Here is a 56,134-nt window from a genome sequence, read left to right on the forward strand (position 1 = left end):
AAACGTCTGCAAGATGGACAATCATCCTTCCTGCAGGCGCCTTCACAAGATACCTGCGCATACTTTCAAAGATCCGGGGAAGTGGCCTCAGCGCCGTTCCCGTGTGCTGCGAAGTTTCCTTCGTAGCGAGCCGCCCATTATGCCAGACTTTTTCAGTCCGTCAACACCTTCGTTCGATCATCTCGTTCGGCGGTGGTGGGCACCCTGATGTCGCTGAAGCCCCTTGGTGGCGACCCCTGCGACGGGGGAGGAGAAGTATGGCCCCATCCACATCATTTGTGAAGGGGGTGTGGCGATTTTTTTCACCGGATGTTGCATCTGTTCATCCGTCGCGCTGCGGTAGAAACCCGCGAAGCGCAGCCAAGCGTAGGCTTGGCTCTACAAGAGCATAAGGAAGGGCCGGCTGGCGCCGGCCCTTCCCTGCTGTCAGGCAGTGACCAGGCGCACGCGGGCGAAAGTACGCTTGCCGACCTGCAGCAGGCCTTCGAAGCCCGGCTGCAGCACCTGCTGGCCATCTTCGACCACTTCACCGTCGACCTTGACCGCGCGCTCCTTGAGCTTGCGATTGGCTTCAGAGTTGCTCGGGGTCAGGCCGGCCGCCGTCAGCAGCGCAGCGATACGCAGTCCTTCGGCCGGAATCGCCACGTCCTGCAGCGGCAGCTGGGTAATGTCACCCTGCCCGGTCACCGCTGCTTCCCAGCCTGCAATGGCCTGCTCGGCCGCCGCGGCGTCGTGGAAACGGGTCGCCAGTTCACGCGCCAGGCGCAGCTTGACCACACGCGGGTTCAAGCCGCCATTGGCCACCTGCTCGCGCAGCTGCACGGCTTCGGCCTGGCTGATGTCGAAGGACAGCAGTTCGATCCAGCGCCACATCAGGGTGTCGTCCACCTTCATGGTCTTGGTGACGATGTCGATGGCCGGCTCGCTGATACCAATGTAGTTGCCCAGCGACTTGGACATCTTGTTGACGCCGTCCAGGCCTTCCAGCAGCGGCATGGTCAGCACCACCTGCGGCTTCTGGCCGTGGTGTTCCTGCAGGCCACGGCCCATCAGCAGGTTGAACTTCTGGTCGGTACCGCCCAGTTCGACGTCGGCCTCCAGGGCCACCGAATCGTAGCCCTGCACCAGCGGGTACAGGAACTCGTGGATGGCGATGGACTGCTGGGCGGCATAGCGCTTGGCGAAGTCGTCGCGCTCGAGCATGCGCGCCACGGTGTGCTGGCCGGCCAGGCGGATCATGTCGGCCGCGCCCATCTTGCCGAACCACTCCGAGTTGAAGCGGACTTCGGTACGGCTGCGGTCGAGCACCTTGAACACCTGTTCCTCGTAGGTACGGGCGTTGGCGAGCACGTCATCGCGGCTGAGCGGTTTGCGGGTCAGGCTCTTGCCGGACGGGTCGCCGATCATGCCGGTGAAGTCGCCGATCAGGAAAATGACCTGGTGGCCGAGGTCCTGGAACTGGCGCATCTTGTTCAGCAGCACCGTATGGCCCAGGTGCAGGTCGGGCGCGGTGGGGTCGAAGCCGGCCTTGATCCGCAGCGGACGGCCTTCCTGCAGGCGCGCACGCAGATCCTCGAGCTTGAGGATCTCGTCGGCACCACGGCCGATCAGGGCAAGGGCTTCTTCAATCGAGGACACGTGACTACTCCCGGCAACGCCGATTCTTGTGTGGGGTGTTAAAGCGAAGTTAACCCGATTGGCTTCACAAAAGCCAATGGGCACAAGGGTTTGACGCGGTTTTCTGAGGTGTCTATGGTAACCGGCGATCAGGCCCGCACTCCCAGGCCGCCAGGAAAAAACTGCCGATGCACAATTCCGAACAAGGGCGCGCACGCAAGCAGCGCTTCCAGGAACGCCTCCACGTCCTGCACGACAACACCCTGCATCGGAAGCTCAGGCAACATCTTCCCGCCGCCTTCAATGAGCGCTGGACCCGCCGCCATTGGATGCATGCCAGCCTGTTTGCGACCATCGGCGCCCTGGTGGCGACGATCGTCCCCGGTTTCTCGCACACCATCGATGCCCCCTACGCCGACAGCCACACCAGCCTGGCGCTGCCGTTGCCGCCGCTGACCATGGCCCGCCAGCAGCAGGTGCCGGGTGACAGCTGGCAGGTGCTGCGCGTGCAGCGTGGCCAGACCCTGAGCGACCTGTTCGACAAGGCCGGCATTCCGGCCACCACCCTGCACCGGGTGCTGGACCACCCCGGCGCGCGTGAGGCGTTGACCAAGCTGCGCCCGGGTGCCGAGATCGCCTTCGACATGCCGCTGTCCGGCGACCTGCGCAGCATCCGTTTCGACCGCGATGCCGACAACCGCGTGGAACTGAGCCTGGCCGGCGATGACATCAAGGAGAAAGTGACCAAGCGTGAGTCCTCCACGCGCACCGTGGTCACCAGCGGCGAGATCACCAGTTCGCTGTATGCCGCGGCCCGACGGGCCGGGCTGTCGCCGTCGGCGATCGCGACGATGACCGACGACATCTTCAAGTACGACATCGACTTCTCCAAGGACCTGCAGCCGGGCGACCGCTTCAGCGTGGTGATGGATGAAACCTGGCGCGAAGGCGAGAAGGTGGACACCAGCAAGATCCTGGCGGCGACCTTCACCACCGGTGGCAAGACCTATTCCGGCTTCCGCTTCGACCGCAACGGCAAGTCCGAGTACTACGACATCAACGGCCGTTCGCTGAAGAAGAGCTTCATCCGCATGCCGATCCCGTTCGCGCGGCTGAGTTCGACCTTCGGCGCACGCAAGCACCCGGTGCTGGGCAAGATGCGCATGCACAAGGGCGTGGACTACGCCGCGCGCACCGGCACTCCGATCATGGCCGCCGGCGATGCCCGCGTGCAGTTCGCCGGCGTGCAGCGCGGCTACGGCAACGTGGTGATCCTCGACCATGGCCGCGGCCACACCACCCTGTACGGCCACATGTCGCGCTTTGCGAACATCAAGACCGGCCAGCGCGTGGCCCAAGGCACGGTGATCGGCTACGTCGGTTCGACCGGCCTGGCGACCGGGCCGCACCTGCACTACGAATTCCGCGTCAACGGCGAGCACCGCAACCCGCTGACCGTGACCATGCCGCCGCCGGAACCGCTGAAGGGCGCCGAGCTGGTCGCCTTCCGCGCGCAGACCGCGCCGGCGTTGGCGCGCATCCAGGGCATGGAGAAGCTGATCTACGCCGACGCCAGCCCGGCACCGACCAGCCGCGACGATGCTGCGCCCGAGGTGGCCAGCGCCAAGGACAAGCAGGCGACCGGCCGCAAGCGCGGCTGAGCGTCTTGCGTTGACGAAGAAGGACGCGGCAGCCCAAGCTTGCCGCGTCCTTTTTTTATGCCTGCCATGAACACGACTGCCGACGCTGACGCCCCCCTGTACCTTGGCCTGATGTCGGGCACCAGCGCCGATGGCATCGATGCCGCGCTGGTGCAGTTCCCCGCCGGCGGTGGCTGCCGCTTCGTGCACGGCCTGACCGCCCGCTGGGAGCCGGTGCTGCGCGCGCGGCTGGTGGCGCTGGGCGAAGGTGGCCCGCTGGAGTCGCTGGAGGAACTGGGCGAACTGGACGCGCGGATCGCGATCAACTTCGCCGGGGCCGCCAATCAACTGCTGGCCGAGGCCGGCGTGGACCGCAGCCAGGTGCGCGCGATCGGCTCGCACGGCCAGACCGTGCGCCACCGCCCGCTGGCCGACCCGGCGTTCACCGTGCAGCTGGGCGACGGCAACCGCATTGCCGAACTGACCGGGATCACGACGGTATCCGACTTCCGCCGCCGCGACGTGGCGGCCGGGGGCCACGGTGCGCCGCTGATGCCGGCCTTCCACCTGGGCATGCTGGGCACCGCCGACGAAGACCGCGCGGTGCTCAACCTGGGCGGCATCGCCAACCTGACCCTGATCCCGCGCGAAGGCGCGGTGCGTGGCTTCGATACCGGCCCGGCCAATGCGCTGATGGACGCCTGGTGCCAGCGCCATACCGGCCGCACCTTCGATGCCGATGGCGCTTACGCTGCCAGTGGCACGTTGGACGAGGGCCTGCTGGCCGGCTGGCGCTCGGACCCGTGGTTCGCGCTGCCGCCGCCGAAGAGCACCGGGCGCGAACAGTTTCACCTGTCCTGGGCCGAAGCCCACATGGGGGAAGGCGAGTATGCCGCTGCCGATGTGCAGGCCACCCTGCTGGAGCTGACCGTGGCGACCGTGGCCGATGCGTTGCTGGCGCAGCAGCCGCAGACCCGGCGCCTGCTGGTCTGTGGCGGCGGTGTGCGCAACCGGCAGCTGATGAAGCGGCTGGCGGCGCGGCTGCCGGAGGTGCAGGTTGAGTCCAGCGCGGTGCATGGGCTGGACCCGGAGTACGTGGAGGCGATGGGTTTCGCCTGGCTGGCGCAGCGGACGATGGACGGGCTGGCGGGCAACCTGCCGAGCGTGACCGGGGCGACGGGCCCGCGGATCCTGGGGGCGATCCACCTGGCGTGAGGTGGGCCGTCCGCGCAGCTGAGGCGCCGCTGTAGAGCCGAGCTCTGCTCGGCTTAGCGCGGGCCGGGCCGGGCCGGGCCAAGAGCAGCCGAGCATGGCTCGGCTCTACAAAGGCGCTAATCGAAGCCCTGCCCTGCCGGCAGGGCCTGCAGGGCGGCAATCGCGGCGGAGAGGGCGTCCACTTCGGGATCGCCGAAGCCGGAGCGGACCTCCAGTTCACTGCTGAACAGCCCCTGCTCCAGCAAGGCGGCGCAGGTCTGTTCGTGGGTCCAGCCGCGGGCGACCGCGACCCGTCGGATGCGTTCCAGCAGCAGCGGGTCCAGGTCCCGCAGCACAACGTCGGCCATGCTCACTTCCCCGTTCGCAAGGCACCGCCCCCTCGGCGCGTCGGGGGCGATGATCCCGCAGTCCGGGCGGGCAGGCAATCAGGCGACCGGCGGCGGCCCGCGATCGGCGATCCGCGGCCACAGCCACGCCAGCAGCAGCAGGGTTGGCACCACGGTGATCGAGCTGAGGATGAAGAACGTGCTGTAGGACGTGGCTTCGACGATGTAGCCGGAGACGCCACCGACGAACTTGCCCGGCAGGTTGGCCAGCGAGACCAGCAATGCGTACTGGGTGGCGGTGAAGTTGCGGTCGGTCAGCGACGACATGAAGGCCACCAGCACGGTGCCGGCAAAGCCCTGGAACAGGTTGTCGGCACTGAGCGCGGCGTAGAACGCCCACAGCTTGCCCGGATTGTGCGCCATCAGCAGGAAGGCCAGGTTGGACAGCGCCACGCCCAGCGCGGCCACCAGCAGCATGCGGCGGAAGCCGAACGCAGCCACCGCGATGCCGCCAAGGAACGCGCCGCCGATGCCCATCCACACACCGAACAGCTTGGAGACGGTGGCGATGTCAGCCTTGTCGAACCCCGAGTCGAGATAGAACGGCCCGGCCATCACTCCGATCACCTGGTCGGGGAACTTGAACAGGCCGACGAAGGCCAGCAGCACCAGCGCCAGTGCCACGCCATTGCGGCTGAAGAAGCTGGAGATGGGCTGGACGAACGCTTCGGCAATATCGATGCGGCGCTGCACGGCGGTGGCCGGGCGCTGCGGTTCGGCGCACAGCAGGGTGGTGACGATCGGCAGCAGCATCAGCGCGGCCATCGCCAGGTAGGCGACGATCCAGCCTTCGAACTGGGCCAGGTACAGCGCGCCGGCACCGGCCAGGATCAGGCCGATCCGGTAGCCCAGCGTATAGGTGGCGGCCAGCGCCGCCTGGGCGGTCTGCGGCGCGATCTCGATGCGGTAGGCATCGACGGCCGAATCCTGGGTGGCGCCGGCGAACGACGCCACCAGCACCCACATCACCAACGGCCACACGCCCTGTTCGGGCCGCACGAAGGCCAGCGCGACCAGCCCGACCAGCACCAGCACCTGCGACACCAGCAGCCAGGAGCGGCGGCGGCCGAGCCGCCCCAGCAGCGGGAAGGCGTAGCGGTCCAGCAGCGGTGCCCACAGGAACTTGAGCAGGTAGAAGAAGCTGGCCAGGCTGATCAGGCCGATGCTGCCCAGGTCCAGCCCGACGTCGCGCAGGCGCGTGGACAGGGTCTGCGAGGCGATCAGCAGGAACGGCAGGCCACTGCCGAAGCCGAGCATGGCCATGGTCAGCGCCGACGGGGTACCGAAGGCGCGCTTGATGCCGGCCCAGCCCTTGTAGCTGACCGGCGTGGCGGCCTCGGTCACAGGTCGTAGTCCACGGTGAACGGGGCGTGGTCGGAGAAGCGCTCGTCGCGGTAGATCGAGCAGCTGCGCAGTCGGTCACGCAGGCCCGGGGTGATGAACTGGTAGTCGATGCGCCAACCGACATTGTTGGCACGGGCGGCGCCGCGGTTGCTCCACCAGGTGTAGTCCTCTCCGGTGGGGTTGAGCAGGCGGTAGGCATCGGCCCACCCACGGCCGCCGGCGACATCGGTGGCCTGGCCGTGGTCGGCGCACAGCGCGTTGAGCCAGTCGCGCTCCTCCGGCAGGCAGCCGGAGTTCTTCTGGTTGGACTTCCAGTTCTTGATGTCCAGCGCCGAACGCACGATGTTCCAGTCACCGCACAGCACGTAGTCGCGGCCGCTGCGCGCCCACGCTTCGAGGATCGGCCGCAGCCATTCCATCACTTCGAACTTGAAGCCCTGGCGCAGGTCGCCCGAGCTGCCCGATGGGATATAGAAGGAAACCACGCTGAGATTGCCGTAGCGCGCCTCGATGTAGCGGCCTTCGTCGTCGAACGGCGCCCAACCCAGCGAGGTGATGACCTGGTCCGGTTCGCGCTTGCTGTAGATCGCCACGCCGCTGTAGCCCTTCTTGGTGATGGCATCGCGATAGAAGCAGTGGTGGCCGTCCGGACGGAACATCGGGTCGGTCAGCTGGTCTTCCTGGGCCTTGGTTTCCTGGATGCACAGGACGTCGGCGTCCTGGGCACGGAACCAGTCGAGGAAGCCCTTGGTCGCGGCGGAACGGATGCCATTGGCGTTGAAACTGATGATGCGCATGCGGGGGACCTGCGGCGGGAAACCGGGCAAGCATACCGGTTGCCCGCAGGGCTGCGCAGTCCGCCAGGCCGGGCCTGGACGGCTTTCACATGGCGCTGGACGAGCGCGAAACGCCCAGCTGGATTAGGATTTGTGCTCCAAATGAAGATGAATCGAGTTTTGATGAGCGACCACCGCCACCGTTTCCTGCAGCTGGCCCTGACTGCCGACGCCCTGCGCTTCGGCCAGTTCACCCTCAAGTCCGGCCGGCTGAGCCCCTATTTCTTCAACGCCGGTCGTTTCGACTCCGGTTCGCTGCTGTCGCAGCTCGGCGCCTGCTACGCCGATGCCATCGATGCCACCGGGATCAAGTACGACGTGGTGTTCGGCCCGGCCTACAAGGGCATTCCGCTGGCCACCGCGATGGCCTGCGAGCTGGCTCAGCGTGGCCGCGACCTGCCGCTGTCGTTCAACCGCAAGGAAGCCAAGGACCATGGTGAAGGCGGCCAGCTGATCGGCGCCGACCTGAATGGCAAGCGCGTGCTGATCGTCGATGACGTGATCACCGCCGGTACCGCGATCCGCGAAGCGCTGGGCATCATCCGCGCTGCCGGCGGCACCCCGGCCGGCATCGTGGTGGCACTGGACCGCCAGGAGATCGCCTCGGAAGCCGACCGTCGCTCGGCGGCACAGTCGGTGGCCGAAGAAGCCGGCATTCCGGTGATCGCCGTGGCATCGCTGGCCGATCTGCTTGATTTCGCCTCCGGCAACCCGGAACTTGTCGGTTACCGGCAGCCGCTGGAAGCCTACCGGGCCCAGTACGGCGTCCGTTCGATCCGCTGACCGACCAGGGGAAAGGTCATGTCCCGAGTTCCTGCTGTTCTCTTTGCCGGCCTGCTGCTGGCCGTGCCGTTCACCGTGCCGGCGCAGTCGCGCGACGGCGGCAAGGTGGAAAAGAAGCTGTACTGCTGGAACGAGGGCAAGGAGCGGATCTGCAGTGATTCGCTGCCGGCCGATGCGGTCAATCACGCCCGCGAGGAGTTCAACGCGAAGAGCGGCCTGCGCAATGCGCAGGTCCAGCGCGCGTTGACCGACGAGGAGCGCGCCGCAGCCAGCACCGTGGCACAGCAGCAGCAGCTGGACCTGATGGCCGAGCAGACCCGCCAGCGCACCGAGCAGGCGATGCTGTCCACCTATGGCAGCGAGGACGACCTGCGCCGGGTGTTCGCCGAACGCCAGGAAGTGCTGGACAACAACCTGAAGACCGCCGAGTACAACGTCACCAGCCTGCGCGAATCGCTGGTGGCGCTGCTGTCGGCCGCCGGTGACCGCGAACTGGCCGGTGGCAAGGTGGCCGACAAGCAGGCCGAGGCGATCCGCCAGCGGCACGTGCAACTGCAGTCGCAGCAACGCCTGCAGGCCGGATTCCTGCAGCAGCAGCAGGCGCTGAAGGCCGAGATCGACAGCACGCTGCAGCGCTATCGCGAGCTGAAGGGCGTGGCGCAGGCGAGCCAGGCGCCGTGATTCGCCTGTAGCGTCGGGCCCACGCTCGACTCCGCGTGACCTTGGGAAAGGGCAGCCGAGCATGGGCTCGGCTCTACAGCAGGCGGCGCCTGGTTACGGGTTGGCCCACGGAATTTATGCACTCTTTACGCGTCGGCCCGGTCCGGCGCGTAGTGCGTTTATGGGCGGCAGGACGACGATGACGGCCTGAGGTGGAGGGGTTCCACCAGGTCGCTATTGAAATGTCCCCCTGGCTGTCTTTGTTGTGTGGCGTGCTGGTGCTGGTCGCCGCCGCCTATCTTCTCTATGTCGTGCTGCGGCCCGAATCGTTCTAACGGAGCCGGCCATGACTGAGATGCTTGTCATTCTTGCCGCCAGCCTGCTGCTGGCGTGGCCGCTGGGCCTGTACCTGGCCCGCGTGATGCGCGGCACGCCGATGAAGGTCGACGTGCTGTTCAACTGGATCGAAAAGCCGTTGTACAAGGTGTTCGGCGTCGATCCCTCGCGTGCGATGTCCTGGCGCGGCTACGTGCTGGCCTTCGTGCTGAGCAACGTGGTGGTCGCTGTGTTGACCCAGGCGGTGTTCATGACCCAGGCCTGGTTGCCACTGAACCCGGACCAGATCCCGAACATGCGCTGGGACACCGCGCTGCACACGATGATCTCGTTCCTGACCAACACCAACCAGCAGCACTATTCGGGCCAGGCGCAGCTGTCCTACCTCTCGCAGATGACCGGCATCACCGGCCTGCAGGTGGTGACGCCGATGATGGGCCTGGCGCTGGCGGTGGCGACGCTGCGCGCGTTGTTCTCGCGTGCGCCGCAGGCTGCGGCGGCCACCGGTGCCGGCGATGACCGCCAGGTGGCGGTAGGCAACTACTACGTGGACGTGGTGCGCCTGTGCGTGCGTTTCCTGTTGCCGCTGTGCCTGGTGTGGACCCTGCTGCTGACCAGCCAGGGTGTGCCGTCGACGATGGCCGGTGGCCCGCAGGCCACGCCGATCGATGCCAGCGCCGGCATGACCGGACAGAAGCTGCCGCTGGGCCCGGTGGCGGCGATGGTCGCGGCCAAGCAGCTTGGCGCCAACGGTGGCGGCTGGTACGGCCCGAACAGCAGCTTCCCGCTGGAGAACCCGACCCCGCTGTCGAACGCGCTGGAAATCGTCGGCATCCTGCTGGTGCCGATGGCGGTGATCTTCATGATCGGCGCGTTCACCGGCCGGCGTCGCTTCGGCGCCCTGGTGTTCAGCTGCATGCTGGGCATGTCGCTGCTTTCCACCGGCGCGATGATGTGGAGCGAAGGGCATAGCGCCAGCGCCGCCACCCCGCTGCTGATGGAAGGCAAGGAGGTGCGCTTCGGCGCCGACGGCACGGCGCTGTGGGCGGCGGTGACTACCCAGGTCTCCAATGGCTCGGTGAACGGCATGCACGATTCGCTGGCGCCGCTGAGCGGTGGCATCGCGATGGTCAACATGCTGGTCAGCGCGATCTGGGGCGGCATCGGCTGTGGCCTGCAGCAGTTCATCGTCTATCTGCTGCTGGGTGTGTTCCTGGCCGGGTTGATGACCGGGCGCACGCCGGAACTGTTCGGCCGCAAGCTGGAGACGCCCCAGGTGCGCCTGCTGGCCCTGCTGGTGCTGCTGCAGCCGATCACCCTGCTGGTGTTCACTGCGATCACCCTGGCCGTGCCCGGCCTGGCCGGCACCTCCAACCCCGGCTTCCATGGCATCAGCCAGGTGTTCTACGAGTATGTCTCGGCCTACGCCAACAACGGTTCGGGCTTCGAAGGACTGGGTGACGCCACGCTGTGGTGGAACCTGAGTTGCTCGCTGGTACTGCTGCTGGGCCGCTTCCCGCTGCTGATCATTCCGCTGGTGGTGGCCGCACAGCTGGCCGCCAAGCGCCAGGCGCCGGAGTCTGCCGGCAGCCTGCAGATCGAAACCCCGACCTTCGCCCTGACCCTGGTCTCGGTGATCGTCATCCTGACCGTGCTGCAGTTCATGCCGGCGCTGGTACTCGGCCCGATCGCCGATCACCTGAGCCTGGGACTGCGCTGAGGACACCCTGATGAGTACCCAAGCAAGTTCAACCCGTAGTACCCATGCACCGCGCCCTGCCCTGCTTGATGGCGCCGGCCTGCGCCGTGCGCTGGTCGAAGCAGTGCGCAAGCTGGCGCCGATGCATCTGGTGCGCAGCCCGGTGATGGCGGTGGTGATGGCCGGCACGATCGTCGCCGCGATCGTCACCCTGACCGGCAATGCACCGCTGGGCTTCGGCCTGGCGGTAACCGCCATCCTGCTGGTGACCGTGCTGTTCGGCAATTTCGCCGAGGCAGTGGCCGAAGCGCGTGGCCGTGGCCAGGCCGCCTCGCTGCGCCGTGCCCGCCAGGACCTGGTGGCGCGCCGGCTGGCGGCGCCGCAGCCGGGCGCAGCCGAAGCCCAGGTGCCTGCCGCCGAGCTGCGCCCGGGCGACCATGTGATCGTCAGTGCCGGTGAGCTGGTGCCGGCCGATGGCGAGATCGTGCAGGGCCTGGCCACCATCAACGAAGCGGCAGTGACCGGCGAATCGGCACCGGTGCTGCGCGAGGCCGGTACCGACCGTTCCGGTGTGATCGGTGGCACCAAGGTGCTGTCCGACCAGATCATCGTGCGGGTGACCGCCGAGCCGGGCCACAGCTTCCTGGACCGCATGATCGCGCTGGTGGAAGGTGCCAATCGCCAGAAGACCCCCAACGAGATCGCGCTGACCCTGTTGCTGGCGGCGATGACGCTGACCTTCCTGGTGGTGGTGGCCACGTTGCCGGCGATCGGCGCGGCCGTGGGCGTGCAGGTCGATCCACTGCTGCTGATCGCACTGCTGGTGTGCCTGATCCCGACCACCATCGGCGGCCTGCTGCCGGCCATCGGCATCGCCGGCATGAACCGTGCGCTGGCTGCCAACGTGCTGGCCAAGTCGGGCAAGGCGGTGGAAGTGGCCGGCGACGTCGACGTGCTGCTGCTGGACAAGACCGGCACCATCACCTACGGCGACCGCCAGACCAGCCACTTCCATCCGCTGGCCGGCATCGACGCCAGCCAGCTGCGCGAGGCTGCACTGCTGTCCTCGCTGGCCGACCCGACCCCGGAAGGCAAGTCGATCGTGCGCCTGGCGCGCGAACAGGGCTGCGCCACCGCCGAGCCGGACCGTGCCGACTACCTGGCGTTCAGTGCCCAGACCCGGATGTCCGGCGTCGATCTGGAACACGGGCGGCAGATCCGCAAGGGCGCTGCCGATGCGATCCGCGCCCACGTGCAGGCGCTGGGCGGCAACGTGCCTGCTGAACTGGCCGGCCGCGTCGAGCAGGTCGCGCGCAATGGCGCCACCCCGCTGGTGGTGGCCGAGGGCCGCCACGTGCTGGGCGTGATCGAGCTGTCGGACGTGGTCAAGCACGGCATGCGCGAGAAGTTCGCACAGCTGCGGGCGATGGGCATCCGCACGGTGATGATCACCGGCGACAACCCGCTGACCGCCGCCGCCATCGCTGCCGAAGCCGGCGTTGACGACTACATCGCCGAGGCGCGTCCGGAAGACAAGCTGGCACGCATCCGCCAGGAACAGGCCGGTGGCCGCCTGGTGGCGATGGTGGGCGATGGCACCAACGATGCTCCCGCGCTGGCCCAGGCCGACATCGGCCTGGCGATGAACTCCGGCACGCAGGCGGCGAAGGAGGCCGGCAACATGGTCGACCTCGATTCAGACCCGGCCAAGCTGCTGGCAGTCGTGGAAGTGGGCAAGCAGCAGCTGATCACCCGCGGTGCGCTGACCACCTTCTCGCTGGCCAACGACGTGTCCAAGTACTTCGCGATCCTGCCGGCGCTGTTTGCCGCTGCGGTTCCGGCCATGGCCGCGCTGAACGTGATGCAGCTGTCGAGCCCACGCAACGCGGTGCTGGCGGCGCTGATCTTCAACGCGCTGGTGATTCCCGCGCTGATCCCGCTCGCCCTGCGTGGCGTGCGCTTCCGCCCGGCCACGGCCACCGCGCTGCTGCGCCGGAACATGCTGGTGTACGGCCTCGGCGGCGTGCTGTTGCCGTTCGCGGCGATCAAGCTGATCGACCTCTTCCTTGTCCTGGTATTCGGCGCATGAACCGTTCTGCTTCCACCTCCACCACCCTTCCCCGCGAACCGAAGGCCGAAGCCCGCGTGGCCAGCCTGCAGGACGGCGCCGGCTGGCGCCCGGCGATCGGCCTGGGCCTGGCCACCCTGCTGCTGGCCGGCGCGGTCTACGCCGGCATCGCCACCGGTTTCGCCGGCCTGGCCTACCCCACCCAGGCCGAGGGCAGCCTGCTGCGCGATGGCAGCGGCCAGGTGCGCGGCTCGGCATGGTTGTCGCAGCCGTTCACCGGCGATGGCTACTTCCAGGCACGGCCGTCGGCGGCCAACTACGACCCGATGGCCGCGGCCGGTTCCAACCTGGCGCGCAGCAACCCGGCGCTGGCCGAGCGTGTTGCCGCCAGCACGGCGGCGGTGGCCGCGCGCGAAGGTGTCGCCCCGGCGCAGGTGCCGGCCGACCTGGTCACCCAGTCCGGCGGCGGGCTGGATCCGCAGCTGTCGCCGGCGGCGGCGCAGCTGCAGGTGGCACGCGTGGCACGTGCCCGCGGCCTGCCGGTGGAGCGCGTGCAGGCCTTGGTGCAGGCACATACTGAAGGGCGCCAGTGGGGCGTGTTCGGCCAGCCGCGGGTGAACGTGGTGACGCTGAACTTCGCGCTGGACCATGCGGCCAAGGCGCCGTGATGCCGGCCTGCATCGGCTGCGCGCACAATGGCGGCCATGACAGCGGCCCCCATGACTGATGCACGAACCCGCCAGGCCGACGCCCTGGTCGAAGGCCTGCAACGCGAAGCCGGTGGCAAGCTGACCGTGTTCCTCGGCGCTGCGCCGGGTGTGGGCAAGACCTACACCATGCTGACCCGTGCCCAGGAGCAGCTGCGCCGCGGCGTGGACCTGGTGGTCGGGCTGGTGGAAACCCATGGCCGCGCCGAAACCCAGGCCCTGCTGGAAGGTCTGCCGCAGCTGCCGTTGAAGGACGTGGCCTATCACGGCCACGCCCTGCAGGAGATGGACCTGGATGCCGTGCTGGCACGGCATCCAGCGCTGGTGCTGGTGGACGAACTGGCCCATCGCAATGCGCCCGGCAGCCGCCATGAGCGGCGCTGGCAGGATGTGATGGAGCTGCTCGACGCCGGCATCGACGTCTGGACCACGGTCAACATCCAGCATCTGGAAAGCCTCAACGACGTGGTGATGCGCATCACCGGCGTGCGGGTCAGCGAGACCGTGCCCGATGGCGTGCTCGATCGCCTGCACGACATCGTGCTGGTCGATCTGCCGCCGCGCGAACTGATCGCGCGCCTGCAGCAGGGCAAGGTCTATGTGCCCGAACAGGCCGCGCAGGCGCTGCAGGCGTTCTTCTCGCCGGCCAACCTGACCGCCCTGCGTGAGCTGGCGATGCAGGAAGCCGCCGACCGCGTCGACAGCAGCCTGCGTGAAACCCGCGCCGCACGGGGCGAAGGCAACCTGCCGCTGCGGCGCGGCGTGCTGGTGGCCATCGATGGCGGCGGCCAGAGCGAGTACCTGGTGCGGGTGGCGCGCCGCATCGCCGAGCGCCGCGACGCACCGTGGACGGTGGTGACCGTGCAGGGCCGGCGCCAGGACGAGGCCACGCGGCGCGAGATCGATGCGGCCTTCGCCTTGGCACGGCGGCTGGGCGGCGACGCCGAACTGCTGCACGGATCGAGCATCGCCGATGCCCTGCTGGACCATGCAGCGCACAACGGCGTATCGACCCTGGTGCTGGGGCGCACCCGTGAGCGCCCGCTGGCGCGGATGTTCAACCGAACCCTGACCCAGCAGCTGATCCAGCGCGGGGCGCACTACGAGATCACCATCATCAGCACGCCGCAGGCCCGGGCGCGCTCGCGCCGCGAGGGTCTGCTGCCACCGATGCGCGGCATCAGCTACGAGCCGGTACAGGCACTGATCGCCACCGCGCTGGCCTGTGCGGTGGCTTGGCTGGCCGAACGCTGGGTCGGCATGGCCGACCTGTCGATGGTATTCATCGTGGCAGTGGTGCTGGTGGCGGCGCGCACGCGTGCCAGCGTGGCGGTGATGGCGGCGATCCTGTGCTTCCTGGCCTACAACTTCCTGTTCATCGCGCCCCGCTTCACCTTCGCCATCGGTGCGCGCCAGGGCGTGATCACCGTGTTCCTGTTCCTGGCCGCCGCCTTGGTGGCCGGACGGCTGGCCTCGCGCCTGCGCATGCAGGTCATTGCGCTGCGTGCGGCCAATCGCCATGCACGTGCACGCCAGCAGCTGGGCCGTCAGCTGGCCAGCGCCGCTGGCAACGGCGAGGTGGCACAGGCAGGTCGGCATGCCTTGGAGCAGGCGATGGATGTGCCGGCGTGGCTGCGGATCGGCGCGGACACTGCCGCCGGTGGCCGCAGCCAACCCGGCGATACCGACCTGGCTGCCGCCGACTGGGCGCTGCGCCACGGCCAGCCCAGCGGCCGCTTCACCGACACCCTGGCCGGTGCGCAGTGGTGGTTCCTGCCATTGCTGGATGGCGAAGATCGCGCGATCGGCGTGGCCGGCCTGTACCTGCCCGGCGCACAGGCACGCCTGCTGCCCGAACAGCGGCAGCTTGCCGAAGCGATGGTCGATGACATCGCGCAGGCCGCACTGCGTACCCGGCTGGTGGCCGAACTGGAACAGGCGCATGTCAGCAACGAGACCGAGCGGTTGCGCTCGGCCCTGCTCTCTTCGGTGTCGCACGACCTGCGCTCTCCACTGGCGGCGATGATCGGTTCGGCCGACAGCCTGGCCAGTTACGGCGCGGCGATGGACACGGCCGATCGCCGTGCCCTGCTGGACACCATCCTGGTCGAAGGCGAGCGGCTGGACCGCTACATCCAGAACCTGCTGGACATGACCCGCCTTGGCCACGAAGGTCTGAAGATCAACCGTGACTGGATCGGCGTGGACGAACTGATCGGCTCGGCCGCACGGCGCCTGCAGCGCTACCAGCCCAAGGTGCGGCTGGAGCTGGACATTCCGTCCACGCTGGCGCCGATCTGGGTACACCCGGCGCTGGTCGAACAGGCCGTGTTCAACGTGATGGAGAACGCGGCCAAGTTCTCGCCGCCCGACGCCGCCGTGCAGGTGCAGGCGCGCGAACTGGACGGCCAGCTGCGCATCGACGTGATCGATGCCGGCCCCGGCATTCCCGACGACGAGCGCGCGCGCATCTTCGACATGTTCTACAGCGTCGAGCGCGGCGACCGCGGCCGCCACGGCACCGGCCTGGGCCTGACCATCTGCCAGGGCATGATCGGCGCACATGGCGGCAGCGTGCAGGCGCTGCCCGGACGCGACGGTCGCGGTACCCTGATCCGCATCACCCTGCCCCTGCTCAAGCCAGCCTCCCACGATGAGCCCGACCCCGATTGATGCCAGCGTGCCGGCCGCGCGCGTGCTGGTGATCGATGATGAAACCCAGATCCGCCGGTTCCTGGACATCAGCCTGCGCGCGCAGGGCTACCAGGTGCGACAGGCCGCCACCGGCCAGGAAGGCCTGCAGCTGGCCGCCAGCGAGGACATGGACCTGGTGATCCTGGATATCGGCCTGCCGGACATGGAAGGCCACGAGGTACTTGAACAGCTGCGGCAGTGGAGCCAGGTGCCGGTGATCATGCTGACCGTGCGCGCCGGCGAAGCCGAGAAGGTGCGCGCACTGGATACCGGCGCCAACGACTACGTGACCAAGCCGTTCGGCACGCAGGAACTGATGGCACGGGTGCGGGCGCTGCTGCGCACGCGCAGCGTACCCAGTGATGGCACGCCGCCGGTGTTCGACGACGGCCACCTGCGCGTGGATCTGGTGCGCCGCGAAGTCGCCCTGCAGGGTGAACCGGTGGCGTTGACCCGCAAGGAATACGCGTTGCTGTCGCTGCTGCTGCGCAATGCCGGGCGGGTAGTGACGCAGCCGCAGATCCTGCAGGAGATCTGGGGGCCGACCCACCAGCACGATACCCATTACCTGCGCATCCTGGTCGGCAAGCTGCGGCACAAGCTGGGCGATTCGGCGCTGGATTCACGCTACCTGTTCACCGAACCGGGCGTGGGCTTGCGATTCAAGGGGTGAGGGTGTGCCGAACAACGGTCGGCACCCACCAAAGCAAATTCGGAAGAGCATCCACGCATGGCGTGGATCTCTGCTGTGTCGACCAAGGTCGACACCTACCAAGAGCAGTTCATGCGGTTCGGACAGATCGCGGAAATCTGTCGAAGGCGGGGTGGGTCCGGTTGCGGGGGCGTGAGCCGCATGGGCCCGAGGTATGCCTCGGGCGGGTTGGGCAGGACGCCCAACCCCGGTCTTGCCGTGTGCGCAGGACTGCGCACACGAGCAAGCGGCGACCGAGCTTACATGGGTGAGGGCGCTTTGCTTGCGAAGCACTGCTTCGCAAGCGCCCGAACGCCCAGCCGCCAGCGGCTGGGCCGGGCCCCGGAGGGGGACTTGCAGCGTCCCCCGTAACCGGACCCACCCCGCATCCTACGGATAGCCGGCCTTTGACGTTGACGTTGATTCGGCGGGTGCCGGGCGCCGCCCGGCCCCACCTCAGAACCCCAGCGGCGTGTCGCCCAGCACCGGCTGCAGCTGGCTGCGGAACAAGGCCTTGATGCGCTCCAGTGCGGCCTCGTCGTTGCCTTCGAAGCGCAGCACCAGCACCGGCGTGGTGTTGGAGGCACGCACCAGGCCCCAGCCATCGGCGAAGTCCACGCGCAGGCCATCGATGGTCGACAGGCGGCCCCCCACATACGGGTTGTCCGGCGACTGCGCCGCCGCCACCAGCATCGCCACCAACGCATGCGGCGTCCCGTCGGCCACCGCTACCTTCAGCTCCGGCGTGGCGACCATCTCCGGCAGTTCGCCCAGTACTTCGTCCGGGGTTTCCTCGCGCTGGGCCAGGATCTCCAGCAGGCGCGCAGCGGCGTACAGGCCGTCGTCGAAACCGAACCAGCGTTCCTTGAAGAAGAAGTGGCCGCTCATCTCACCGGCCAGCTCGGCATCGGTCTCGCGCATCTTCGCCTTCATCAGCGAATGCCCGGTCTTCCACATCAGCGGGCTGCCACCGTTGCGCAGCACATGGTCGGACAGCTTGCCGGTGCACTTGACGTCGTAGATCACCATCGCGCCCGGATTGCGCATCAGCACGTCGGCAGCGAACAGCATCAGCAGGCGGTCGGCATAGATGATCCTGCCTTCGCCGGTGACCACGCCCAACCGGTCGCCGTCGCCATCGAAGGCTACGCCGAGGTCGGCGCCGAAGCGCTTGACCGTCTGCACCAGGTCTTCCAGGTTGGCCGGCTCGCTCGGGTCGGGATGATGGTTGGGGAAGGTGCCGTCGACATCGCAGTACAGCGGAATGACGTCGGCGCCGATTGCTTCCAGCAGCTGCGGGGCCAGTGCGCCGGCCACGCCATTGCCGGCATCGGCCACGACCTTCAGCGGACGGTCCAGCTGCACGTCATCGGCGATGCGCTGGATGTAGTCGGCACTGACATCGCGCTGCTGGTAGTCACCCGGCTCGGCGGACTGCACCAGGCGGCCCTCGACGATGCGCTGGTAGAGATCGGTGATCGCGTCGCCGGACAGCGTCTCGCCGCCGATCACCACCTTGAAGCCGTTGTACTCGGGCGGGTTGTGGCTGCCGGTGACCGCCACGCAGGTGCCGGTACGCAGATGGAAGGCGGCGTAGTACACGAGCGGGGTCGGCGCCAGGCCGATGTCGATCACCGCGCAGCCGGCACGGCGCAGGCCCTCGGCCAGCCCGGCCGTCAGCTCGGGTCCGGACAGGCGGCCATCGCGCCCGATCACCACCTCGCGCAGGCCCTGCTCCAGTGCCACGGTGCCGATGGCCTGGCCGATCAGCGCCGCGGTCTTCGGTGTCAGTTCGCTGCCCACCATGCCGCGGATGTCATAGGCGCGGAAGATGCCGGCGGCCAGCTCTTCGGCAGGCACCGGCGGTGGCGGCGGTGGCGTGGCATCGCCACTGCCGGTCACGGCGGCCACCGGTGGCGGCGCCTGCTGCAGGCTCTCGCTCAGGGTCGGGCCATGGTCGGCCTCGGACGCGGCGGCGCGGCGCGGCAACGGCAGCGACTTCGGCAGCCGGTCGCGCCCCACCACCAGCAACACGGCAATGAACGCCAGCAGCAACGCCACAATGGCGCTGGCCAGCGCGCCCAGGCCGAGCGGACCGGCCTCGACATTCGGCACCGACGCGACCAGCCGCAACGGCGTGCCTGCAACCGGGCGCGCCAGCGCTTCCGCGCTTTCGGCCAGGCTCGGGTCGCCCTGGGTGACCAGATCGAATGCTCCCTGGCGCAGGCCGAGGAAGCCGGCGGACGGCGCGCTGACCTGGTCGAGCGGCGACGTCAGCCGCAGCAGCGGTTGGCGGACATAGATGACGGCCGGCCCCAGGCTGCCCAGCTGCACCGGCGCGGCCAGGCCCAGGCGGTTGCCGCCGCCGTCGCGGACCACGCGCAGGCTTGGCCTGGCCTCGGCCAGCGCCGCTTCCAGCAGCGCCAGGCGGGAATACCCGAAGGTGGCCGGATCGGCATAGGCGTTGGCCAGATCGGCCGCCAGCACCTCGACCTGCTCGACTCCGGTCCAGCTCTCGCGAACGGCCAGCGCCGCCGCAGCGGCGTCGCCGGCCTGCAGCGCCTGCTGCACGCGATCGTTCTTCAACTGCTGCTGCAGCTGCTGCAACTGGCCCGCAGCAGCCTGCTGCAGGCCCTGCACGGCCTGGTCACGCGCCTCTTCCAGCGCCTGCCCGTTGGCCTCCTGCCGCCATTGCTGCACCGCGCTCCATCCGAACCAGCCGGCCAACAGGATCAACAGCACCCCCAGTAGAGGTGCACTGCGACCCAACGACCGTCCCCGCTGTCCTTCCCCGATGCCGCTCATCGATGTCCCCTGTCAACGCACCCCGGTATGGCCGAATCCACCCGCGCCCCGCACGCTGTCGGTGAAAGTATCCACTACCTGCAGGCTGACGCGGGCGATCGGAACCACCACCAGCTGCGCGATGCGATCGCCCGGCTCGATGGTGAAGGCCTCGCGGCCACGGTTCCAGACGCTGATCAGCAGCGGCCCCTGGTAGTCGGCATCGATCAGGCCGGTGCCGTTGCCCAGCACGATGCCATGCCGATGGCCCAGCCCGGAACGCGGCAGGATCACCGCGCACAGGTTCGGGTCGGCAATATGGATGGCCAGGCCGCTGGGCACCAGCGCGGTGTCGCCCGGCTGCAGGGTCAGCGCGGTATCCAGCGCCGCGCGCAGGTCCATGCCGGCACTGGCCTCGGTGGCATAGGCCGGCAGCGGCCAGCTGTCGCCGAAGCGCGGATCGAGCAGCTTGACCTGCAGCGGGTGGGAAGTGGATGCCTGGGTCATGCCTGGAGTCTCCGCGCGATCAGCGTCAGCAGTTGTTCGGCCAGCTCGCGCTTGGAAGTGGCCGGGAATACCTGTTCGCCGTCCTGCCAGAAGGCCGTGGCGGCATTGTTGTCGCTCTCGAAACCGCCGCCACTGATGCCGACCTGGTTGGCGATCACCAGGTCCAGGCGCTTGTCGACCAGCTTGCCGCGCGCGTATTTCTCCACGTCGTGGGTCTCGGCGGCGAAGCCGACCACCAGCTTCAGCGACTGCGTCTGTGCAGCGACTTCGGCGAGGATGTCCGGCGTACGCACCAGTTCGATCACCAGCGACTGGCTGTCGGCGGTCTTCTTCAGCTTCTGCGCGGCGACCTGCCGCGGCGTGTAGTCGGACACCGCGGCGGCACCGATATAGATGTCGGCGGGCAGCGACTTCAGTACGGCATCGCGCATCTGCGCGGCCGAGCGCACGTCGATGCGCTGCACGCCCGGCGGCGTCGGCAGCTGTACCGGACCGCTGACCAGCACCACCTGCGCGCCCAGCGCGGCAGCAGCGGCGGCCAGGGCAAAGCCCATCTTGCCGCTGCTGCGGTTGCCGACGTAACGCACCGGATCGATGTCTTCGTAGGTCGGGCCGGCACTGATCAGCAGGCGCAGCCCCTGCAGGGCACGGGTTTCCGGCGCGGCAACCGTCGCAGCTGCGCCGCCATTGGCGGCCAGCGCGGCCACGATGTCGCCGGGTTCGGCCAGCCGGCCGGGACCGGATTCACCTTCGGCCAGCGGGCCATCGACCGGGCCGATCACCTGCGCACCACGCTGGCGCAGCAGGGCGATGTTGGCCTGGGTGGCCGGATGCAGCCACATGCGGTGGTTCATCGCCGGGCAGATCGTCAGCGGTGCGGTGCTGGCCAGGCACAGGGTGCTGACCAGGTCATCGGCATGGCCCTGGGCCAGCCGGGCCAGCAGATCGGCGGTTCCCGGCGCGACCACGATGCGGTCCGCCCAGCGGGCCAGCTCGATGTGGCCCATGGCCTGTTCGGCGGCGCTGTCCCACAGCGTGGTGCGGGTCGGCTGCCCGGACAGGGCCTGGAAACTGAGGGGGGTGACGAACTGCTGGGCGCCGGCGGTCATCGCCACCTGCACCTGGGCGCCCGCATCACGCAGGCGTCGCACCAGTTCCAGGGCCTTGTAGGCCGCGATCCCGCCTCCGACGCACAACAGCAGTTTCTGGCCTTCCAGCGCGCGGCCGGGCGCGGGGGAAGCGTTGGGGGAGTCAGCCACCTGGAATTCCTGTGCAAACGAGGGCATTAGCTTACCCGATGGTCGGTAATGTCCCGGTGCACAGCGCACATAGCGGGCAGCTATCAGCAGATGGGACTTGCACCACAGCGCTTCCGGGGTTCAAGACACTGCGATTCGGAACTTTCCTATACCTGTAGGCCGGCCACGTTTGCAGAATCGTCAGTGGCCGCCGCAGGTGTGCCGCTTCGCTTTTCGAGGATTCCGCGTGCACCCGCGCATCATCATCGCCGACGACCATCCCGTCGTCCTGCACGGCATCCGCATCGTGCTGCAGACCCACCTGATGGAGGTCGTCGGCAGCGCGCGTGACGGCGCCGAGCTGCTGCAGCTGGTCGAGCACCACGGCTGCGACGCGGTGCTGACCGACCTCTCCATGCCGGGCACCGGCCCGGATGGCCCGGAACTGATCGCTGAACTGCGCGCACGCCACCCGCGCATGCCCGTGGTGGTGCTTACCGGCGCCCGCCACCCCGGCCTGCTCGATGGCCTGCTGCGTGAGGGTGTCAGCGGCCTGGTCGACAAGTGCGCCGATTTCGGCGAGTTGCCGCAGGCCCTGAACGCGGCCATGGCAGGGCAGGTGTTCGTCTCGCAGCAGCTGCGCCACCACCTGCAGGCGCGCGACCTGATGTTCGCGCGCGAACCGGCGGCGCTGTCCGCCCGCGAACAGGAAGTGCTGGACCTGTTGGCCGCCGGGCTGAAAGTGAACGCCATCGCCGTCCACTGCGGCCGCAGCCCCAAGACGATCAGCCGGCAGAAGGCCGAGGCCAAGCGCAAGCTGGGGCTGCAGAACAACCAGGAGCTGTTCGCCTACCTGCAGTCGCGACGCGACTGAGGCAACGGCCGACCCGGGCATGCGTCCTGCCCTGATGGGCCGCATCGCCCCCACTGGCGATGATGCAGGCATGCCCATCCACGACTGGCCCGAACAGGAACGTCCCCGCGAGAAGCTGATCGCACGCGGCCCCGCCACGCTGTCCGACGCAGAACTGCTGGCACTGTTCCTCGGCTCCGGCTTCGGTGGACGCGATGCGGTGCAGACCGCGCGCGACCTGCTGCAGGCGCACGGTCCCCTGCGTGTGCTGCTGGACCGCCCGGCCCGCGAGCTGGCCCGGTTGCCGGGGCTGGGCCCTGCTCGAAGCTGTGCACTGGCCGCCGGGCTGGAACTGGCCCACCGCTATCTGGCGGCCGAACTTCAGCAGGGCGAGGCCGTCGGCAACAACCCCGCTGCGGTCGGCCGCTATCTGCAGCACCGCCTGCGCGGCCAGGCCCGCGAGATCTTCATGGCGCTGTTCCTGGACAACCGCCACCGCCTGATCGCCTGCGAAGAACTGTTCCAGGGCACCATCAATGCCGCCCCGGTCTATCCCCGCGAGGTGGTGCGTCGAGCCCTGCTGCACAATGCGGCAGCGGTGATCCTCAGCCACAATCACCCTTCCGGCGACCCCGAGCCCTCCGGCGCCGATACCCGCATCACCGATGAACTGCAGCAGGCGCTGGCACTGGTGGACGTGCGCCTGCTCGACCACTTCGTGGTCGGCGAGGGCCGCCCCGTTTCATTTGCTGAACGGGGCCTGCTGTCCCCGCCCCAGCCGCGCCTGTTCGGCTGAACGGCCCTGGTCAGGGCCGGGCGGGCGCCCCGCAGGCATGTCCTGGTCAGCGTGGGCGCGGGCATCTGCGCTAAAATGGGCGATTCCGCCGCTCATTCTCACAGCAGGCCTCGTGAAAAATCTCCTCCGCGCCCTGATCAGCCAAGGCATCGAAGCCTTGCGCGCCAATGGCACCCTGCCCGCCGACTCCCTGCCGCCGGACTTCGTGGTCGAGCGCCCGAAGACCCGTGACCACGGCGACTTCGCCACCAACGCCGCGATGCTGCTGGCCAAGGCCGCGCGCAGCAATCCGCGCGCACTGGCACAGGCGCTGGTCGAGGCGCTGCCGCGCAGCGAGGACGTCAGCAAGGTCGAGATCGCCGGCCCCGGCTTCATCAACTTCCATCTGGCCCCGGCCGCGTACCAGCGCGAAACCGCCTCGGTCATCAAGGAAGCCCACGACTACGGCCGCAACCTGTCCGGCAATGGCCGCACGGTGGGCGTGGAGTACGTGTCGGCCAACCCGACCGGCCCGCTGCATGTCGGCCATGGCCGCGCAGCGGCGATCGGCGACTGCGTGGCCCGCGTGCTCGATGCCAACGGCTGGAACGCCAAGCGCGAGTTCTACTACAACGACGCTGGCGTGCAGATCGAGAACCTGGCGCTGTCCACCCAGGCGCGGATCAAGGGCATCGCACCCGATCAGGACGGCTGGCCGGAAGGCGGCTACCGCGGTGAGTACATCGCCGATGTCGCCCGCGCCTACATGGCCGGTGCCAGCGTCGACCTGGAAGGCAGCACCGTGGTCGGCGCCAAGGATCCGGACGATATGCAGGCAATCCGCCGCTTCGCCGTGGCCTACCTGCGCAACGAGCAGAACCTGGACCTGGCCGCGTTCGGTGTCGACTTCGACATCTACTTCCTGGAAAGCTCGCTGTACGCCGACGGCAAGGTTGCCGAAGCGGTGGCCAAGCTGCAGGCGTCCGGCCACACCTATGAGGAAGGCGGCGCGCTGTGGCTGCGCAGCACCGACTTCGGTGACGACAAGGACCGCGTGATGCGCAAGTCCGACGGCACCTTCACCTACTTCGTGCCGGACGTGGCCTACCACCTGTCCAAGTGGCAGCGCGGCTACGAGCGCGCGATCACCGAACTGGGCGCCGACCATCACGGCTCGCTGGCGCGCGTGCGCGCCGGCCTGCAGGCGATGGAAGTGGGCATCCCGCAGGGCTGGCCGGAATACGTGCTGCACCAGATGGTCACGGTCATGCGCGGCGGCGAGGAAGTGAAGCTGTCCAAGCGTGCCGGCAGCTACTTCACCCTGCGCGACCTGATCGAAGAAGCCGGCCGCGATGCCACCCGTTGGTTCCTGATCGCGCGCAAGCCCGATTCGCAGCTGACCTTCGACATCGACCTGGCGCGCCAGCAGAGCAACGACAATCCGGTGTTCTACGTGCAGTACGCGCACGCCCGTGTCTGCAGCCTGCTGCGCCAGGCGCAGGAAAAGGGCCTGGTGTACGAGCAGGGCAATGGCCTGGCCAACCTTGGCCACCTGGCCGACGATGCCTCGCTGCTGTTGATGAACGAGATCTCGCGCTATCCGGAAGTGGTGGAAGCGGCCGGCGTGGCGCTGGAGCCGCACCTGGTGGCGCAGTACCTGCGTGAATTGGCGCATGCCTTCCACACGTGGTATCACGGGACGCCGGTGCTGGTGGAAGACGCCGCCGATCGCAACGCCAAGCTGACCCTGGCCTGCGCGGCGCGCCAGGTGCTGGCCAACGGCCTTGAACTCCTGGGCGTGAGCGCCCCGGAAAAAATGTAAGCATCAGGAGACGCAGTACACATGGCAGCACGACGCGGCAAAACCCAGGCACGACGCAACAGCAGCAGCCAGGGCACACCCGGATGGGTGTGGCTGGTGGCCGGTGTGGCGATCGCCGCCGTGGTGTTCCTGGCGGCGCCGAACCTGTTCAAGGGCGAAGGCGACGGCTTCCTGCGCGCCGGTCCGCAGCCGAACCCGAACGCGCAGCCGGCCCCGGTTGCTGATGCAGACAGCGATGTCGGCAGCCAGCCAGCCGCGCAGCCGGCCACGCCGAAGCCGGCCGAACCGGAGAAGCCCGCGGCGACGCAGTACGACTTCTACACCCTGCTGCCGGGCAAGGAAGTGGAAATGTCCGACGCCGAACTGGCCGCCAGCGCGCGTGCCGAGGACCAGCGCCGGGCCAAGGCCGAAGCGTCGCGCGCGCAGGCCGCGCTGGAGGGCAAGCCGGTGCCGCCGGCGAGCACGGCCACGCCGGCACCGACCGCAACGGCCAGCGTCGCCAGCACCGCACCGGTGACCGCGAGCAACCGTCCGCTGCCGGCACCGCTGAGCGAGCGCCCGGCCGCGGCAACCCCGCCGGCCAGCACCGCACCGGCGTCGACCAGCACGGCCGCCACCCCCGCGCCGCGCGCGGAAGCCGCGCCCACCGCGCCGGCGACCACTGCCGCACCGGCGCCCGCCGACAACGCCCGCTACATCCTGCAGGCAGGTGCCTTCGGTGCGTCCGGCGACGCCGAAGCCACCAAGGCCAAGCTGGCCATGATGGGCCTGGCGGCACGCGTGGAGTCGGCGCAGATCAACGGCAAGACCGTGTATCGCGTGCGCATGGGGCCGTACGGCAGCGCCGGCGAACTGTCTGAAGCGAAGCAGAAGCTGGATGGCACCGGCCTGCAGGCGATGGCCATCAAGGCGCAGTGACGTTCTGCGGGACTGCATGAAGAAAGCCGGGCATTGCCCGGCTTTTTTTGTTTCTGCCGAGTCGAGCATGGCTCGACTCCACACACGGCGTCAGCCCTCGCGGGCGACCTGGAACCCGGCGAAGGACTGGCTGACCGGCATCAGCTCCAGGCGATTGATGTTCAGGTGCGGTGGCAGCGTGGCCACCCAGAAGATCTGTTCGGCGATGTCTTCGGCGGTCATCGGATTGGCACCGCTGTACAGCTTGTCCGACGCATTCTGGTCGCCATGGGTGCGGACCACGGTGAACTCGGTCTCGGCCATGCCCGGCTCGATCGTGGTCACGCGCACGCCGGTGCCGTGCAGGTCCGAACGCAGGCCCAGCGAGAACTGGCTGACGAAGGCCTTGGTGCCACCGTAGGCGTTGCCACCCGGGTACGGGTAGACGCCGGCCACCGACGAGATGTTGATGATCGCACCCTTGCGCTCCACCAGCTGCGGCAACAGGCGGTGGGTCAGGGTCACCAGCGCGGTGATGTTGGTGTCGATCATCGTGGTCCAGTCCGACAGCCTGGCGCTCTGTGCCGGTGCGGTGCCCTGCGCCAGACCGGCGTTGTTGACCAGCAGGTCGATCTCGCCGAAGGCCGGCGGCAGCGCCAGCAGGGCCGCCTCCATCGCCACCGGATCGCGGATGTCGAAGGCGGCGGCGTGCACCACGTCCTTGCCATAGCGCTCGACCAGCGGTTGCAGGCGTTCGCCGCGGCGGCCGGTGGCGATCACTTTCCAGCCGGCCTGGGCGAAGCGGTGGACGGCGGCGGCGCCGAAGCCGGATGTGGCGCCGGTAATCAGGACAGTGCGGGTCATCAGGCAACTCCAGGGGGAAAACCAGATCTCCATTCTGGCACCGTCCGGCAGCACCCGTGTTGCCGGATCGGCCGGATCCGGGGTCAGATCCCTTTGCGGAGCAAAGGGATCTGACCCCGGCGGCGACCCCACGTGTCGGGGTGACCGGTACAATTGCGCCATGATCAACAATGATGTCCTGCGCAGCGTGCGCTACTCCCTGGACCTGGGTGACCAGCACGTGGTCACCCTGTGCCAGATGGCCGACCCGGCCTTCGCCGTGGATACCGAGCAGGTGAAGGCCTGGCTGCGCCGCGAGGACGAAGCCGGTTTCGAGGCGATGAACGACAGCGCACTGGCGCACTTCCTCGATGGCCTGATCGTGCACCTGCGCGGTCGCGACGAGAGCCAGCCGCAGCGTGCAGTGGAAACCCGCATCGACAACAACCTGGTGCTGAAGAAGCTGCGCGTGGCCTTCCAGCTGCGCGACGTGGACCTGATGGAGATCTTCGCCAGCGCCGGCTTCAACGTGTCCAAGTCGGAAGTCGGTGCGTTGTTCCGCCAGCCCGGGCACACCAACTACCGGCGCTGCCTGGACCAGATGCTGCGCAACTTCCTCAAGGGCCTGAGCCTGCGCCTGCGCGGCTGAGCACGGCCTCGACGAAGGCGCGCGCGGCCGGCGTCGGCAGCCGCTGCCAGACCAGGTGTACGCGCCGGGTCGGGGTCGGCTGCAGTGGAATCTGAACCACGCCCTGGAAACCTTCGGCGATCAACGCCGGCACGATGCCGACCGCCAATCCGTGGCGGACGAAGCGCTCGACCAGTTCCATCAGGTTGACCTCGAAACGCACCGTGTGCGGCAGGCCAGCGGCGGCGAAGGCATCGTCGGTCTGCCGGCGCGCACCGGTACCGCGCGGGAAGTCGACCAGCGCTTCATCCTGCAGTGCGGTCAATGGCAACCGCGTGCGCCCGGCGAGCCGGTGCGACGGCGCCAGTACCGCTACCAGATCCTCCTCCTGCAGCACCTGGTGGCAGACGCCATCCAGCGCTGCCGACGGCGCCAGGCCGACCAGTGCCACATCCAGCGCGCGCGACTGCACCTGTGCGATCAGGTCTTCGCTCTTGTCCACGCGCAGCTGGAACTCCACCTGTGGGTGCACCCGCTGGAAGGCCGCCAGCATCGCCACGACGTCGATGTCGGTCAGCGAAGAAATCTGCCCGATGGCCAGCAGGCCACGCACTTCGCCACTGACGGCGGCCACGTCGGCGCGCAGGTGGCGCAGGCTGGCCAGCACCTGGCGTGCGTGCACCAGCAACGCCTCGCCGGCGGCGGTAGCCCGCACCTGGCGTGGCAGGCGCTCGAACAGTGTGGCACCCAGTTCCTGTTCCAGGTGGGCGATCTGGTGGCTGAGCGCGGACTGCACCACGTGGCAGCGCTCGGCGGCACGGGTGAAATTGCCCTCCTCGGCCAGGGCGACGGCAAACTCGAGCTGCTTGAGGTTCATCCAGCTATCTTGTTTTCAGATGACAAGGATGATGATGATTCATTTCCATCATGATCGCAGCAGGCGGACACTGTGCACCCCGCTTCCTGGAACACCGCGTGAGCCCGTCCCTTCCCCCTCTGCACCGCTGGCAGGTGCTGCTGATGTCGGTCGCCACCGGCGTGGCCGTGGCCAGCAACTACTATGCGCAACCGCTGCTGCACACCATCGCAGATGCCTTCGGCGTGCCGTTCGGCCAGGTCGGCATGGTGGTTACCGCAGCACAGCTGAGCTATGCCGCCGGACTGATCCTGCTGGTGCCACTGGGTGACCTGTTCGAGCGCCGCCGCTTGATCGTGGTGATGAGCCTGCTGTCGGCCGGTGGCCTGGTGATCAGTGCCTGCGCGCCGTCGCTGGCCTGGCTGCTGGTCGGGACCGCGATCACCGGACTGTTTTCGGTGGTGGCACAGGTGCTGGTGCCGTTCGCGGCCACGCTGGCCGCGCCGGAACATCGTGGCCGCGTGGTCGGCACGCTGATGAGTGGCCTGCTGCTGGGCATCCTGCTGGCGCGTACCGTGGCCGGCCTGCTTTCCAGCCTGGGTGACTGGCGCCTGGTGTATGCCATCGCTGCCGGCACCCTGGTGCTGACCGCACTGGCATTGCAGCGCGGCCTGCCGCGATTCCACCACAGCGCCGGCCTGGGCTATTTCGCCTTGCTGCGCTCGATCGGCGTGCTGTTCGTGCAGGAGCCGGTGCTGCGCCAGCGCACCCTGCTGGGTGCCTGCAGCTTTGCCATGTTCGCGATTTTCTGGACCCCGCTCGCGTTCCTGCTGGCGCAGCCACCTTACGCCTACAGCGATGCCACCATCGGCCTGTTCGGGCTGGTCGGTGCAGCCGGCACGCTGGCGGCCGGCCTGGCCGGGCGCATGTCCGACCGCGGCCAGACCGGACGCGCCACTGCCATCGCGCTGGTGCTGTTGCTGCTGTCGTGGCTGCCACTGGGGCTGTCGGCCCACTCGCTGCTGGCGCTGCTGATCGGCGTGGTGGTGCTGGACTTGGCCGCACAGCTGCTGCACGTCAGCAACCAGAACCTGATCTATGCGCTGCAGCCCGCGGCGCGCAACCGCCTCAATGCCGGCTACATGACCGGCTACTTCATCGGCGGCTCGCTGGGTTCGCTGCTGTCGGCGCAGGTCTACCAGCGCTACGGTTGGACCGGCGTCTGCGTGGCCGGTGCCGCCGTGGCCGTGCTGGCCCTGCTGCTGTGGCTGCCCGGCGCGCTGCGCGCGCGCCAGGCGGCATCGTCGAACTAGAAGCTGCCCTGCAGCGCCAGCTCCCAGCGTCCACCGGCATTGCCCGGGAACAGTCGCTTGGCCGCGCTGTCGGTGTCATGCACGGTGGCGCGCAGCTCCCATGCCGGAGTCAGCGTGGCAATGGCACTGAGCTGGCCATGCAGGTAATCCGGGCCCTGCGCGGTGGCCAGCCAGTACTGGCCCACCGCTGCTTCCAGGCGGACGCGTTCGTGCAGCGGCACACGCACGCCCAGCTGGGCATAGGTTCCGCGATGGCCACCGGCCAACGCATCGTTGGAATGCGCGACCTGCAGCCAGGCGCGCTGCTTCCAGGTCACGTTGGTGTTGAGTTCGGTCCAGTCCAGCGCACGACCGGTACCCGGATACACATAGCGGGTCAGGTTCGCATCCAGCGTCCAGTCCGGTGCCAGCGCGCCGGACCAGCCCGCCACCAGGTCGAACTCGCTGCGCGCGCCATTGTCCGGCTTGAACGAGACGTTGGACCCCCACACGCTGGCGTACCAGCCCGATGGGATCGAGATCTTCGCGCCGGCCTGCACCGCCGGGTCACCATCGCTCTGCGAGCTGCCGCGCCACACGTAGTCACTGGTCAAGGCCGCACTGCCACTGACCTGCACCTGTGCCTGCGCGCTGCCCATGCCAAGCAGCCCTGCCAGGGCGGCCACCACCGCCGCCATCATCCCCTTGCTGTTCACTGCACTGTGTTCCTCGTCGAAGGCGGTCACGCCGCCGGGACGGCAGTGTCCAGCGCGTGGCCGTAACGGATCGAGGGTGCGGCCCGGCCCGCGGCGCAAATTCGGCGTAAATCCCGTGGATCGGGGCCATGCGCCAGCGGCGCGGTATCATGGCGCCCTGTTTCCAGGAACCAACCGCGTGGACGCCATCCTGACCCCGGTATCGATCGGCGAGCTGATCGACAAGATCACCATTCTCCAGATCAAGGCCGAGCGCATCGACGATGCCGCCAAGCTGGCCAACGTGCGCACCGAGCTGGACGGCCTGCTGCCCCTGTTGCAGCAGCAGCTGCAGGCACAGCCGGCCCTGGCCGCGCTGCAGCAGCAGTTGAAGGCGATCAACGAGCGTATGTGGGACATCCAGGACCAGCTGCGCGACAAGGAAGCGGCCCAGGTGTTCGATGATGCATTCATCCAGCTGGCACGCGGTGTCTATGGCACCAATGGCGAGCGCGTGCAGGTGAAGAACGAGATCAACCGCGTGGCCGGTTCTGCACTGGTGGAAGAGAAGCAGTACCAGGGCGAGTAACGCCGCTCATCCGCATTCCAGCAGGTGGCGGAAGCGGAACAGGTCACCGTCCCCGCGGATGCCGAGCTTGCGGTAGGCCGAGGTTTTCTGCGAGCTGATCGTGCTGGCTGAACGCCCCGATCGCAGGGCCATTTCGCTGGTGCTGACCCCTTTCAGCACCAGCCCGAGCACTTCCCGTTCGCGCTGGCTCAACGGCACCAGTGCCGGGGCCGGCATTCTGCGTGCACGCGTGCCCGGCAGGTTCAGTTCCGCGCGCAGCTCCGGTGGCACGAAGCGCCCTCCCCGGGCGACCACATCAATGGCACGCAGCAGCACGTCCGGTGGCGTCGACTTGGACAGGAAGCCGCGCGCACCGGCACGCATCGCGGTGGCCACCGTGCTGGCATTGCAGTGTGCCGAGAGCACCAGCACCGGCAGTGCCGGCCAGCGCTGCGACAGCACGTGCAACAGGGCCAGCCCATCGCCCAGGTCGCCCATGGGCAACGCATCGATCAGCAGCAGGTCGACACACGTCGGGCTGCGCTCCAGCAGGTGCAGCAGGTGCGCCTCGCTGGACAGGCTCACCCGTACCTGCACACCCGCGTGCTGGCGCAGCAGCACTTCCACGCCCAACCGCAGTACCGGGTGCGGGTCCAGCAGCGCCAGGCGTCGTGGCCGATCAGGCAGCAGAGGCGGGAGGGTCAGCGGCATTGCGGCATGTCCAGGCAACATGGGACATCCAACGTAGGTCGGTGCCCGCAGCGGCGGAATCCAATTCCTTGCAATGGCTGGCCCGCGCATTCCGCCAGTCAGACAGCATTCCGGTTTGCCACGGCGCAAACGCAACAGGCCCGGCAAATGCCGGGCCTGTTGGGGCGTCTTCAGCGCGCAATCGCGCCGAGGCAGCAATTACCAGCTGAAGCGCGGGCCGACGGTGTATTCCTTGTCGCCGTGGCGGTTCATCTTCAGCTCGCCGTTCAGGCCCCAGTTCTGGTTCAGCTTGACCTGACCACCCAGGCGGCCGTACCACTGGCCATCCGGATTGACGCCGTGCTTCTTGGCGTAGTCTTCGTAACCGACCATGCCGTAGACCTCGGCGTGGGCGCCGAAGGCAGTGCGGATACCGGCTTCAGCGCTGTAGCCGTTGAAGTCCAGACCGTGCTTGCGGTCGAACTTCTGGTAGGCAACGCGGGCAACGAAGTCGGTGCTCGGAGCGATTTCAACGTTGTAGCCGGCACCGACCTTCCACTGGTCAACCTTCAGGTTGGTGTGGTCGATTTCCTGGCGGCTGTATTCGCCGAAGGCGTGGAAGTTCGGCAGGAAGCCGTAGGAACCCTTCACGCCCCAGCCGTCGGCCTTGATGCCTTCAACGTCGGTCTTGGCGTAGTCGGCTTCGGCGTAGTTGTAGGACAGGTTCTCAGCAGCCGAAGCGGTGAACGGCAGGGCAGCGGCCAGGGCCAGAGCAATCAGCGAATTCTTCATGGGGGTACACCTTTACTTTCTTATGGTGTGCAGCAGCGCCAGGGCGCCATCGCATCGGGAATGTAAATTCTCCGTTATTCGCCACAACGCTCCCTGAAAACAGCGGTCTTCGCATTGCTGAATTTTTTGGCTTGATTCAGGCTGCGTCTGGCATACGCGCGCGGCGCGCGTGCATTCGAATTCCGCTGACCCTTGCAACAGGAGGTTGCCTTGCACGTACCTGCCCCGCTGCGGTTCCGGTTCTGCGCCGCCGTCCTCGCCTTCATCGGCGTGCTTTCCACAGCATCGGCTCGGCCGTTGCAGCCCTCCGATTACCAGCGCGCCGAGCGCGTGCACGACAGCCACCTGCGCGGTGCGCTGCGCAATGCCTCGCTCCTGCCGAACTGGCTGGCCGATGGCCGCTTCTGGTACGAACGCGAAGACGGCCAGGGCCGGCGCGAGGGCGTGCTGGTCGATCCGGCGCAGGCCTCCCGGCAGATCCTGTTCGATCGCGCTGCGCTGGACAGCGCTGCGGGGGCCCTGGGGGTGAACGGGCAACGGTTGCGGTTGGTCAATGTGCAGGTGCTGGCCGATGGCCTGCGCCTGCGCTTCAGCGGTGAAGCCGGCATCGACTGCCAGTGGCCACGTTGGCAGTGCCTGCGGACGCAGGGCGCCATGCCTGCTGCCGATGCACTGCCCGCACCCGACGGCGAGGCCTGGCTGCAGGTGCGCGACCACAATCTATGGCTGCAGCAACGCCGACAGGCACCGCGGGCGCTGACCACCGGCGGTGTCGCCGGCCATGGCTATGGTGTATTGCCCGATTTCACCCTGCGCGGTATTCCACGCAGCCAGGGCCGGATGCCGGCGCGGCCATTCGCCGTCGGCTGGTCGCCCGATGGACGCTATGTTGCCGGCGTCCGCTACGACGAACGTGCGCTGCGGGACTACCCCTATCTGGAAAGCACCCCGGCCGGCGGCGCGCGGCCCCGCGTGCACACGGTGAAACTGGGATTGCTGGGCGATGCACAGCAGGTGCGTGACAGCCTGTACATCGTCGATGTGCGCAGCGGCCGGCAGCAGGACATCACCCTGCCCGAGGGCTGGAACACCCTCAGCGAGGCCGGCCTGCTGGGCTGGGACGGCCACCGGCTGTATGCCGCGATCGCGCACTTCGGCGCGCCGCGACGACTGCGCCTGGTGGAGATCGATGCCGGCAGCGGTGCGCTGCGCACCGTGCTGGAAGAAGCCGGCGACGCGCGCCTGCAGCTCAGCCTGTATTCCTACAACCGTGCCTCGGTTGCGATCCTGCCCGGCCAGGACACCGCCGTGTGGTTCTCGCAGCGTGATGGCTGGGGCCATCTGTACCGGGTGCGCCTGTCCGACGGCAAGGTGATGCGCCAGCTCACCCGCGGCCGGTGGGCGGTGCGTGACCTGCTCGGGGTGGACAGCGCAGGCGCTTGGGCATACTTCAGTGCTGGAGGTGTCGAGGGCGGCGATCCCTACGTACGTGGCCTGTACCGGGTAGCACTGCACGGTGGGCCGGTGCAGCGCCTGGCCGCCGATGGCAGCGACCACCTGGCCGATGCGGGCACCGGCATGCTGTTCGGCGGACGCGCGCCGCAGGCGCTGTCGCCCGGCGGCAGCTATCTGGTGGATACCGTGTCCAGCCTCGCGCAGCCGCCGCGCACGGTGCTGCGCGCCAGCGACGATGGCAGCGAAGTGATGGTGCTGGAGGCTGCGGATGCGCAGGCGATCATCGCTGCTGGCTGGCGGCCGCCGCGGCGCGAACGGCTGCTGGCCGCCGACGGGCGCACGCCGATCTTCGCCACCGTCTACCTGCCCCGCGACTATCGCGATGACGGCAGCTTCCCGGTGATCGACGCGATGTACGGCGGTGCCTTCATCAGCAATGCGTCGGTGACCTATGCCGAAGCGGTTTCGGCGCAGAACCCGGTATCGCGCGCCAGCCTGGCCGAGCTCGGCTTCGTGGTGGTCAGCATCGATGCCCGCGGCACCGGCGGCCGCGACAAGGCATTCCATGACAGCAGCTTCCTGCACGGCGCCGATGTGCAGCTCGATGACCATGTGGCCGCGCTGCGCCAGCTGGGCGAACGCTACCGGGGCATCGACCTGCAGCGGGTCGGCATCTACGGGCATTCGTTCGGTGGTTACAGCGCGGCGCGTGCACTGCTGCGCCACCCGGCGTTCTACAAGGTGGCTGTGGCCTCGGCCGGCAGCCACAATTTCCAGGGCATGTACGGCGGCGCCCTGCACGGCATGGACCGGCTGTTCGGTGGCGTGGTGCCAGCTACAGCCATGGCCGATGGCGTGCCGGCCCCCTTTGCCGGGCTCGACAATGCGGCACTGGCCGGCAACCTGCGCGGGCATCTGCTGCTGGTCTATGGCGAACTGGACGAGAACGCGCCACCGGCGCTGACCCTGCAGCTGGCCGCGGCCCTGAACAAGGCCCAGCGTAGTTACGACCTGCTGTACCTGGCCCGGCAGGACCACGAACTGTTCCGCAACGACGCCACCTACACGCACCGCATGTGGGACTACTTCGTGCGCCACCTGGCCGGCCAGCAGCCACCGGATACGGTGCTGGCCCCGCTCCCGGGTGGCCCGGGCTGAACAGGCGCACGCGGGATGTCGATTCCCTACGCGCTGGTTCGTCGTGTACCTGAAGGCCGTGCATGTGGCACGGTCCATCCGGAGGCAGGCAATGAGCTACATCGACGGTTTCGTCCTGGCGGTGCCCACCGCCAACAAGGAGAAGTTCCTCGCCCATGCACGCACAGGGGATCCCGTTTTCATCGAGTACGGCGCGCTGCGCGTGGTCGAGTGCTGGGGCGATGACGTGCCGCACGGCAAGACCACCGACTTCTTCGGCGCGGTGAAAGCCACGCCGGATGAGACGGTGGTGTTTTCCTGGATCGAATGGCCGGACAAGCCGACCCGCGACGCCGGCATGAAGAAGATGATGGAGGACCCGCGGTTTGATCCAACGAAGAATCCGATGCCGTTCGACGGCGCGCGGATGATCTACGGCGGCTTCGTGCCGCTCTACGAGCTGACGCGCTGAACCCGGCGGACGTGCTCAGCGCGCGTCCGTTTCATCGCTGGCAGCAGCATGGCCGGCGCCCAGTGCGGCGCCGGCACCGAGGCCCATGCCGCCCATGCCGGCGCCCATTCCACCACCACCGCCACCGCCTGCACGGCCGCCCTTGGCATCGCCGTCGTTACGGCCCTTGCCGCCACCACTGGCAACGGGCCGGGTCGGCCCCTGCGGTGGAATCTGCAGATCGGCCGGAATCGGGGCCAGATCCAGCGCTTCGCGCACGAAGTCGCGCAGCGAGACCACCAGTTCGTGGGTATGCACCGGCCGCCCCTGTGCCAGTTCGTTGGCGGCACGCGTGGCCAGCCGCACCTGTTCGTCGGTGCCCAGCAGCAGGATGTCCGACAGCGCGGCCTCGACCGCATCGCGGATGCGCCGCGCACGGTCCGAGCGCGGCTCGGCGATGCCGTCGGCATCTTCGCGCTGGCGCAGGTCGCGACGATGGCTGGGATCCACGCCCAGCTCGCCGGTGAACGAACCGCCCAGGGTCTTGTAGGCGGCCATCAGCGTGCGCAGCCGTTCGTTGATCTGCCGGTTCTCGCGCTCGCGGCGCTGCTGCAGGGTCTGCATCACCAGCAGGCGGATGCCGACGCCGAGCAGGGTGATCAGGACCAGGCCGGCCAACGTGGACAGCACGCCCTGCCAGGAACTGAAGTCGATACCGCGCATGGTCGGGGCTCCGGCGGGAAGAACCTGCATCTTGCCCCAGGTAGCGCCCCAGAAACGCGAAAGGCCCTACCACCCGGTGGGTGGCAGGGCCTTCGGTCACGGCGCGATTACTTGCGCTTGGCGACCTTGCGCACGGCCTTCTTGGCCGGAGCCTTCTTGGCGGCGACCTTCTTCAGCGGCGCAGCCTTCCTGGCGACCGTCTTGCGGGTGGCGGCAACCTTCCTGCCCACCGCCTTCTTGGCGACGGCGGTCTTCTTGCCGACAGCCTTCTTGGCGACGGCGGCCTTCTTGCCAACAGCCTTCTTGGCGACGGCAGCCTTCTTGCCGACAACCTTCTTGGCGGCCGCGGTCTTCTTGGTGGCGACCTTCCTGGTGGCGGCAACCTTCTTGCCGACAACCTTCTTCGCAGCCACGGCCTTCTTGCCGGCGACCTTCTTGGCGGCGACGGTCTTCTTGGCCACAGCCTTCTTGGCGGTGGCGACCTTCTTGCCGACCACCTTCTTGGCGGCCACGGTCTTCTTGGCAACGGTCTTCTTCGCGACGGCGGCCTTCTTGGTGGCGGCCTTCTTCACGGTGGCGACCTTCTTGGCGGCAGCCTTGGTGGCCTTCTTGGCGGCAGCGGCCTTCTTGGTCACAGCCTTGCCTGCAGCGGCCTTCTTCTTGGCCACTTCCTTCTTCAGGGCAGCGGCTTCGGCCTTGGCGTTCTTCTTGGCCGCTTCCAGCTTCTTCTTGGCATTGGCAACGGTCTTGCCGACCGACTTGGCGGCCTTGTCGGCCTTCTTGGCAACGGTCTTCTCGACCTTGGCCACGGCCTTCTTGGCCTTGGCAACGCGGGTACCGGCCGCCTTGGTGGCGCGCTTGACGGTCTTCTTGACCGACTTCACGGCGTCTTCGGCGGCGTGGGCGATGGTCTCGCCAACGTTGGTGGCGGCTTCTTTGACGTTCTCGACAGCGTCGGTCACGACCGACACACCATTACCGTTGCTCATGTTGCCCTCCTGGGGGCCTTAAGTATCAAAACGGGGCGATGCTATACCGACATTGACGATCGTGGAACGGGGCACGCGCCCGCAATCGCATCTGATGCGACGGCCATGGTGTAGCCCACCACTGCCGCAGAAGCGGCGGGTTGACAGGAAACCCCTTTTTTTAAGGACTACGCCACAGCAAGCGCGTGGTCGAAGATGGCCGTTGCGTGCCGCTGCACGGACGCGGCATCCGATGCGTGCTGTGGCGCATTGCGGCACCCGGTTGCGCGGAACTGCGCAGGTATCGGTCTGTGTCGGCGCCCCCGGCGATCGTCTTCGGTGGTGCAGGCGTCGCCTGTGCGGTGTCGCCACAGCCATGCTGTCAGCCTCCTCACTCGCCTTTCGCGGCCTGCGGTTTTCATGGCGCATTTATCCAGATCGCGACACACTCATTCAGCTTGTTTTACCGTAGGGCCGAACCGCCCCCACCCACGCCAGCGAACCGACAACCATGCGACCGCTTCCCACCCTGCTTACGCTCGCAATCGCCGCCGCCTTCGGTGGCTTCGTTGCCACCGGCATCAATGCCCACCTGGACAACCGTGCCGATGCAGCACCGCTGCCAGCGGTGCTGCCGACCACCGCCGCGTTGCCGGCCGCGGTGGCCGGACAGGCGGTGCCTTCGCTGGCGCCGATGCTGGAAAAGGCGATGCCGGCCGTGGTCAGCGTCAACACCAAGCAGGTGGTGCGCGTGCGCAACCCGTTCTTCAACGACCCGTTCTTCCGCCGCCTGTTCCCGGATATCCCGCAGGAGCGCATCAACGAATCGCTGGGCTCGGGCGTGATCATCGACGCCAAGGAAGGCCTGGTGCTGACCAACCACCATGTCATCGACAACGCCGATGACGTGCAGGTGACACTGGCCGACGGGCGCACGGTGAAGGCCGAGTTCCTCGGTTCGGACCGCGATACCGACATCGCGCTGATCCGCATCCCGGCGCAGAACCTGACCGACATCAAGCTCGGCAACAGCGACCAGCTGCGGGTCGGTGACTTCGTGGTGGCCATCGGCAACCCGTTCGGCTTCAGCCAGACGGTCACCTCGGGCATCGTCTCGGCGGTGGGCCGCAGCGGCATCCGTGGCCTGGGCTACCAGAACTTCATCCAGACCGATGCGTCGATCAACCCGGGCAATTCCGGTGGCGCCCTGGTCGACCTGCAGGGCCAGCTGGTCGGCATCAATACCGCCAGCTTCAACCCGCAGGGCAGCATGGCCGGCAACATCGGCCTGGGCCTGGCGATTCCGTCCAACCTGGCGCGCAGCGTGGTCGACCAGCTGGTCAAGCACGGCGTGGTGGTACGCGGCACGCTGGGCGTGGAGAGCCAGAACCTGACCGCGCAGATCGCCCAGGGGCTGGGCCTGGGCGAAACGCGCGGTGCGCTGATCACCCGCGTGCTGGCCGGTTCGGCGGCCGCCGCGGCCGGGTTGAAGCCGGGCGACGTGGTGGTCTCGGCCAACGGCCAACGCGTGGACAGCGCCGAAGCCCTGCACAACGTGGAAGGCCTGGCTGCGGTCGGCAGCCCGATGACGCTGGACGTACGCCGCGAAGGCAAGCCCGTGCAGATCAAGGCCACGCTGAAGGAACAGGCGCGTGCGGTCACCGGCGAGAGCCTGGACCCGCGGTTGACCGGTGCCACCTTCGTCGACCTGCCCGAGTCGCTGCGACAGTCGGGTGTCGGCGGCGTGCTGGTCAGCGAGGTCAAGCGTGGCAGCCGCGCGGCCAGCAACGGCCTGCAGCAGGGCGACATCATCACCGACGCCACCGTGGGTGAATTCGCCGACCTGGCCAGCTGGCGCGCCAACTTCCAGCAGCGCCCGCCGACCCTGGTGGTGCGCGTGCTGCGCAACAATGGCCAGCAGCAGGGCCAGCTCGTGATGCGCTGATCGCCCTGCCGTAACACCCCCTATACCCCGGCAATGCTATTGCTGTCAGTCCAGGTCGGCACCGCCGACACCCGTTCCCCCATCGCAACAGGAGTGATTCGATGAGCCCCACCAATACCGAGAACCTGAAGGAACACCTGGGTGAAGCCGGTTCCCACCTGAAGCAGGCCGCCACGGCCGCCGGCGGTGCGATCAAGGGCGCAACCGGTGCCGCGACCGACGAGCTGCGCATCGGCAAGGCCAACGTCAAGGCCGAACTGTCCGACAGCGCACTGTCTGGTCTGGCCGCCGCCGAATTCGGTGGTGCCGCTGCCAAGGAACAGGTTGACGCGTTGATGGACAAGGGCAAGGACCTGATCGACAGCGCCGCCGAGTTGATCCGTGAGCGTCCGCTGGCTTCGTTCGGCGTCGCCTTCGCTGCCGGCTGGATCATCGCCAAGCTGGCCCGCGGCAGCAGCGACAAGTAAGCCGCGGCGTGAGCGAAGACAACGCGCAAGCCCCTGATCCGGCGGCCACCCCGCCGCTGGATGAGAGCATCCGCCAGGTCGGCGCGGCCGGTCGTGCCGCCGCCGATTCGGCCAAGCACACCGTGCGCTCGCTGCGCCGGCTGGCCTCGGCCGACTTCGCCCTGGCCCGCAGCGCCTTCGGCCGTGCGCTGGCCTGGGCCGGCGTGGCGATCGTATTTGGTGCCTCGGCCTGGCTGCTGATGGCGGCCACCCTCATCGCCCTGCTGCAGAGCTGGGGCCTTAGCTGGCTGCAGGCGCTGCTGATCACCTCGCTGCTGAGCCTGGCCGTCACCGGCTACGCGATCTGGCGGGTGTCCTACTTCTTCCACCACACCGGCATGCATGCCACCCGGCGCCAGCTGTCACGCCTGGGCCTGTTCGACGAGCCCAGCGAAGACGACCCCGATGCCGGCGTGCAGCTGCCCGAGGGCAAGCCATGAAGTTCGGCGCGCTGCAGCGGCGGGTGAAACGCTGCGAACAGGTGGTGACCGTGCGCCTGGGCGAGACCCAGGACCACTGGTCCACGCTCAGCGACGTCTGGCGAAAGGGCTGGTCGCCGTTGCGCATCGTGGTGGTCGGCCTGGCCGGTGGCTTCATCGCCGGCAAGCTGGAAGTGCCCGGCAAGGTCAACGGTGCGCGCTGGCTGCAGATGGTCGGTTCGGTCTCGAACCTGTTCGCCAGTGCCCAGGCGGCGTTCGCCACGGCGATGGCGGCACAGGCGGCAGCGACCGCCGATGACGCGGCCGAAGAAGCCGACGATGCCAGCGAACAGGCACAGGCGGCGGCCTCCGCCGCCAACGCACGGCCGGCACCTGCCCCCCGCCCGGAACCCGAACCGGAACCGCGCGAACCGCGCCCGGCCGAAGCCGCCACCGAGCTGTCCGAACGTTGATCCACGCACTCCGCCGCGCCGATCGCGGCCGGCGGATAATGCGCTCCCCTTCCCGGTTGGTGCGTCGATGAGCGAGTCCCTCCTGTCCCCGTCACCAACCGATCCGCAGGGTGCGGAGGCGCCGCTGCCGCCCCCGTCGCGTCCACGCGGGCCGATGTCGCTGGTGGTCCTGGCCACCCTGGCGGTGGGCTACACGCTGTGGGCCGCGCAGGACATCATCCTGCCGGTGCTGCTGGCGATGTTCTTCGCACTGGTCGGCAACCCGATCCTGCGCCTGCTGCAGAAGCTGTGGATTCCGCGCGCGCTGGGCGCACTGCTGATCCTCGGCGCCGGGCTGGGCGTGACCGGTTCGCTGGCGGTGCAGTTGATCGGTCCGGCGATGGAATGGGCGCAGGAAGCACCACAGCAGCTGCGCAAGGTGGCCCGGCAGGTGCAGGACCTGACCAAGCCGGTGCAGCAGGCCAACCAGGCGGCGGAAAACTTCGCCCGCGTGGCCGGCGGTGACAGCAACCACAAGGTGCAGGTGATCCGCACCCAGCTGGACGATCCATACCGCATGCTGACCCGTGCACCGCGCCTGGCCGCGTCGGTGCTGGCGGTGGTGCTGCTGACCCTGTTCTTCATGATCTACGGGCAGAGCCTGCAGCGCGCAGCGATCGCCCTGTTCCCGAACCGCCAGCAGCAGCGGTTCACCACCGACATCCTGCGTTCGATCGAACGGGAGGTCTCGCGTTACGTGCTGACCATCAGCGTCATCAACACCCTGGTCGGGCTGGTGTTCGCCGGCGTGCTGATGCTGCTCGGCATCGGCCTGCAGGAAGCACTGCTGTGGGGCACGGTGGCTGCACTACTGAACTTCGCCCCGTACGTGGGCCCGCTGATCGGCGTGGCATTGATGCTGTTGATGGGCTTCGTCGAGTTCCGCGACCCGCTGCAGGCCCTGCTGCCGGCCGCCGCCTACCTGGGCCTGCACACCCTGGAAGGGCAGATGGTGACCCCGATCGTGCTGGGCCGGCGCATGAAGCTGTCGCCGCTGGTGCTGATCCTGGCGCTGATGGTGTTCGGCTGGGCCTGGGGCATGATCGGGCTGCTGCTGGCAGTGCCGCTGCTGGTGTGCATCAAGCTGGTGCTGGCACGCCTGGATGGCATGCAGGGCTGGGCACGCCTGCTGGAGTGACGGCATCAACAACGGATGGACGCAGGTGGCGGAACCAGAAACAGGGACGAAGTGGCAGACTATGGCGCCCTACCCGGATGGATCCGCTCGTATGAACTCTCTCGCCACGCGTTGCCTTGCCTTGGCCTGCATTGCCGCTCCCGCGTTCGCCGCGACGCCGCCGACTGCCGATCAGGCGCGCACCCAGCTTGCTGAGGCGGTTACCTGCAAGCGGCACCTCACGCCCATGCAGTTCGACGCCATGGCCCGGATGCTGGCACCGGCCCCGGCAAGGGCGCAGGACGGCGAATCCAGCGGCGAGTTCCGGCTGACCACGCCCTTGATGGTGCTGGGCCAGCCCGTGAACCGGCTGCAGTCCTATGACGGCGACAGCGGCGAGGATGGCATCGACAGTTTCACCGCGTACTTCAGCTCGGCCAGTGTGGAACAGGTCGCGGCACTGGCGAAGATGTCCGACCCGGTAGCAGGCACCTACACGAAGGAAGTTGGGCGGCACAACCTGGACGTGCAGCAGTTCGACGGCCAGACCACCATCGCCTGCTCGTACAACCTGCGCTGACCCGGCCCAGCCACAGTGCCCACCCGCCCGCCGCGTCGCATGAAAGCCCGCGCGGGCAGGGGTAGAATGGCGAGGTGAATTTCCCCGTCCAAGCCATCACCCTCGACCTTGACGACACGCTGTGGCCGTTCGCTCCGATCGGCGCCCGCATCGAACAGGTCCTGCACGCCTGGATGTGCGAACACAGCCCCGCTACCGCCGCGATGTATCCGGTGGACGCGATGCGCGAACTGCGCGAGCGGCTGTACCACGCCCATCCGCACCTCCACCACGACCTGAGTGCGCTGCGCCGGCTGACCCTGCACGAAGCACTGCACACCAGCGGTGCCAGCCTCGATCTGCTGGAGCCTGCGTATGAAGTGTTCTACGCCGCGCGCAACCAGGTGGAGTGCTATCCCGATGCGATCGACGCGCTGGCGCGCATTGCCGCACGGGTACCGGTGGCGGCGCTGAGCAACGGCAACGCCGACCTGGAGCGGATCGGCCTGGCCCATCATTTCGCCTTCCAGCTGGGTTCGCGCGAACACGGCGCGGCCAAGCCCGAAGCCAGCATCTTCCATGCCGCGTGCACCCGCCTGGGTGTGGCACCGGCACAGGTGCTGCACGTCGGCGACCATGCCGACATGGACGTGGCCGGGGCGATTGCCGCCGGCCTGCGCGGCTGCTGGATCAACCGCGACGCAGCCACCTGGACCCATCCGCAGCTGCAGCCGGACCTGCAGTTCGACACCCTTACCGGCCTGGCCGACTGGTTGGATGCCAACCTCGACGCCGCCGCACCCCGGAGTACCTGACGCATGAGCGAGATCACTGGTTTCACCGCCGACACCGCTGCGGCGCTGCCGTTGTACGTGCTGGACCGCGAGCAGTTCACCGCCTGGAAGGACAGCCAGCCGGCTGCCACGCAGGCGTGGCTGGCATCGCAGGGCTTCAACGCCGGCGCCCACAGCGTGGCACTGCTGCCGGGCGCCGATGGCCTGGCCGGTGCCGTGATGGGCGTGGGTGATCGTGCCGATGCCTACAGCTATGCGCATGCGCCGCACGCGCTGCCGGAAGGCAGCGTGTGGCAGCTGGCCAATGAACTGCCGGCCGCCGAACTGGCGCTGCTGCAGCTGGGCTGGGGCCTGGGCAGCTACCGCTTTGACCGCTATCGCAAGCGCAACCGCGCACCGGCGCAGCTGGTGGCGGCGCCATCCGGCGAAGTGGCCGACCTGATCGCCGCCAGCCTGCGCGTGCGCGACTGGGTCAACACCCCGACCGAAGACATGGGCCCGCAGCAGCTGGAAGACGCCGCGCGCGCGCTGGCCGATGCACATGGTGCGCAGGTCGAGGCGATTACCGGCGACGAACTGCTGAAGCAGAATTTCCCGGCCATCCACGCCGTGGGCCGCGCTTCGCATCGTGCGCCGCGTCTGGTCGTGCTGCGCTGGGGCAGGGAAACCGACCCGGCGCTGGTGCTGGTGGGCAAGGGCGTGTGCTTCGATACCGGCGGGCTGGACATCAAGCCGGCCGACGGCATGCGCAACATGAAGAAGGACATGGGTGGCGCCGCGCATGCACTGGCCCTTGCCGGCCTGGTGATGGCACGTGGGCTGCCGGTGCGGCTGACCCTGCTGGTGCCGGCGGTGGAAAACGCGATCGGTCCCGATGCCTTCCGCCCGGGCGAAGTGATCGCCACCCGCAAGGGCCTGAGCGTGGAGATCGACAACACCGATGCCGAAGGCCGCGTGATCCTGTGCGATGCGCTGACCTTCGCCGGTGAGCAGAAGCCGGACCTGGTGCTGGACTTCGCCACCCTCACCGGTGCCGCGCGCATCGCACTGGGCCCGGACCTGCCGGCACTGTTCAGCAACGACGACACGGTGGCCCAGCAGTGGCTGCAGGCCGGTGACGCGACCCGCGACCCGGTCTGGCGCATGCCACTGTGGCGCCCCTACCTGCGCTACCTGAGCAGCGGCATCGCCGACCTGGCCAACGCCGGTTCGCGCATGGCCGGCTCGGTGACCGCCGCGCTGTACCTGGAACGCTTCCTGGAAGACGGCCAGCGCTGGGCGCACCTGGATGTGTATGCCTGGAACGACGGCGAGCGCCCGGGCCGTCCGGCCGGTGGCGAAGCGCTGGCGCTGCGCTCGGCGTGGGCGATGCTGAAGCAGCGCTACAGCTGATCGGGTGGGTGCCGACCGTTGGTCGGCACCCCGTCCCCGGAAAATCTGACGAAAAATTGAATTTCGGCCCCGGCCGGGTTCTGCGAGGATGTGTGGGTCGACCACCCACACGCTCCGTGAAGGCAGGACTCCGACCATGTCGCTCTTCCGCTACACCCGCGCTGGCCAGACGCCGGGCGCGCCACGCAAGCATTCACCCCTGCTCTGGATCGCACTGATCGCACTCATTCTGGGTGCGGTCGCGCTGGCCTTCGCCTGGCTGGCCGGCTGGATTGGAAACCGCCTGACCGCGCAGCGCTTCACCGACACCATCGAGGCCACCGGCCCGGCCCACCCGGGCTTCCGCCGCGCACACAGCAAGGGCATCTGCGTGAGCGGCTGGTTCGAACCCAGCGCGCAGGCCCCCACCCTGTCCAGCGCACGGGTGTTCTCGCAACGCCGCGTGCCAGTGATGGGCCGCCTGTCGATCGGCGGCGGCGACCCCTACGGCGCCGACAACACCGCACGCGTGCGCAGCCTCGCGGTGCAGATGGTCAGCGATGATGGCCAGGAATGGCGCATGGCGATGAACAGCTTCCCGTTCTTCGCCGTGCCCAGCGCAGAGGCGTTCTACGAGCAGACCCGCGCCTCCATTCCCGACCCGGCCACCGGCAAGCCCGATCCGCAGAAGATGGCCGCGGTGCTGGCCAAATACCCCAGTGCGCAGGCTTTCCAGCAGTGGGCCAAGACCGCGCCGTGGACCAGCAGCTGGGCCGACACCACCTTCAACAGCGTCAACAGCTTCTGGTTCACCAATGCGCAGGGCCAGAAGCGCGCGGTGCGCTGGCGCTGGCAGCCGCAGGCGCCGGTGGTGGAGATGGATGCGGAAACCCGCAAGCAGGCCAGCGTCGATTTCCTCAGCCAGGAACTGCAGCAGCGCCTGGCCAGCGGCCCGGTGCGCTGGAACCTGGTCGTGACCACCGCCGAGCCGGGCGATGCCATCGATGATCCGTCGGTACCGTGGCCCGAATCGCGTGACCAGGTAGTGGCCGGCGTACTCAGCCTGGACCGCATGCAGTCGCAGGAACAGGGCGCCTGCGGGCAGATCAATTTCGATCCGCTGATCCTGCCCAGCGGCGTGCGTGGCAGTGACGATCCGATCCTGGCGGCCCGCTCGGCCGTGTATTCGCAGTCCTTCAACCGCCGCGAACGCGAGCGCGCCACCGGCAACGTCGAGCAACGGAAGGAGGCCGTACGATGAGCACCGGCAACGGCCACTTCAACCTGCTGGCGCGGGTGCTGCACTGGTCCATGGCGCTGATGATCATCGCCATGCTGTTCATTGGCGTGACCATGGTCGCCTCGCTGCACCTGCGGCCGATGCTGATCGACCTGCACCGCCCATTGGGCATCACTATCGGCGTACTGGTGTTGCTGCGCCTGTACAACCGGCTGCGTCATCGCCCACCGCCGCTGCCGGCGGATCTTCCTGTGTGGCAGGTGATGGCGGCCAAGGCCTCGCACTGGATGCTGTACGCACTGATGCTGGCGATGCCGCTGATCGGCTGGGCGATGCTGTCGGCCGGCGGTTACCCGATCGTGCTGTGGGGTGGCCTGCACCTGCCGCCGATCGTGCCGCATACCCCGGCGCTGTATGCCGCGTTGCGCAATGCGCACAGCCTGCTGGCCTATGTGTTGTTTGCCACGGTGCTGATGCATGTGGGTGCGGCGCTGTTCCACCTGTGGGTGCGGCGTGACGGGGTGTTCCAGGCGATGGCGCGCGGGAAGAATTGAAAGGATTCGCCGGGCGTTCCCGGCGGATTGTTTCCGCGACCGCGGGGGGTGTCACTTTCTTTGCGCGCAAAGAAAGTAACCAAAGAAACGCTCCGCCGGCCGCGAGCCGGCGTGCTTCGCACGCCGGTGCCCTGCGCTCCTCGGTCCGTCGAGGGACGGCGCGGGAACTCGCTGCGCTCAGACACCCGCACCTCTTCGCCCTCGCCGGACCTCCGGTGCTCGGCTCGCTTGAAGGCGGACTCAAGATCAAAGGCGAAAGCGGCCGCTTCACTCGTCGGACACGGCCCGGCGCTACCAAATATCGTCGTGCAGCTGTGGTTCTTGACCTTGGGTCCGCCTTGAGCGAGCCGAGCATCGCAGGGGAATCAGGGGCGCAGAGGCGCCGGTGTCTGAGCGCAGCGAGTTCGGCGCCGTCCCCTGATTCGCCGAGAAGCGCAGGGAACCGTCGCGTAGCGACGGCTCGCGCTCTGGCGGCGTGTTTCTTTGGTTACTTTCTTTGCACGAGCAAAGAAAGTGACACCTCTCCGCAGGCGCGGAAATGATCCGCTACAACCACCCCTTCTGCCGCGCCAGCCGGTACGCCTCGATCCGGTTGGCCACGCCCAGCTTGCCGATGCACTCGGACAGGTAATTGCGCACCGTACCGTGCGACAACCCCAGCTGCTCGGCGATCTCGCTGGCGGTGCGGCCCTCGCCCGCCAGCCGCAGTACGCGGCGCTCGCGGTCGGTCAGCGGATCGGCCTGCGACCACGCATCCAGTGCCAGCTGCGGGTCGATCGCACGGATGCCCTGTTTCACCTTGCGCAGGGCATCGGCCAGGTTCTCGGCCGGTGCATCCTTCAGCAGGTAGCCCAGCACGCCGGCTTCCAGCGCGCGGCGCAGGAAGCCGGCGCGGGCGAAGGTGGTCACGATCACCACCTTGATCGGCAGCTCGTGGCGCGCGATGCGCTGGGCAAGCTCGAGCCCGGACAGGCCGGGCATCTCGATGTCGGTGACCAGGATGTCCGGTTGCAGCTGCTGCAGCATCCGCCACGCGGTTTCGCCATCGGCGGCGCTGCCCAGCACCTCGATATCCGGCTCCAGGCCCAGCAACGCCGACAGTGCACCGCGCACCATCGCCTGATCCTCGGCCAGCAGGATGCGGATCATGCGGCACCGTCCTGTGCCAGCGACGGCGGCGCTCCCGGCGGCAACGGTGTGGTCGCGGCAGCCAGTGGCACGCGCACGGTCAGTCGCGTGCCCTCGCCCTTTGCGGACTGTACCTGCAGGCTGCCCCCCAGGGCGGCCACGCGTTCGCGCATGCCGCTCAGCCCGTTGCCCTCGGCCTGCACGCCGCCACGGCCATCGTCGCGGATCTGCATCGCCAGCATGCGTCCCTCCAGCATGAACTCCACCCGTGCCTGTGTCGCCTGTGCATGGCGCACGATATTGGTTGCGGCCTCGCGCAGCACCAGCGCCAGCCCGCGTTCGACATCCACCGGCATCGCCGGTGGTGGTGCGTATTGAAGGTGGACCTGCTGGCATTCCAGCAGCAGCCGCGCCGATGCCAGCTCACCGGCCAGATCGCTGGCGCGGATGCCGGTAACCGCGCTGCGCACCTGTGCCAGCGCTTCGCGGGCGATGGCCTCGGCCTCGCCGATCTCCAGCCGCGCGCGCGCGTCGCCGCGGTCGTGCAGCTTGCGCGCCAGCTCCAGCTTCAATGTGATCAGCGACAGGGTGTGGCCGAGCAGATCATGCAGGTCGCGGCCGATGCGTTCGCGCTCGGCAGTGGCCGCCAGCCGCCGCACCTCGTCCTGCGACAGCTGCAGTGCCGCATCCTTCTGCTGGTTGAGCGCTTCCACGTTCACGACCAGCCCCACGATGTAGGACACGGCCGGGATCCAGACCAGGCTCTGCCACGGGTACTGGAACAGCAGCGCGAGGCTGCAGAACAGAAGGTTCAGGCCAGTGAGCTGCAGCAGATACTGCCACCAGCCACCGCGTCCGCTCACCCGCAGCAGCACGCAGCCGAACACGAAGTAGGTCAGCCCGGACGGATACCAGGGCAGCAGCACCAGCGACATCGCGATCAGGCCCAGCGCATAGCGCGGAGCGTGATGGCGCGGCGCCACCATCACCTTGGCGTACAGCAGCAGGAACACCGGATAGCTGGCCAGCGTCAGCAGCAGCCAGCGCAGGGTGAAGCCGTGGCCAAGCAAGGGCGTCAGGAAGATCCACACCGACCACAGCAGGTGGACTGCCTCGCTCCAGGGCGATTTTCCCCGGCGCAGCGTATCGGCCACCGCCGAGTCCGGCGCGGGGCGCAGCAGCGAGGCAAGCCATGTCGACGGCACGGGCGGTTCCAGGCGGGGACGATCGCCGCCGATCATGCCAGTTCAGCCGCCTGCGCGCAGGCGCCACCACCGGCCGGGCGGCACCGGCGCAACCGAGCGCGGATCACGGTACGCTTGGCGGCGCGGCTGTGGCGGGCCAGCGACGGGGTGATCGGATCCATGGGCGGTACCGGTAGCGGGGACGTTGCCATCCTGTGCCGCCGTGGTCACGTTTCGCAGTTGCCGCCGTCAGTGTCATCGGGTGACAGCTGTCACTGCCGTCATCGCTGTGCCTGCCTGCATGCTGTGCCGCACGCTCCACCGCCGGAACCGCCGCCGTCCGCCCTTCCGGCCACACCCGCCCAAACGCCTGTGATGGAACGAATGAACGCTTCTGCCGAGCTGTTGAAGGAACTCCGTATCGACCGCAAATCGCCGCCGCCCGCCTCCGGCGGCAGTGGCGGTGGCCGCCGCTGGCTGTGGATCGCGATCATCGTGGTCGTGTTGTTGCTGGCCGCTGTCGGCTTCGCCCTGTTCGGGCGTACGCCGGCAGTGGACGTGGAAACCGCCCCCGCCGTGGCCATCCAGCAGGGCAGCGCCAGCAGTTCGGTGCTCGATGCCAGTGGCTACGTGGTCGCCCGGCGCATGGCCACGGTATCGGCCAAGATCACCGGCAAGGTGCGCGAGGTGATGATCGAGGAAGGCATGCGCGTGGAACAGGGCCAGATCATGGCCACCCTGGACCCGATCGATGCCGACGCGCAGCGCAGCCTGTATGCCTCGCAGCTGCAGGCCGCACGCAGCCAGGTGGCCGGGCTGGAAGCGCAGCAGAGGCAGGCGGCCGCTGAAGCCAGCCGCCTGCAGGCACTGGTCGGCCAGCAGCTGGTGTCGCGCTCGCAGTACGACCAGGCGGTGGCCCAGCGTGACAGCCTGCGTGCACAGCTGGACACCGCACAGCGCAACGTCAAGGTGGCCAACGACCAGCTGGCCATCGCCGAGCTGGGCGTGGACAACAACATCGTGCGCGCGCCGTTCTCCGGCGTGGTCACTGCCAAGGCCGCGCAGCCCGGCGAAATCGTCTCGCCGCTGTCGGCGGGCGGTGGGTTCACCCGTACCGGCATCGGCACCATCGTCGACATGGACTCGCTGGAGATCGAAGTCGAGGTCGGCGAGGCCTTCATCGGCCGCGTGCAGCCGAAGATGCCGGTCGAAGCCACGCTCAACGCCTATCCGGAGTGGAAGATTCCGGGCGAGGTGATCGCCATCATCCCCACCGCCGACCGCGGCAAGGCCACGGTGAAGGTGCGCGTGGCGCTGAAGGTGAAGGACCCGCGCATCGTGCCGGAGATGGGCGTGCGCGTCAGCTTCCTGGAGCAGGCGCAGCCGCAGGCGGCCGCCAAACCGCAGGGCGTGCGCGTGCCGGCGGGCGCCGTGGTCCAGCGCGAGGGCGCCTCGGTTGCCTTCGTGCTGGGTGACGAAAGCCGCGTGCAGCAGCGCACGGTCGAGGCCGGCCAGGCGATGGGCAAGGACCGCCAGATCCTCAAGGGCGTGAGCGCAGGTGAATCGGTGGTGCTGAACCCGCCGGACAGCCTGCGCGATGGCGCCAAGGTGCAACAGAAACAAGCGCAGTAGCGGCCTGGCGCCCACCGGCGCCGCCGGCAGCACCGCTCGACGCACGCCTGCGGCCCCTGCCGTGGCGCTTCCCCGTTTCCCGCCTTCCGTGGAGAACCACCCATGTCGACCCTGGTTTCACTGCGCAACATCACCAAGACCTACCAGCGTGGCCCCGAGAAAGTGCAGGTGCTGCACGGCATCGACCTGGACATCGCCAGCGGCGACTTCGTCGCGCTGATGGGCCCGTCCGGCTCGGGCAAGACCACCCTGCTCAACCTGATCGGCGGCCTGGACAACCCCAGCGGCGGCGAGATCAGCATCGAGGGCGAGCGCATCGACCAGATGAGCGGCGGCCAGCTGTCGACCTGGCGCAGCCACCACGTCGGCTTCGTGTTCCAGTTCTACAACCTGATGCCGATGCTGACCGCGCAGAAGAACGTGGAGCTGCCGCTGCTGCTGACCCACCTCAATGCGGCGCAGCGCCGCCGCAACGCCGAGATCGCGCTGACCCTGGTCGGCCTGGCCGACCGCCGCAGCCACCGCCCGAATGAACTGTCCGGCGGCCAGCAGCAGCGCGTGGCAATCGCCCGGGCGATCGTCTCCGACCCGACCTTCCTGATCTGCGACGAACCGACCGGCGACCTCGACCGCCAGTCCGCCGAGGAGATCCTCGGCCTGCTGCAGCAGCTCAACCGGGAGCATGGCAAGACCATCATCATGGTCACCCATGACCCGAAGGCCGCCGAGTACGCCACGCACACGGTGCACCTGGACAAGGGCGAGCTGGCCGACGCGCCGCTGGCCCACTGACGGAGGCCACGGCGATGAAATACTTCTCGTTGGTGTGGGCGCAGCTGTTCCGCAGCCGTACCCGCACGTTGCTGACCCTGCTCTCCGTGGTGGCCGCGTTCCTGCTGTTCGGCATGCTCGATTCGGTGCGCGTGGCATTCACCTCCGGCGGCAGCGTGGAAGGCGCCAACCGCCTGGTGGTCGCATCGCGGCTGTCGATCACCCAGTCGCTGCCGATCCGCCTGGAGGCCCAGGTGCGGCAGGTGGCCGGCGTGCGCGACGTGGCCTATGGCATGTGGTTCGGCGGCATCTACCAGGACCCGAAGAACTTCTTCCCGAACTTCTCGGTGTCCCCCAACTACTTCGATGTCTACCGCGAGCTGCAGATCGACCCGGCACAGCTGGAAGACTGGAAGCAGACCCGTACCGGCGCCATCGTCGGCGAAACCCTGGCCAAGCAGTTCGGCTGGAAGATCGGCGACACCATCCCGCTGCAGGCCACGATCTTCCCGCGTGGCGGCAGCAACGACTGGCCGCTGGTGCTCAAGGGCATCTACCGTTCCAAGGACCGTGCGCTGGCCGCCAACGAAGAACGCCAGTTGATGATGAACTGGAAGTACTTCGATGAATCCAACGACTACATCAAGAACCAGGTGAGCTGGTACACGGTAACGCTGGACAACCCGGACCACTCTTCGCGGGTGGCGCAGGCGATCGACGCGATCTCGGCCAACTCCGACCACGAGACCAAGACCCAGACCGAATCGGCGTTCCAGCAGGCCTTCGTCAAGCAGTTCGCGGATATCGGCATGATCGTCACCTCGATCATGGGCGCGGTGTTCTTCACCCTGCTGCTGTTGACCGGCAACACCATGGCGCAGGCCGTGCGCGAGCGCGTGCCGGAGCTGGCCACGCTGAAGACGCTGGGCTTCAAGGACAGCACCGTGCTGACCCTGGTGATGGTGGAATCGGTGCTGCTGATCGGCCTGGGCGGCCTGATCGGCATGGGCCTGGCCGCCCTGATCCTGCCGGCCATCGGCCCGAAGAGCATGGGCATGCTGCCGCCGCACGTGCCGACGCCAACCTGGCTGATGGGGCTGGGCCTGATCGTGGTGATCGGCATCATCGTCGGCCTGTTGCCGGCGCTGCGTGCCAAGCGCCTGAAGATCGTCGACGCACTGGCCGGTCGCTGAGGAGAACACAGACATGTTCAATAGCAAACTCAAGAAGTGGCTGGGCAACGGCGTGACGGTGCTGCTGCTGGCGGTCGGCCTGGTGCTGTGGATCAGCCTGCCGTGGACCGGCGTGCTGGCCGTGACCGTGCTGGTGGCCCTGTGGCTTCTGCTGACCCGCGGGGGGCGACTGGCGCTGGCCGCCACCCGTATCGGCGTGGCCAGCCTGCCGCAGCGCTGGGGCGCGTCCTCGGTGATCGTGGTCGGCATCGCCGGCGTGGTCGGCGTGCTGGTGGCAATGCTGGCGATGGGCGAAGGCTTCCAGGCCACGCTCAACAACACCGGCGATGACACCACCGCCATCGTGCTGCGCGGTGGCTCGCAGGCCGAGACCAACTCGGTGATCACCCGCGAGCAGGTACCGATGCTGTCCACCCTGCCCGGCATCAGCCGCGATACGCAGGGCCGGCCGCTGCTGTCGCCGGAGCTGTCGCAGGTGGTCAACCTGGTGTCGAAGTCCGATGGCACCGACGTCAACGCGCAGTTCCGCGGCGTGGGCCCGCAGGCGTGGGCGGTGCATGACAAGGTCAGGATCGTCGAGGGCCGCAAGTTCGCCACTGGCCTGCGCGAGATCGTGGTCGGCCAGGGCGCCAAGGGCCAGTTCCGCGACATGGAGGTGGGCAGGACACTGACCCTGGGCAACCAGACCTGGACCGTGGTGGGTGTGTTCGCCACCGGCGATGCGCATGATTCGGAACTGTGGACCGACGCCGATACGCTGGCCACCACCTACCAGCGCAGCGCCTGGCAGTCGATCAGCGTGCGCACCGAGGGCAAGGCAGGCTTCGATCAGTTCAAGGCCGCCGTCGCCGCCGACCCGCGCCTGAAACTGGACGTGGAAACCACCCGCGTGTACTACAGCAAGCAGGGCGGCGGGCTGACCAAGTTGATCGACATCCTTGGCAAGGTGATCGGCACGATCATGGCGGTCGGTGCGGTGTTTGGCGCGCTCAACACCATGTATGCGGCCGTCGCCACGCGCGCCCGCGAAATCGCCACCATGCGTGCGATCGGCTTCCGCGGCCTGCCGGTGGTGACGGCAGTGATGCTGGAGACGATGCTGCTGGCGCTGCTCGGTGGCCTGCTCGGCTGTGCGGTGGCGTGGCTGCTGTTCAATGGCTACAGCGTGTCCACCATCGGCAGCAACTTCAGCGCGGTGGTGTTCAAGTTCCATGTGTCGCCGGAACTGCTGTGGACCGGCCTGAAATGGGCACTGGGCATCGGCCTGGTCGGCGGCCTGTTCCCGGCACTGCGCGCGGCACGTTTGCCGATCACCACGGCGCTGCGCGAAACCTGAGCATCGCGCAGCGGTGGACTGCGCATCACGCAAGGGGACGGAGCGAAGGCTCCGTCCCTTTCACGTTGCCGAACTCAGAAATCCGCCGCCGCAGCATCAGACGGCGGGGCCGCGCGCGGCCAGATGCTGGCGAAGGACCTCCTCGGGCGGATACGCCGTGCCCAGCGCGTGCTGCTCGCCTGTGTGCCGGTCGACGAAGATCGGCCCATTGCCGGCCAATGCATCCGAGATTTCGCCGGATTGCAGGTAGCGCAGCGACTGGAAGCAGAACAGCCAGCCTTCGACCACTTCGTGCTCATGCGTGATGGCAACCGGCTCATCGTCGCTGGCAAGTGCAGCCTCCACGCGACGGCGTGCTTCTTCAAGCTGGATCATTCCTTCGTCTCCTGCCTTCGATGACAAGGCGAAGAGCATTTCATGCGGGCAGGTGCATCACAACGGCTGCGCGCCTGCATACAAGCGCGTACTGCGACGCGTTGTCGCAACCACTCAAGCGTGCCAGCTTCGTGCCGCTATCGATGCCTCTGCCCATCGCAAACGCAGCGCGCGTGACGCTGCGCACAGCCCATCTGTGGATTGTTGGTTGCGATTCATTTTCGCGCACTTCCAGCGGCGCCGAGACAAACAGTTACGAATGGAAACATTCTAGAATCGCGCCCCCCACGTTGGTTTGCAGCACCCCACGCGCCCATAGAACGGGCGCTTGTTTTTACCGAAACACGAGATTTCACGGATGTCCCTGAAAACCAATCCGCTGCGCAACGCGATCGTCATCGCGCTGGCCGCCAGCTGCACCACCCCCGCCTTCGCACAGAGCACCAGCGATACCCCGACCAACCTCGACCGCATCGAAATCACCGGCTCGCGCATCCGCCAGGCCAGTGTCGAAACCGCACAGCCGGTGGTCGCGCTCAACCGCGCCGAGATCGAGAAGAAGGGCTACGTCAACGTCGCTGACATCCTGCAGGACATTCCTGCCGCCGGTGCGCCGAGCATGAGCCGCGCCTCGTCGCTGACCTCCTCGCGCGACTTCGGCGGCATGTACGTCAGCCTGCGCAACCTGGGCCCGGAACGCAGCCTGGTGCTGATCGACGGCCGCCGCATGGGCGTCAGCGCCGGCGGTTACTCCGACCTGGCCTCGATCCCGTCGTCCATCGTCGAGCGCGTGGAAGTGCTGACCGACGGCGCCTCCGCGCTGTACGGCTCCGATGCCATCGCCGGCGTGGTCAACATCATCACCCGCAAGAATTTCGATGGTGGCGAAGCCAGCGTCTATGTCGGCCAGTACGGCCAGGGTGACGGCCAGAAGCGCGCCTACAGCGCGACCTTCGGCAAGACCTTCGAGCGCGGCTGGTTCAGCGTGGGCGCCGAGCGCACCAAGGAAGATGAGGTGCTGGGCAAGGACCGCGAGTTCAGCCGTTACACCAACGGCCCGCGCCACCCCAACGATGGCCTCAATGGCAACACCCCGTGGGGCTACGTCACCGTCGGTGGCAAGAACCTGACGGTGGGCCCGGGCGGCGACCCGGGCAAGGCCGGCAACTTCCATGCGCCGGACCCGGCTGATGGTGCCAACACCAAGTCGAACATGAGCCTGCTGACAGGCCTGGAACGCACCTCGGTGTTCGCCAACGGTGGCTTCTCGATCACCGACAACCTGCGCATCGTCGCCGACGCGTTGTACAGCAAGCGCGAGTCGACCAAGCACCTGGCCGGTTACCCGTACTCGGTCAGCGCCGCACAGGCCCGCAATGGCAGCCGTGCCGCCCTGTCCAAGGACAGCGCGTTCAACCTGTGGGGCCAGGATGCGCTGTTCGCGCACCGTACCGAGGAACTGCCGCGCGGCACCGAGAACAACCTGGAAACCAAGCGCGCCAGCATTGGTCTGGAAGGCAGCTTCGAAACCGGTTCGCGGTACTGGGACTGGAACGTCAACTACATGTACAACCGCAACGAAGGCGAGCGCATCGGTACCGGCAGCATGTACCAGCCGCACGTCAACCTGGCCGTCGGCCCGTCCTTCATGGACGGCAACGTGGCCCGCTGCGGTGCGCCGGGCGCGGTGATCGCCGGCTGCGTGCCGTGGAACCCGGCCGCCCCGATGGGTTACACCGGACCCGGCTCGCTGAGCAACCAGGACGTGCAGGACTACCTGTTCACCCGCTTCGTCGACAAGATGCAGAGCACCACCAAGGTCGCCAGCGGCAACATCTCCGGCTCGCTGTTCACCCTGCCGGCCGGCGACATCCTGGCCGCGATGGGCTTCGAGCACCGCAGCGAAGAAGCCAGCTACACTCCGGACACGATGGTGCAGAAGGGCGAGATCGCCGGCACCAGCGGCCAGCCGACCCGCGGCAACTACTCGCTCAACGAGGTCTACCTGGAACTGCAGGTGCCGCTGCTGGCCGACCTGCCGTTCGCCCGCGAACTGTCGCTGGACATGGCCGGCCGCTACTCGGACTACAACAACTTCGGTTCGACCACCAACAGCAAGTTCGGCCTGAAGTGGAAGCCGATCGACAGCCTGCTGGTGCGCGCCACCTACGGCACCGGCTTCCGTGCGCCGACCGTGGATGACCTGTACGGCGGCACCGTCAGCAGCCGCGACTCGTTCACCGATCCGTGCGATACCTCCTTCGGTACCGCCGCCACCAGCCCGACCGTCGCTGCCCGCTGCCAGGCGCTGAAGGTGCCGGCCAACTTCCGCCAGCTCAACAGCGATGGCAGCGTGGCCACCAAGCCCGGCCAGCAGGCCACCACCGATTTCAGCTCGGGCTCCAACCCGGGCCTGAAGCCGGAAACCGCCAAGACCTGGACCGTCGGCCTGGTCTACAGCCCGGACTTCGTGCAGGGCCTGGACGTCAGCCTGGACTGGTGGAAGATCCGCATCGACAACGCCATCGTCGGTGAGTCGGCCACCAACATCCTGGAACAGTGCTACGTGCAGGGTTCGGATGCCGCCTGCGGCCGCTTCACCCGTGGCAGCAACGGCCAGGTCAACTCGCTGGACCGCTCGCTGGTCAACGCGGGCTACCGCGAAACCGCCGGCTATGACATCAACGTGCGCTACCGCCTGCCGGAAACCGCGTTCGGCAAGTTCGCCGTCAACTGGAACACCACCTACACCGACTACCTGGAGCAGCGCAACGACAGCGCCGCCACCACCCCGGTGGAACAGCGTACCGGTTGGGCCGGCGACTTCCGCGTGCGCTCCACCTTCAAC

General features: G+C 68.0%; 52 protein-coding genes (1 of these 52 cut by a window edge). 34 read left to right on the plus strand and 18 right to left on the minus strand.

All coding sequences use genetic code 11. The features are described from left to right. Positions 1–426: 426 nt before the first annotated feature. Positions 427–1,638 carry a tyrosine--tRNA ligase gene (tyrS, locus tag AC5P8R_RS13885; RefSeq protein ID WP_014035711.1) on the minus strand — a complete coding sequence of 404 codons (1,212 nt, stop codon included), beginning with the start codon at positions 1,636–1,638 and terminating at the stop codon, positions 427–429. A 167-nt stretch (positions 1,639–1,805) separates the two neighbouring features. Here tyrS and AC5P8R_RS13890 point away from each other — a divergent pair, with 167 nt between their 5' ends. After that, the gene (locus AC5P8R_RS13890; protein ID WP_495223553.1) at positions 1,806–3,278 is read left to right on the plus strand and encodes a M23 family metallopeptidase; all 1,473 of its coding nucleotides are present in this window, start codon (positions 1,806–1,808) and stop codon (positions 3,276–3,278) included. 66 nt (positions 3,279–3,344) lie between these two features. Further along, positions 3,345–4,472 (plus strand): anhydro-N-acetylmuramic acid kinase, encoded by a 1,128-nt coding sequence (locus tag AC5P8R_RS13895; protein WP_080281908.1) that lies wholly within the window; start codon positions 3,345–3,347, stop codon positions 4,470–4,472. Positions 4,473–4,588: 116 nt separating this feature from the next. Here AC5P8R_RS13895 and AC5P8R_RS13900 read toward each other — a convergent pair whose 3' ends face one another. From AC5P8R_RS13900 to AC5P8R_RS13910, 3 genes are all read right to left on the minus strand, one after another. Then, positions 4,589–4,819: a hypothetical protein gene (locus AC5P8R_RS13900; protein ID WP_014645678.1), complete on the minus strand. Its 231-nt coding sequence runs from the start codon at positions 4,817–4,819 to the stop codon at positions 4,589–4,591. 78 nt (positions 4,820–4,897) lie between these two features. Then, positions 4,898–6,202 carry an AmpG family muropeptide MFS transporter gene (locus AC5P8R_RS13905; protein ID WP_014645677.1) on the minus strand — a complete coding sequence of 435 codons (1,305 nt, stop codon included), beginning with the start codon at positions 6,200–6,202 and terminating at the stop codon, positions 4,898–4,900. After that, positions 6,199–6,999 (minus strand): exodeoxyribonuclease III, encoded by an 801-nt coding sequence (locus AC5P8R_RS13910; RefSeq protein WP_041862998.1) that lies wholly within the window; start codon positions 6,997–6,999, stop codon positions 6,199–6,201. The genes AC5P8R_RS13905 and AC5P8R_RS13910 overlap by 4 nt, the downstream gene beginning before the upstream one ends. A 162-nt stretch (positions 7,000–7,161) precedes the next feature. On the opposite strand from AC5P8R_RS13910, the gene pyrE reads away from it, so the two are divergent. From pyrE to AC5P8R_RS13950, 8 genes are all read left to right on the plus strand, one after another. Next, on the plus strand, positions 7,162–7,821 hold the full coding sequence (gene pyrE, locus AC5P8R_RS13915) for an orotate phosphoribosyltransferase (protein WP_032961411.1): 660 nt from the start codon (positions 7,162–7,164) through the stop codon (positions 7,819–7,821). Positions 7,822–7,839: 18 nt separating this feature from the next. After that, complete coding sequence (locus AC5P8R_RS13920) at positions 7,840–8,502, plus strand: hypothetical protein (RefSeq protein WP_032961414.1); 663 nt, start codon at positions 7,840–7,842, stop codon at positions 8,500–8,502. A gap of 221 nt (positions 8,503–8,723) precedes the next feature. Then, complete coding sequence (locus tag AC5P8R_RS13925) at positions 8,724–8,816, plus strand: potassium-transporting ATPase subunit F (protein ID WP_005407770.1); 93 nt, start codon at positions 8,724–8,726, stop codon at positions 8,814–8,816. An 11-nt stretch (positions 8,817–8,827) separates the two neighbouring features. Beyond that, the gene (kdpA, locus tag AC5P8R_RS13930) at positions 8,828–10,537 is read left to right on the plus strand and encodes a potassium-transporting ATPase subunit KdpA (protein ID WP_014645673.1); all 1,710 of its coding nucleotides are present in this window, start codon (positions 8,828–8,830) and stop codon (positions 10,535–10,537) included. Positions 10,538–10,547: 10 nt separating this feature from the next. Then, a complete protein-coding gene (kdpB, locus tag AC5P8R_RS13935) occupies positions 10,548–12,605 on the plus strand; it encodes a potassium-transporting ATPase subunit KdpB (protein WP_495223554.1) in 2,058 nt (685 codons plus the stop codon). Next, positions 12,602–13,252 carry a potassium-transporting ATPase subunit KdpC gene (gene kdpC / locus AC5P8R_RS13940; RefSeq protein ID WP_053495930.1) on the plus strand — a complete coding sequence of 217 codons (651 nt, stop codon included), beginning with the start codon at positions 12,602–12,604 and terminating at the stop codon, positions 13,250–13,252. Before kdpB ends, kdpC begins: the two co-directional genes overlap by 4 nt. Positions 13,253–13,303: 51 nt before the next feature. Then, positions 13,304–15,964 (plus strand): ATP-binding protein, encoded by a 2,661-nt coding sequence (locus AC5P8R_RS13945; protein WP_014645670.1) that lies wholly within the window; start codon positions 13,304–13,306, stop codon positions 15,962–15,964. Continuing rightward, positions 15,945–16,658, plus strand: a complete 714-nt coding sequence (locus AC5P8R_RS13950) for a response regulator transcription factor (RefSeq protein ID WP_032961423.1) — start codon at positions 15,945–15,947, stop codon at positions 16,656–16,658. The genes AC5P8R_RS13945 and AC5P8R_RS13950 overlap by 20 nt, the downstream gene beginning before the upstream one ends. A gap of 474 nt (positions 16,659–17,132) precedes the next feature. On the opposite strand, the gene AC5P8R_RS13955 is transcribed toward AC5P8R_RS13950, so the two are convergent. From AC5P8R_RS13955 to coaBC, 3 genes are read right to left on the minus strand one after another with little or no spacing between them, the layout of a single operon-like run. After that, positions 17,133–19,481, minus strand: a complete 2,349-nt coding sequence (locus AC5P8R_RS13955; RefSeq protein WP_032961426.1) for a phosphomannomutase/phosphoglucomutase — start codon at positions 19,479–19,481, stop codon at positions 17,133–17,135. A gap of 12 nt (positions 19,482–19,493) precedes the next feature. Further along, complete coding sequence (dut, locus tag AC5P8R_RS13960; protein ID WP_014035700.1) at positions 19,494–19,967, minus strand: dUTP diphosphatase; 474 nt, start codon at positions 19,965–19,967, stop codon at positions 19,494–19,496. After that, complete coding sequence (coaBC, locus tag AC5P8R_RS13965) at positions 19,964–21,253, minus strand: bifunctional phosphopantothenoylcysteine decarboxylase/phosphopantothenate--cysteine ligase CoaBC (protein WP_258014748.1); 1,290 nt, start codon at positions 21,251–21,253, stop codon at positions 19,964–19,966. The genes dut and coaBC overlap by 4 nt, the downstream gene beginning before the upstream one ends. A gap of 199 nt (positions 21,254–21,452) precedes the next feature. On the opposite strand from coaBC, the gene AC5P8R_RS13970 reads away from it, so the two are divergent. From AC5P8R_RS13970 to AC5P8R_RS13985, 4 genes are all read left to right on the plus strand, one after another. Next, complete coding sequence (locus tag AC5P8R_RS13970; RefSeq protein WP_014645666.1) at positions 21,453–22,079, plus strand: response regulator; 627 nt, start codon at positions 21,453–21,455, stop codon at positions 22,077–22,079. 70 nt (positions 22,080–22,149) lie between these two features. Next, complete coding sequence (gene radC / locus AC5P8R_RS13975; protein WP_014035697.1) at positions 22,150–22,854, plus strand: RadC family protein; 705 nt, start codon at positions 22,150–22,152, stop codon at positions 22,852–22,854. Between the two features lie 112 nt (positions 22,855–22,966). Further along, entirely contained in the window at positions 22,967–24,655 is a 1,689-nt protein-coding gene (gene argS, locus AC5P8R_RS13980) for an arginine--tRNA ligase (RefSeq protein ID WP_032961431.1), read from the plus strand. A 21-nt stretch (positions 24,656–24,676) separates the two neighbouring features. Next, positions 24,677–25,573, plus strand: a complete 897-nt coding sequence (locus AC5P8R_RS13985; RefSeq protein WP_046428160.1) for an SPOR domain-containing protein — start codon at positions 24,677–24,679, stop codon at positions 25,571–25,573. A gap of 90 nt (positions 25,574–25,663) precedes the next feature. Here AC5P8R_RS13985 and AC5P8R_RS13990 read toward each other — a convergent pair whose 3' ends face one another. Then, positions 25,664–26,416, minus strand: a complete 753-nt coding sequence (locus AC5P8R_RS13990; protein WP_014035694.1) for an SDR family NAD(P)-dependent oxidoreductase — start codon at positions 26,414–26,416, stop codon at positions 25,664–25,666. Between the two features lie 160 nt (positions 26,417–26,576). Here AC5P8R_RS13990 and AC5P8R_RS13995 point away from each other — a divergent pair, with 160 nt between their 5' ends. Next, the gene (locus AC5P8R_RS13995; protein WP_014645662.1) at positions 26,577–27,044 is read left to right on the plus strand and encodes a YehS family protein; all 468 of its coding nucleotides are present in this window, start codon (positions 26,577–26,579) and stop codon (positions 27,042–27,044) included. Here AC5P8R_RS13995 and AC5P8R_RS14000 read toward each other — a convergent pair. Further along, on the minus strand, positions 27,013–27,900 hold the full coding sequence (locus AC5P8R_RS14000; RefSeq protein WP_014645661.1) for a LysR family transcriptional regulator: 888 nt from the start codon (positions 27,898–27,900) through the stop codon (positions 27,013–27,015). The genes AC5P8R_RS13995 and AC5P8R_RS14000 overlap by 32 nt on opposite strands. A 143-nt stretch (positions 27,901–28,043) precedes the next feature. Between AC5P8R_RS14000 and AC5P8R_RS14005 the strand changes: the two genes are divergently transcribed. Beyond that, positions 28,044–29,192 carry an MFS transporter gene (locus AC5P8R_RS14005; protein WP_329768298.1) on the plus strand — a complete coding sequence of 383 codons (1,149 nt, stop codon included), beginning with the start codon at positions 28,044–28,046 and terminating at the stop codon, positions 29,190–29,192. Here AC5P8R_RS14005 and AC5P8R_RS14010 read toward each other — a convergent pair. Next, complete coding sequence (locus AC5P8R_RS14010) at positions 29,189–29,887, minus strand: TorF family putative porin (RefSeq protein WP_142235568.1); 699 nt, start codon at positions 29,885–29,887, stop codon at positions 29,189–29,191. The genes AC5P8R_RS14005 and AC5P8R_RS14010 overlap by 4 nt on opposite strands. 178 nt (positions 29,888–30,065) lie before the next feature. On the opposite strand from AC5P8R_RS14010, the gene AC5P8R_RS14015 reads away from it, so the two are divergent. After that, positions 30,066–30,455 (plus strand): DUF6165 family protein, encoded by a 390-nt coding sequence (locus AC5P8R_RS14015; protein WP_010486915.1) that lies wholly within the window; start codon positions 30,066–30,068, stop codon positions 30,453–30,455. 6 nt (positions 30,456–30,461) lie between these two features. Here AC5P8R_RS14015 and AC5P8R_RS14020 read toward each other — a convergent pair whose 3' ends face one another. Further along, positions 30,462–31,145, minus strand: a complete 684-nt coding sequence (locus AC5P8R_RS14020) for a response regulator transcription factor (RefSeq protein ID WP_032961444.1) — start codon at positions 31,143–31,145, stop codon at positions 30,462–30,464. 198 nt (positions 31,146–31,343) lie between these two features. Continuing rightward, positions 31,344–31,916, minus strand: coding sequence for an OmpO family porin (locus tag AC5P8R_RS14025; RefSeq protein WP_014645657.1), 573 nt, complete (start codon positions 31,914–31,916; stop codon positions 31,344–31,346). A gap of 210 nt (positions 31,917–32,126) precedes the next feature. Between AC5P8R_RS14025 and AC5P8R_RS14030 the strand changes: the two genes are divergently transcribed. Together AC5P8R_RS14030 and AC5P8R_RS14035 are read left to right on the plus strand one after the other, a co-directional pair. Continuing rightward, on the plus strand, positions 32,127–34,529 hold the full coding sequence (locus AC5P8R_RS14030; protein WP_495223555.1) for a S9 family peptidase: 2,403 nt from the start codon (positions 32,127–32,129) through the stop codon (positions 34,527–34,529). Positions 34,530–34,620: 91 nt separating this feature from the next. Then, positions 34,621–34,980, plus strand: coding sequence for a DUF1428 domain-containing protein (locus AC5P8R_RS14035; RefSeq protein WP_014645655.1), 360 nt, complete (start codon positions 34,621–34,623; stop codon positions 34,978–34,980). Positions 34,981–34,995: 15 nt separating this feature from the next. Here AC5P8R_RS14035 and AC5P8R_RS14040 read toward each other — a convergent pair whose 3' ends face one another. Both AC5P8R_RS14040 and AC5P8R_RS14045 read right to left on the minus strand, forming a co-directional pair. Beyond that, positions 34,996–35,682, minus strand: a complete 687-nt coding sequence (locus tag AC5P8R_RS14040) for a hypothetical protein (protein WP_014645654.1) — start codon at positions 35,680–35,682, stop codon at positions 34,996–34,998. 107 nt (positions 35,683–35,789) lie between these two features. After that, a complete protein-coding gene (locus tag AC5P8R_RS14045; protein ID WP_169412394.1) occupies positions 35,790–36,671 on the minus strand; it encodes a histone in 882 nt (293 codons plus the stop codon). Positions 36,672–37,161: 490 nt separating this feature from the next. Between AC5P8R_RS14045 and AC5P8R_RS14050 the strand changes: the two genes are divergently transcribed. The 10 genes from AC5P8R_RS14050 (at position 37,162) to AC5P8R_RS14095 (ending at position 45,667) form a co-directional block, all read left to right on the plus strand. Further along, positions 37,162–38,595: a Do family serine endopeptidase gene (locus tag AC5P8R_RS14050; RefSeq protein WP_014645652.1), complete on the plus strand. Its 1,434-nt coding sequence runs from the start codon at positions 37,162–37,164 to the stop codon at positions 38,593–38,595. Between the two features lie 101 nt (positions 38,596–38,696). Beyond that, positions 38,697–39,062: a hypothetical protein gene (locus AC5P8R_RS14055; protein ID WP_004153835.1), complete on the plus strand. Its 366-nt coding sequence runs from the start codon at positions 38,697–38,699 to the stop codon at positions 39,060–39,062. Between the two features lie 8 nt (positions 39,063–39,070). Then, the gene (locus tag AC5P8R_RS14060; protein ID WP_014645651.1) at positions 39,071–39,541 is read left to right on the plus strand and encodes a phage holin family protein; all 471 of its coding nucleotides are present in this window, start codon (positions 39,071–39,073) and stop codon (positions 39,539–39,541) included. After that, on the plus strand, positions 39,538–39,993 hold the full coding sequence (locus tag AC5P8R_RS14065; protein ID WP_014645650.1) for a hypothetical protein: 456 nt from the start codon (positions 39,538–39,540) through the stop codon (positions 39,991–39,993). Before AC5P8R_RS14060 ends, AC5P8R_RS14065 begins: the two co-directional genes overlap by 4 nt. A 67-nt stretch (positions 39,994–40,060) precedes the next feature. Continuing rightward, complete coding sequence (locus AC5P8R_RS14070) at positions 40,061–41,170, plus strand: AI-2E family transporter (RefSeq protein WP_425604942.1); 1,110 nt, start codon at positions 40,061–40,063, stop codon at positions 41,168–41,170. A 91-nt stretch (positions 41,171–41,261) separates the two neighbouring features. Next, positions 41,262–41,729 (plus strand): hypothetical protein, encoded by a 468-nt coding sequence (locus AC5P8R_RS14075; RefSeq protein ID WP_032961458.1) that lies wholly within the window; start codon positions 41,262–41,264, stop codon positions 41,727–41,729. Positions 41,730–41,803: 74 nt separating this feature from the next. Then, positions 41,804–42,523, plus strand: a complete 720-nt coding sequence (locus AC5P8R_RS14080; protein ID WP_495223556.1) for an HAD family hydrolase — start codon at positions 41,804–41,806, stop codon at positions 42,521–42,523. Between the two features lie 3 nt (positions 42,524–42,526). After that, positions 42,527–43,894, plus strand: a complete 1,368-nt coding sequence (locus AC5P8R_RS14085; protein WP_495223557.1) for a leucyl aminopeptidase family protein — start codon at positions 42,527–42,529, stop codon at positions 43,892–43,894. Between the two features lie 136 nt (positions 43,895–44,030). After that, positions 44,031–45,134 carry a catalase family peroxidase gene (locus tag AC5P8R_RS14090; protein WP_075076379.1) on the plus strand — a complete coding sequence of 368 codons (1,104 nt, stop codon included), beginning with the start codon at positions 44,031–44,033 and terminating at the stop codon, positions 45,132–45,134. Next, positions 45,131–45,667 carry a cytochrome b/b6 domain-containing protein gene (locus AC5P8R_RS14095; protein WP_197606196.1) on the plus strand — a complete coding sequence of 179 codons (537 nt, stop codon included), beginning with the start codon at positions 45,131–45,133 and terminating at the stop codon, positions 45,665–45,667. Before AC5P8R_RS14090 ends, AC5P8R_RS14095 begins: the two co-directional genes overlap by 4 nt. A 546-nt stretch (positions 45,668–46,213) precedes the next feature. Here AC5P8R_RS14095 and AC5P8R_RS14100 read toward each other — a convergent pair. Genes AC5P8R_RS14100 through AC5P8R_RS14110 form a run of 3 tightly spaced genes read right to left on the minus strand, consistent with a single transcriptional unit; the run spans position 46,214 to position 48,161 of the window. Then, positions 46,214–46,816, minus strand: a complete 603-nt coding sequence (locus tag AC5P8R_RS14100) for a response regulator transcription factor (protein WP_014645643.1) — start codon at positions 46,814–46,816, stop codon at positions 46,214–46,216. Continuing rightward, the gene (locus AC5P8R_RS14105; protein ID WP_032956229.1) at positions 46,813–48,036 is read right to left on the minus strand and encodes a sensor histidine kinase; all 1,224 of its coding nucleotides are present in this window, start codon (positions 48,034–48,036) and stop codon (positions 46,813–46,815) included. The genes AC5P8R_RS14100 and AC5P8R_RS14105 overlap by 4 nt, the downstream gene beginning before the upstream one ends. Continuing rightward, a complete protein-coding gene (locus tag AC5P8R_RS14110; protein ID WP_257473236.1) occupies positions 48,033–48,161 on the minus strand; it encodes a hypothetical protein in 129 nt (42 codons plus the stop codon). Before AC5P8R_RS14110 ends, AC5P8R_RS14105 begins: the two co-directional genes overlap by 4 nt. 202 nt (positions 48,162–48,363) lie before the next feature. Here AC5P8R_RS14110 and AC5P8R_RS14115 point away from each other — a divergent pair, with 202 nt between their 5' ends. The 4 genes from AC5P8R_RS14115 (at position 48,364) to AC5P8R_RS14130 (ending at position 52,911) form a co-directional block, all read left to right on the plus strand. Next, positions 48,364–49,611, plus strand: coding sequence for an efflux RND transporter periplasmic adaptor subunit (locus tag AC5P8R_RS14115; RefSeq protein WP_075076381.1), 1,248 nt, complete (start codon positions 48,364–48,366; stop codon positions 49,609–49,611). Positions 49,612–49,713: 102 nt separating this feature from the next. Then, positions 49,714–50,403 carry an ABC transporter ATP-binding protein gene (locus AC5P8R_RS14120; protein ID WP_004137569.1) on the plus strand — a complete coding sequence of 230 codons (690 nt, stop codon included), beginning with the start codon at positions 49,714–49,716 and terminating at the stop codon, positions 50,401–50,403. Between the two features lie 14 nt (positions 50,404–50,417). After that, complete coding sequence (locus AC5P8R_RS14125) at positions 50,418–51,575, plus strand: ABC transporter permease (protein ID WP_014035671.1); 1,158 nt, start codon at positions 50,418–50,420, stop codon at positions 51,573–51,575. 13 nt (positions 51,576–51,588) lie between these two features. After that, complete coding sequence (locus AC5P8R_RS14130; RefSeq protein ID WP_495223558.1) at positions 51,589–52,911, plus strand: ABC transporter permease; 1,323 nt, start codon at positions 51,589–51,591, stop codon at positions 52,909–52,911. A gap of 96 nt (positions 52,912–53,007) precedes the next feature. Here the strand turns inward: AC5P8R_RS14130 and AC5P8R_RS14135 are convergent, their stop codons facing one another. Next, on the minus strand, positions 53,008–53,286 hold the full coding sequence (locus AC5P8R_RS14135) for a YrhB domain-containing protein (protein WP_019661820.1): 279 nt from the start codon (positions 53,284–53,286) through the stop codon (positions 53,008–53,010). Positions 53,287–53,644: 358 nt separating this feature from the next. On the opposite strand from AC5P8R_RS14135, the gene AC5P8R_RS14140 reads away from it, so the two are divergent. Next, positions 53,645–56,134, plus strand: the 5' portion of a protein-coding gene (locus tag AC5P8R_RS14140; protein ID WP_288495753.1) for a TonB-dependent receptor. The gene runs 336 nt beyond the window's last position; 2,490 of the gene's 2,826 nt are visible here — the first part of the coding sequence; it begins with the start codon at positions 53,645–53,647; its stop codon lies beyond the right edge, outside the window.

This window comes from Stenotrophomonas sp. YJH_SMC_73 (assembly GCF_059370155.1).

Excerpts from the sequence above, each read along its gene's own strand:
- AC5P8R_RS13890 (WP_495223553.1), top strand. The coding sequence starts at position 1,806 with ATGCACAATTCCGAACAAGGGCGCGCACGCAAGCAGCGCTTCCAGGAA.
- AC5P8R_RS13895 (WP_080281908.1), top strand. The coding sequence starts at position 3,345 with ATGAACACGACTGCCGACGCTGACGCCCCCCTGTACCTTGGCCTGATG.
- AC5P8R_RS13900 (WP_014645678.1), bottom strand. The coding sequence starts at position 4,819 with ATGGCCGACGTTGTGCTGCGGGACCTGGACCCGCTGCTGCTGGAACGC.
- AC5P8R_RS13910 (WP_041862998.1), bottom strand. The coding sequence starts at position 6,999 with ATGCGCATCATCAGTTTCAACGCCAATGGCATCCGTTCCGCCGCGACC.
- pyrE (WP_032961411.1), top strand. The coding sequence starts at position 7,162 with ATGAGCGACCACCGCCACCGTTTCCTGCAGCTGGCCCTGACTGCCGAC.
- AC5P8R_RS13920 (WP_032961414.1), top strand. The coding sequence starts at position 7,840 with ATGTCCCGAGTTCCTGCTGTTCTCTTTGCCGGCCTGCTGCTGGCCGTG.
- AC5P8R_RS13925 (WP_005407770.1), top strand. The coding sequence starts at position 8,724 with ATGTCCCCCTGGCTGTCTTTGTTGTGTGGCGTGCTGGTGCTGGTCGCC.
- kdpA (WP_014645673.1), top strand. The coding sequence starts at position 8,828 with ATGACTGAGATGCTTGTCATTCTTGCCGCCAGCCTGCTGCTGGCGTGG.
- kdpB (WP_495223554.1), top strand. The coding sequence starts at position 10,548 with ATGAGTACCCAAGCAAGTTCAACCCGTAGTACCCATGCACCGCGCCCT.
- kdpC (WP_053495930.1), top strand. The coding sequence starts at position 12,602 with ATGAACCGTTCTGCTTCCACCTCCACCACCCTTCCCCGCGAACCGAAG.
- AC5P8R_RS13945 (WP_014645670.1), top strand. The coding sequence starts at position 13,304 with ATGACTGATGCACGAACCCGCCAGGCCGACGCCCTGGTCGAAGGCCTG.
- AC5P8R_RS13950 (WP_032961423.1), top strand. The coding sequence starts at position 15,945 with ATGAGCCCGACCCCGATTGATGCCAGCGTGCCGGCCGCGCGCGTGCTG.
- AC5P8R_RS13955 (WP_032961426.1), bottom strand. The coding sequence starts at position 19,481 with ATGAGCGGCATCGGGGAAGGACAGCGGGGACGGTCGTTGGGTCGCAGT.
- dut (WP_014035700.1), bottom strand. The coding sequence starts at position 19,967 with ATGACCCAGGCATCCACTTCCCACCCGCTGCAGGTCAAGCTGCTCGAT.
- coaBC (WP_258014748.1), bottom strand. The coding sequence starts at position 21,253 with ATGCCCTCGTTTGCACAGGAATTCCAGGTGGCTGACTCCCCCAACGCT.
- radC (WP_014035697.1), top strand. The coding sequence starts at position 22,150 with ATGCCCATCCACGACTGGCCCGAACAGGAACGTCCCCGCGAGAAGCTG.
- AC5P8R_RS13985 (WP_046428160.1), top strand. The coding sequence starts at position 24,677 with ATGGCAGCACGACGCGGCAAAACCCAGGCACGACGCAACAGCAGCAGC.
- AC5P8R_RS13990 (WP_014035694.1), bottom strand. The coding sequence starts at position 26,416 with ATGACCCGCACTGTCCTGATTACCGGCGCCACATCCGGCTTCGGCGCC.
- AC5P8R_RS13995 (WP_014645662.1), top strand. The coding sequence starts at position 26,577 with ATGATCAACAATGATGTCCTGCGCAGCGTGCGCTACTCCCTGGACCTG.
- AC5P8R_RS14000 (WP_014645661.1), bottom strand. The coding sequence starts at position 27,900 with ATGAACCTCAAGCAGCTCGAGTTTGCCGTCGCCCTGGCCGAGGAGGGC.
- AC5P8R_RS14005 (WP_329768298.1), top strand. The coding sequence starts at position 28,044 with ATGTCGGTCGCCACCGGCGTGGCCGTGGCCAGCAACTACTATGCGCAA.
- AC5P8R_RS14020 (WP_032961444.1), bottom strand. The coding sequence starts at position 31,145 with ATGCCGCTGACCCTCCCGCCTCTGCTGCCTGATCGGCCACGACGCCTG.
- AC5P8R_RS14025 (WP_014645657.1), bottom strand. The coding sequence starts at position 31,916 with ATGAAGAATTCGCTGATTGCTCTGGCCCTGGCCGCTGCCCTGCCGTTC.
- AC5P8R_RS14035 (WP_014645655.1), top strand. The coding sequence starts at position 34,621 with ATGAGCTACATCGACGGTTTCGTCCTGGCGGTGCCCACCGCCAACAAG.
- AC5P8R_RS14040 (WP_014645654.1), bottom strand. The coding sequence starts at position 35,682 with ATGCGCGGTATCGACTTCAGTTCCTGGCAGGGCGTGCTGTCCACGTTG.
- AC5P8R_RS14045 (WP_169412394.1), bottom strand. The coding sequence starts at position 36,671 with ATGAGCAACGGTAATGGTGTGTCGGTCGTGACCGACGCTGTCGAGAAC.
- AC5P8R_RS14050 (WP_014645652.1), top strand. The coding sequence starts at position 37,162 with ATGCGACCGCTTCCCACCCTGCTTACGCTCGCAATCGCCGCCGCCTTC.
- AC5P8R_RS14055 (WP_004153835.1), top strand. The coding sequence starts at position 38,697 with ATGAGCCCCACCAATACCGAGAACCTGAAGGAACACCTGGGTGAAGCC.
- AC5P8R_RS14065 (WP_014645650.1), top strand. The coding sequence starts at position 39,538 with ATGAAGTTCGGCGCGCTGCAGCGGCGGGTGAAACGCTGCGAACAGGTG.
- AC5P8R_RS14070 (WP_425604942.1), top strand. The coding sequence starts at position 40,061 with ATGAGCGAGTCCCTCCTGTCCCCGTCACCAACCGATCCGCAGGGTGCG.
- AC5P8R_RS14075 (WP_032961458.1), top strand. The coding sequence starts at position 41,262 with ATGAACTCTCTCGCCACGCGTTGCCTTGCCTTGGCCTGCATTGCCGCT.
- AC5P8R_RS14085 (WP_495223557.1), top strand. The coding sequence starts at position 42,527 with ATGAGCGAGATCACTGGTTTCACCGCCGACACCGCTGCGGCGCTGCCG.
- AC5P8R_RS14090 (WP_075076379.1), top strand. The coding sequence starts at position 44,031 with ATGTCGCTCTTCCGCTACACCCGCGCTGGCCAGACGCCGGGCGCGCCA.
- AC5P8R_RS14095 (WP_197606196.1), top strand. The coding sequence starts at position 45,131 with ATGAGCACCGGCAACGGCCACTTCAACCTGCTGGCGCGGGTGCTGCAC.
- AC5P8R_RS14100 (WP_014645643.1), bottom strand. The coding sequence starts at position 46,816 with ATGATCCGCATCCTGCTGGCCGAGGATCAGGCGATGGTGCGCGGTGCA.
- AC5P8R_RS14105 (WP_032956229.1), bottom strand. The coding sequence starts at position 48,036 with ATGATCGGCGGCGATCGTCCCCGCCTGGAACCGCCCGTGCCGTCGACA.
- AC5P8R_RS14110 (WP_257473236.1), bottom strand. The coding sequence starts at position 48,161 with ATGGATCCGATCACCCCGTCGCTGGCCCGCCACAGCCGCGCCGCCAAG.
- AC5P8R_RS14115 (WP_075076381.1), top strand. The coding sequence starts at position 48,364 with ATGAACGCTTCTGCCGAGCTGTTGAAGGAACTCCGTATCGACCGCAAA.
- AC5P8R_RS14120 (WP_004137569.1), top strand. The coding sequence starts at position 49,714 with ATGTCGACCCTGGTTTCACTGCGCAACATCACCAAGACCTACCAGCGT.
- AC5P8R_RS14125 (WP_014035671.1), top strand. The coding sequence starts at position 50,418 with ATGAAATACTTCTCGTTGGTGTGGGCGCAGCTGTTCCGCAGCCGTACC.
- AC5P8R_RS14130 (WP_495223558.1), top strand. The coding sequence starts at position 51,589 with ATGTTCAATAGCAAACTCAAGAAGTGGCTGGGCAACGGCGTGACGGTG.
- AC5P8R_RS14135 (WP_019661820.1), bottom strand. The coding sequence starts at position 53,286 with ATGATCCAGCTTGAAGAAGCACGCCGTCGCGTGGAGGCTGCACTTGCC.